The organism is Pseudomonas sp. IT-P4, from assembly GCF_949767755.1.
GTDB lineage: Bacteria > Pseudomonadota > Gammaproteobacteria > Pseudomonadales > Pseudomonadaceae > Aquipseudomonas > Aquipseudomonas monachiensis.
Map to the genome: position 1 here is coordinate 173,014 of NZ_CATKPX010000100.1, position 57,671 is coordinate 230,684.

Annotated in this window: 45 protein-coding genes and 3 pseudogenes (1 of these 48 running past the window's edge); 28 read left to right on the forward strand and 20 right to left on the reverse strand. The window is 58.5% G+C overall.

Features of this window, described 5'->3' with window-relative positions:
• Positions 1-1,463 carry the 5' portion of an FAD-dependent oxidoreductase gene (locus ACM6IT_RS27740; RefSeq protein WP_414919089.1) on the reverse strand. Its footprint begins 574 nt before the window's first position, so 1,463 of the gene's 2,037 nt are visible here — the first part of the coding sequence; its start codon is at positions 1,461-1,463; the stop codon falls past the left edge of the window.
• A 192-nt stretch (positions 1,464-1,655) separates the two neighbouring features.
• Between ACM6IT_RS27740 and ACM6IT_RS27745 the strand changes: the two genes are divergently transcribed.
• The 8 genes from ACM6IT_RS27745 to ACM6IT_RS27780 all read left to right on the forward strand — a co-directional run bounded on the left by ACM6IT_RS27745 (position 1,656) and on the right by ACM6IT_RS27780 (position 9,828).
• Positions 1,656-2,636, forward strand: a complete 981-nt coding sequence (locus tag ACM6IT_RS27745) for an isopenicillin N synthase family dioxygenase (RefSeq protein WP_414919090.1) — start codon at positions 1,656-1,658, stop codon at positions 2,634-2,636.
• 10 nt (positions 2,637-2,646) lie between these two features.
• Positions 2,647-3,573, forward strand: coding sequence for a 2-hydroxyacid dehydrogenase (locus ACM6IT_RS27750; protein ID WP_414919091.1), 927 nt, complete (start codon positions 2,647-2,649; stop codon positions 3,571-3,573).
• A gap of 329 nt (positions 3,574-3,902) precedes the next feature.
• Positions 3,903-4,031, forward strand: coding sequence for a hypothetical protein (locus ACM6IT_RS27755; RefSeq protein ID WP_263291639.1), 129 nt, complete (start codon positions 3,903-3,905; stop codon positions 4,029-4,031).
• 526 nt (positions 4,032-4,557) lie between these two features.
• The gene (locus tag ACM6IT_RS27760; RefSeq protein WP_414919092.1) at positions 4,558-5,583 is read left to right on the forward strand and encodes a LacI family DNA-binding transcriptional regulator; all 1,026 of its coding nucleotides are present in this window, start codon (positions 4,558-4,560) and stop codon (positions 5,581-5,583) included.
• Between the two features lie 88 nt (positions 5,584-5,671).
• Positions 5,672-6,454, forward strand: a complete 783-nt coding sequence (locus ACM6IT_RS27765) for a sugar phosphate isomerase/epimerase family protein (protein WP_056724865.1) — start codon at positions 5,672-5,674, stop codon at positions 6,452-6,454.
• Positions 6,447-7,433: a sugar kinase gene (locus tag ACM6IT_RS27770; protein WP_414919093.1), complete on the forward strand. Its 987-nt coding sequence runs from the start codon at positions 6,447-6,449 to the stop codon at positions 7,431-7,433. Before ACM6IT_RS27765 ends, ACM6IT_RS27770 begins: the two co-directional genes overlap by 8 nt.
• A 103-nt stretch (positions 7,434-7,536) precedes the next feature.
• The gene (locus ACM6IT_RS27775) at positions 7,537-8,829 is read left to right on the forward strand and encodes an MFS transporter (protein ID WP_056724869.1); all 1,293 of its coding nucleotides are present in this window, start codon (positions 7,537-7,539) and stop codon (positions 8,827-8,829) included.
• Positions 8,830-8,850: 21 nt separating this feature from the next.
• The gene (locus ACM6IT_RS27780) at positions 8,851-9,828 is read left to right on the forward strand and encodes a 2-hydroxyacid dehydrogenase (protein WP_414919094.1); all 978 of its coding nucleotides are present in this window, start codon (positions 8,851-8,853) and stop codon (positions 9,826-9,828) included.
• A gap of 43 nt (positions 9,829-9,871) precedes the next feature.
• On the opposite strand, the gene ACM6IT_RS27785 is transcribed toward ACM6IT_RS27780, so the two are convergent.
• Positions 9,872-11,176 (reverse strand): MFS transporter, encoded by a 1,305-nt coding sequence (locus ACM6IT_RS27785; RefSeq protein ID WP_414919095.1) that lies wholly within the window; start codon positions 11,174-11,176, stop codon positions 9,872-9,874.
• 283 nt (positions 11,177-11,459) lie between these two features.
• Here ACM6IT_RS27785 and ACM6IT_RS27790 point away from each other — a divergent pair, with 283 nt between their 5' ends.
• Positions 11,460-12,068 (forward strand): trimeric intracellular cation channel family protein, encoded by a 609-nt coding sequence (locus ACM6IT_RS27790; protein WP_414919096.1) that lies wholly within the window; start codon positions 11,460-11,462, stop codon positions 12,066-12,068.
• A 1-nt stretch (position 12,069) separates the two neighbouring features.
• On the opposite strand, the gene ACM6IT_RS27795 is transcribed toward ACM6IT_RS27790, so the two are convergent.
• The 4 genes from ACM6IT_RS27795 to ACM6IT_RS27810 all read right to left on the reverse strand — a co-directional run bounded on the left by ACM6IT_RS27795 (position 12,070) and on the right by ACM6IT_RS27810 (position 16,043).
• Positions 12,070-12,285, reverse strand: a complete 216-nt coding sequence (locus ACM6IT_RS27795) for a hypothetical protein (protein WP_056724876.1) — start codon at positions 12,283-12,285, stop codon at positions 12,070-12,072.
• A 169-nt stretch (positions 12,286-12,454) separates the two neighbouring features.
• Entirely contained in the window at positions 12,455-13,228 is a 774-nt protein-coding gene (locus tag ACM6IT_RS27800) for a ParA family protein (protein WP_056724878.1), read from the reverse strand.
• Positions 13,229-13,384: 156 nt separating this feature from the next.
• Positions 13,385-14,317 (reverse strand): carbohydrate kinase family protein, encoded by a 933-nt coding sequence (locus ACM6IT_RS27805; protein ID WP_056724880.1) that lies wholly within the window; start codon positions 14,315-14,317, stop codon positions 13,385-13,387.
• A gap of 160 nt (positions 14,318-14,477) precedes the next feature.
• Positions 14,478-16,043, reverse strand: coding sequence for a carbohydrate porin (locus ACM6IT_RS27810; protein WP_414919097.1), 1,566 nt, complete (start codon positions 16,041-16,043; stop codon positions 14,478-14,480).
• Positions 16,044-16,210: 167 nt separating this feature from the next.
• Between ACM6IT_RS27810 and ACM6IT_RS27815 the strand changes: the two genes are divergently transcribed.
• The 6 genes from ACM6IT_RS27815 to ACM6IT_RS27840 all read left to right on the forward strand — a co-directional run bounded on the left by ACM6IT_RS27815 (position 16,211) and on the right by ACM6IT_RS27840 (position 23,048).
• Positions 16,211-17,485: an ABC transporter substrate-binding protein gene (locus ACM6IT_RS27815; protein WP_414919098.1), complete on the forward strand. Its 1,275-nt coding sequence runs from the start codon at positions 16,211-16,213 to the stop codon at positions 17,483-17,485.
• A 21-nt stretch (positions 17,486-17,506) separates the two neighbouring features.
• Positions 17,507-18,469: a carbohydrate ABC transporter permease gene (locus ACM6IT_RS27820; RefSeq protein WP_414919099.1), complete on the forward strand. Its 963-nt coding sequence runs from the start codon at positions 17,507-17,509 to the stop codon at positions 18,467-18,469.
• A complete protein-coding gene (locus tag ACM6IT_RS27825; protein ID WP_056724890.1) occupies positions 18,466-19,308 on the forward strand; it encodes a carbohydrate ABC transporter permease in 843 nt (280 codons plus the stop codon). The genes ACM6IT_RS27820 and ACM6IT_RS27825 overlap by 4 nt, the downstream gene beginning before the upstream one ends.
• Positions 19,309-19,335: 27 nt before the next feature.
• Entirely contained in the window at positions 19,336-20,481 is a 1,146-nt protein-coding gene (locus tag ACM6IT_RS27830; protein WP_414919100.1) for an ABC transporter ATP-binding protein, read from the forward strand.
• Positions 20,478-21,980 (forward strand): glycoside hydrolase family 32 protein, encoded by a 1,503-nt coding sequence (locus ACM6IT_RS27835; RefSeq protein ID WP_414919101.1) that lies wholly within the window; start codon positions 20,478-20,480, stop codon positions 21,978-21,980. The genes ACM6IT_RS27830 and ACM6IT_RS27835 overlap by 4 nt, the downstream gene beginning before the upstream one ends.
• 75 nt (positions 21,981-22,055) lie before the next feature.
• Positions 22,056-23,048, forward strand: coding sequence for a LacI family DNA-binding transcriptional regulator (locus ACM6IT_RS27840; protein ID WP_414919102.1), 993 nt, complete (start codon positions 22,056-22,058; stop codon positions 23,046-23,048).
• Between the two features lie 49 nt (positions 23,049-23,097).
• Here the strand turns inward: ACM6IT_RS27840 and ACM6IT_RS27845 are convergent, their stop codons facing one another.
• Entirely contained in the window at positions 23,098-23,739 is a 642-nt protein-coding gene (locus tag ACM6IT_RS27845) for a LysE family translocator (protein WP_056724897.1), read from the reverse strand.
• 186 nt (positions 23,740-23,925) lie between these two features.
• Positions 23,926-24,426, reverse strand: coding sequence for an Lrp/AsnC family transcriptional regulator (locus tag ACM6IT_RS27850; protein ID WP_056724899.1), 501 nt, complete (start codon positions 24,424-24,426; stop codon positions 23,926-23,928).
• Between the two features lie 119 nt (positions 24,427-24,545).
• Between ACM6IT_RS27850 and ACM6IT_RS27855 the strand changes: the two genes are divergently transcribed.
• From ACM6IT_RS27855 to ACM6IT_RS27865, 3 genes are all read left to right on the forward strand, one after another.
• Entirely contained in the window at positions 24,546-25,580 is a 1,035-nt protein-coding gene (locus ACM6IT_RS27855) for a histone deacetylase family protein (protein ID WP_414914482.1), read from the forward strand.
• Between the two features lie 50 nt (positions 25,581-25,630).
• Positions 25,631-26,686: an ornithine cyclodeaminase gene (locus tag ACM6IT_RS27860; protein WP_414919103.1), complete on the forward strand. Its 1,056-nt coding sequence runs from the start codon at positions 25,631-25,633 to the stop codon at positions 26,684-26,686.
• A 174-nt stretch (positions 26,687-26,860) separates the two neighbouring features.
• Positions 26,861-28,276 (forward strand): amino acid permease, encoded by a 1,416-nt coding sequence (locus ACM6IT_RS27865; protein WP_414914498.1) that lies wholly within the window; start codon positions 26,861-26,863, stop codon positions 28,274-28,276.
• Positions 28,277-28,370: 94 nt separating this feature from the next.
• On the opposite strand, the gene ACM6IT_RS27870 is transcribed toward ACM6IT_RS27865, so the two are convergent.
• Positions 28,371-28,985 (reverse strand): dTMP kinase, encoded by a 615-nt coding sequence (locus ACM6IT_RS27870; protein WP_409079234.1) that lies wholly within the window; start codon positions 28,983-28,985, stop codon positions 28,371-28,373.
• Positions 28,986-29,594: 609 nt separating this feature from the next.
• Between ACM6IT_RS27870 and ACM6IT_RS27875 the strand changes: the two genes are divergently transcribed.
• The 3 genes from ACM6IT_RS27875 to ACM6IT_RS27885 all read left to right on the forward strand — a co-directional run bounded on the left by ACM6IT_RS27875 (position 29,595) and on the right by ACM6IT_RS27885 (position 36,841).
• Complete coding sequence (locus ACM6IT_RS27875; protein WP_414919104.1) at positions 29,595-34,427, forward strand: M10 family metallopeptidase C-terminal domain-containing protein; 4,833 nt, start codon at positions 29,595-29,597, stop codon at positions 34,425-34,427.
• A 425-nt stretch (positions 34,428-34,852) separates the two neighbouring features.
• Positions 34,853-35,668, forward strand: coding sequence for an AraC family transcriptional regulator (locus ACM6IT_RS27880; RefSeq protein ID WP_056724914.1), 816 nt, complete (start codon positions 34,853-34,855; stop codon positions 35,666-35,668).
• Between the two features lie 102 nt (positions 35,669-35,770).
• Entirely contained in the window at positions 35,771-36,841 is a 1,071-nt protein-coding gene (locus tag ACM6IT_RS27885; protein ID WP_414919105.1) for a threonine aldolase family protein, read from the forward strand.
• A gap of 26 nt (positions 36,842-36,867) precedes the next feature.
• Here ACM6IT_RS27885 and ACM6IT_RS27890 read toward each other — a convergent pair.
• Positions 36,868-37,030 (reverse strand): annotated as a pseudogene (locus tag ACM6IT_RS27890) (NADP-dependent oxidoreductase); the annotation flags it as partial.
• Positions 37,031-37,191: 161 nt separating this feature from the next.
• Positions 37,192-37,650: a winged helix-turn-helix transcriptional regulator gene (locus ACM6IT_RS27895; RefSeq protein ID WP_414914487.1), complete on the reverse strand. Its 459-nt coding sequence runs from the start codon at positions 37,648-37,650 to the stop codon at positions 37,192-37,194.
• Positions 37,651-37,786: 136 nt separating this feature from the next.
• Here ACM6IT_RS27895 and ACM6IT_RS27900 point away from each other — a divergent pair, with 136 nt between their 5' ends.
• Positions 37,787-39,013, forward strand: coding sequence for an MFS transporter (locus tag ACM6IT_RS27900; RefSeq protein ID WP_414919106.1), 1,227 nt, complete (start codon positions 37,787-37,789; stop codon positions 39,011-39,013).
• Here ACM6IT_RS27900 and ACM6IT_RS27905 read toward each other — a convergent pair.
• The 3 genes from ACM6IT_RS27905 to ACM6IT_RS27915 form a co-directional block, all read right to left on the reverse strand.
• Positions 38,982-39,560, reverse strand: coding sequence for a DUF4157 domain-containing protein (locus ACM6IT_RS27905; protein ID WP_414914489.1), 579 nt, complete (start codon positions 39,558-39,560; stop codon positions 38,982-38,984). The genes ACM6IT_RS27900 and ACM6IT_RS27905 overlap by 32 nt on opposite strands.
• Before the next feature lie 32 nt (positions 39,561-39,592).
• Positions 39,593-42,490: an EAL domain-containing protein gene (locus tag ACM6IT_RS27910; protein ID WP_414914490.1), complete on the reverse strand. Its 2,898-nt coding sequence runs from the start codon at positions 42,488-42,490 to the stop codon at positions 39,593-39,595.
• Positions 42,491-42,680: 190 nt separating this feature from the next.
• Positions 42,681-42,911 carry a hypothetical protein gene (locus ACM6IT_RS27915; RefSeq protein ID WP_082562964.1) on the reverse strand — a complete coding sequence of 77 codons (231 nt, stop codon included), beginning with the start codon at positions 42,909-42,911 and terminating at the stop codon, positions 42,681-42,683.
• A 332-nt stretch (positions 42,912-43,243) separates the two neighbouring features.
• On the opposite strand from ACM6IT_RS27915, the gene ACM6IT_RS27920 reads away from it, so the two are divergent.
• Positions 43,244-44,566, forward strand: a complete 1,323-nt coding sequence (locus tag ACM6IT_RS27920; protein ID WP_414919107.1) for a DUF1329 domain-containing protein — start codon at positions 43,244-43,246, stop codon at positions 44,564-44,566.
• Between the two features lie 276 nt (positions 44,567-44,842).
• Here ACM6IT_RS27920 and ACM6IT_RS27925 read toward each other — a convergent pair whose 3' ends face one another.
• The 3 genes from ACM6IT_RS27925 to ACM6IT_RS27935 all read right to left on the reverse strand — a co-directional run bounded on the left by ACM6IT_RS27925 (position 44,843) and on the right by ACM6IT_RS27935 (position 49,250).
• Positions 44,843-45,004, reverse strand: coding sequence for a DUF2986 domain-containing protein (locus ACM6IT_RS27925; protein ID WP_414914492.1), 162 nt, complete (start codon positions 45,002-45,004; stop codon positions 44,843-44,845).
• 150 nt (positions 45,005-45,154) lie between these two features.
• Positions 45,155-47,593, reverse strand: a complete 2,439-nt coding sequence (locus tag ACM6IT_RS27930) for a flavin-containing monooxygenase (protein ID WP_414919108.1) — start codon at positions 47,591-47,593, stop codon at positions 45,155-45,157.
• On the reverse strand, positions 47,580-49,250 hold the full coding sequence (locus ACM6IT_RS27935) for a GMC family oxidoreductase (RefSeq protein WP_414919109.1): 1,671 nt from the start codon (positions 49,248-49,250) through the stop codon (positions 47,580-47,582). The genes ACM6IT_RS27930 and ACM6IT_RS27935 overlap by 14 nt, the downstream gene beginning before the upstream one ends.
• Before the next feature lie 223 nt (positions 49,251-49,473).
• On the opposite strand from ACM6IT_RS27935, the gene ACM6IT_RS27940 reads away from it, so the two are divergent.
• A complete protein-coding gene (locus ACM6IT_RS27940) occupies positions 49,474-50,499 on the forward strand; it encodes an AraC family transcriptional regulator (RefSeq protein ID WP_056725112.1) in 1,026 nt (341 codons plus the stop codon).
• A gap of 70 nt (positions 50,500-50,569) precedes the next feature.
• On the opposite strand, the gene ACM6IT_RS27945 is transcribed toward ACM6IT_RS27940, so the two are convergent.
• Positions 50,570-51,136 carry a nucleotidyltransferase family protein gene (locus tag ACM6IT_RS27945; RefSeq protein ID WP_409079229.1) on the reverse strand — a complete coding sequence of 189 codons (567 nt, stop codon included), beginning with the start codon at positions 51,134-51,136 and terminating at the stop codon, positions 50,570-50,572.
• A 228-nt stretch (positions 51,137-51,364) separates the two neighbouring features.
• On the opposite strand from ACM6IT_RS27945, the gene ACM6IT_RS27950 reads away from it, so the two are divergent.
• The 4 genes and pseudogenes from ACM6IT_RS27950 (at position 51,365) to ACM6IT_RS27965 (ending at position 54,975) form a co-directional block, all read left to right on the forward strand.
• On the forward strand, positions 51,365-52,702 hold the full coding sequence (locus ACM6IT_RS27950) for an MFS transporter (protein WP_056724938.1): 1,338 nt from the start codon (positions 51,365-51,367) through the stop codon (positions 52,700-52,702).
• Between the two features lie 314 nt (positions 52,703-53,016).
• Positions 53,017-53,325: pseudogene (locus ACM6IT_RS27955) on the forward strand (PAS domain-containing protein); the annotation flags it as partial.
• Positions 53,326-53,607: 282 nt separating this feature from the next.
• Positions 53,608-54,582, forward strand: a pseudogene (locus ACM6IT_RS27960) (methyl-accepting chemotaxis protein); the annotation flags it as partial.
• A 99-nt stretch (positions 54,583-54,681) separates the two neighbouring features.
• A complete protein-coding gene (locus tag ACM6IT_RS27965; RefSeq protein WP_414919110.1) occupies positions 54,682-54,975 on the forward strand; it encodes a hypothetical protein in 294 nt (97 codons plus the stop codon).
• A 196-nt stretch (positions 54,976-55,171) separates the two neighbouring features.
• Here the strand turns inward: ACM6IT_RS27965 and ACM6IT_RS27970 are convergent, their stop codons facing one another.
• Together ACM6IT_RS27970 and potE are read right to left on the reverse strand one after the other, a co-directional pair.
• A complete protein-coding gene (locus tag ACM6IT_RS27970; RefSeq protein WP_056724943.1) occupies positions 55,172-56,077 on the reverse strand; it encodes an amino acid ABC transporter substrate-binding protein in 906 nt (301 codons plus the stop codon).
• 48 nt (positions 56,078-56,125) lie between these two features.
• The gene (gene potE, locus ACM6IT_RS27975; protein WP_056724945.1) at positions 56,126-57,466 is read right to left on the reverse strand and encodes a putrescine-ornithine antiporter; all 1,341 of its coding nucleotides are present in this window, start codon (positions 57,464-57,466) and stop codon (positions 56,126-56,128) included.
• Positions 57,467-57,671 lie beyond the last annotated feature (205 nt).

Consider the following 57,671-nt stretch of genomic DNA (forward strand, 5'->3'; position numbering starts at 1 on the left):
TTGCTGAGCACCTCGGTATCCGGCAGGCCGCCGGTCGCGACGATAACCACGTCTGGCTCGAAGGATTGCACGGTGTCGGCTTCGGCCCAGGTATTGAAGTGAAACTTCACCCCCAGCCGTTCGCATTGTGCCATCCGCCAATCAATGATGCTGATCATCTCGCGACGACGTTCGCTCAGCGCAGTCAGACGAATTTGCCCACCAGGTTGATCAGCCGCTTCAAGCACCGTCACGTCATGGCCGCGCTCACCGGCGACCCGCGCCGCTTCCAGCCCGGCAGGGCCGGTTCCGACCACCAACACCTTGCGCTTGACCGCGGCTTTGGGAATGTCATGAGGCATGGTGGTTTCCCGCCCCGTCGCGGCGTTGTGGATGCAGTAGGCCGCGCCGCCCTGATAGATGCGATCCAGGCAATAGTTGGCGCCCACGCAAGGGCGAATGTCTTCTTCGCGCTTCTCGATGATTTTGCGCACGATGTGCGGATCGGTCATATGCGCGCGGGTCATGCCCACCATGTCCACTTTGCCCGAGGCGATCGCGTAGCGCGCGGTGGCCACGTCGGGAATCTTCGCCGCGTGGAAGGTCGGAAAGCCCGTCGACGAGCGGATCTCGCCGGCGAAGTCGAGATGGGGCGAGTTGCGCATACCCTGAATCGGGATGACATCGGTCAGCCCTGCATCCGTATCGATGTGACCGCGTACGACGTTCAGGAAGTCGACCAGTCCGCTGTCCTTGAGCATGTGAGAAACCTGCATGCCCTCGCTGGCAGTGAAGCCGCCGGGCAGTTCTTCATCACCGGTGTAGCGAACTCCCAGCAGAAAATCTTCGCCTACCCGCTGGCGGATGCCACGCAGGATGTCGAAGGTAAAGCGCATGCGGTTTTCCAGCGACCCGCCGTAAGGGCCGTCGAGGTCATTGGTCAACGGCGACCAGAACTGATCCATCAAATGCCCGTAAGCCTGAAGCTCCAGGCCATCGAGACCTGCCGCCTTCATGCGCTCCGCGGCGTCTACATAGTCCTTGATGATCCGCTCGATGTCCCACTCCTCCATTTTCTTCGGGAAGGAGCGATGCGACGCCTCGCGGCGGTGTGACGGCGACACCACCGGTAACCAGTCAGCCTTGTCCCAGCGGGTGCGACGGCCCAGGTGAGTCAACTGGATCATCACTGCCGCGCCATGTTCGTGGCATTCATCGGTCAGGTCCTTCAACCATCCGACTACTTCGTCCTTGTAGGCAAGCACATTGTTGAACACCGGCGGGCTGTCTCGGGATACGGCAGCGGAACCGGCAGTCATGGTCAGGGCGACACCGGCTTTGGCGCGCTCCACGTGGTAGGCGCGATAGAGATCCTTGGGCATACCGTCCACAGGGTAGGCCGGTTCATGGGAGGTGGTCATGATCCGGTTTCTGAGGGTCAGGTTTTTGATTTTATAGGGTTGCAGCAAGGGATCGCTGGACATCGTGGTGCGCTCCAAAGTGGGCCTCATCAGGCTCGGTGACTTAAAATTAGGATAAATGTACACCTGTGTCAACGATTTGTGACACCGGTGTACATTTTGCTTGCATGCCAAAAAAACCAGGATTAACATCCGCCCAAACAAGGACGAATGTCGCTCGTCCGCGTCTGTCATCCATTTAGAAAGGAGAGAAGCGTGACTGAGTTATTTGATATTCGTTTGGCCAGCAAACAAACTGCCTTCACTGAAATCCCGGTCATAGATATTTCGCCACTCATAAACGGAGAAAATCCGCTGCGGGTGGCAAGCCAGATAGGTGAAGCGTGCGAAAAGGTGGGGTTTTTTTATATAAAAAACCATGGTGTTTCGCAGCAACTGATAGACGAGATGTACAGGCTCACCAAACTTTTTTTCAAGCTTCCAGCCGACGAGAAGAACTCACTTAATATCGTGAACTCTGGGCTTACGCTACGTGGTTACATCCCGATGTATGCGGAAAACGTAGATCCTGCCAATACGCGCGATTTCAAAGAGTGCTTTGATTACGGCGCCCATTACGATGAAGTTTCTCCGTTTTTTGGCCCTAATCAAATGCCGGCCGGGCTGCCGCAATTCGACACGGTTGCCGAGGCTTATCATTCAGCTGTATTGGCGCTTGCGAGAACGCTCATCGGCGGCATCGCGCTGAGTCTGGATTTGCCGCAAAATTATTTTGAACAACGCCAACGCAAGCCCATCACTATTCAGCGCGTTTTGCGTTATCCGCCTCAGGTAGGAAAGGTCTCCCTGGAAGAGATCGGTATTGGTGCTCACACGGATTACGGCTTCCTGACAGTCCTGTCTCAAGACACAGTTGGCGGTTTACAAGTCAAGAACCGTGCAGGGGAGTGGGTTACTGCCCCACCCGTTGAAGGCACTTTTATCGTCAACATTGGTGATCTGGTTCAAACCCTCACCAACGATCGCTACACCTCGACAATGCATCGCGTCATAAATACTAGCGGTCTAGAGCGCTATTCAATTCCGTTCTTTATTGATTTGGATTTTGATGCAATTGTTGAGCCCGTGCCAACCTGTGTGAGTGAAGCGCTACCCGCGAAGTACGAAGCGTACACTTGTGGTAAACACAAATTTAAGCGTTTCGTTGATAGCTATGCGCACCTGAAAGTCGAATAGGGAGTTTTCTATGTGCATCCTGTATATGGCCGACCCCGCCGATGCGCAGAAATGGCGAGATTGCCTGGCAACGCTCGCCCCACAACTAGAGTTCCGCCAATGGCCTGATATCGGTAACCCGGCAGGGGTGCACTACATCCTGGCTTGGGAGCCTCTAACCAACCTGGTGGAACAGTTTGGTAATCTTCGGCTTCTCTACGCTGCAGGGGCTGGAGTTGATCAGTTCGATCTGGCTCGTTTGCCTGCTAACGTGTCGCTAATACGGCTGGTAGATAGCTCGATGGCTGACATCATGGCCGAATATGTTCTGTTTGGTGTTCTTGCCTTGCATCGAGAAATCCTCGCTTACCAAGAGGACCAGCGCAGTGGTCGCTGGCAACCTCGACCAATCGTGCATGCTTCACAGCGGCGTGTTGGTGTCATGGGGGTTGGCAATCTCGGACGCGCCGCGCTTGATCGCCTTCAGCCATTAGGTTTTCAGCTCAGTGGCTGGAATCGCTCTTTGAAGGAGGTGCCAGGTGGCCACTGTTACGTCGGCCCGGACGAACTCGAGGCGTTTTTAGGGCAGTGCGATATCCTTGTGAACATGTTGCCACTGACCCCCGAAACAGACGGGATACTCAATGCTGCGAGGCTCGATTGCCTGCCTCATGGAGCTGGACTGATTAACGTGGGGCGTGGCGCCCATGTTATAGAAACGGCTTTGCTTTCAGCGTTGAATGAAGGCCGTATGGGAGGAGCCATACTGGATGTCCTGGTACAAGAACCTCCTTCTCAAGACAACCCACTTTGGAAACACCCTCGAGTGCTCCTGACCCCTCATGTTGCAAGCGATGTGCAGATTGAGGGGGGTGTGGCAGTGATAGTTGAGAATCTCCGAAGAGAGCGTGAGGGAATGCCCCTGTTGAATGTGGTTGATCGGTCTAAAGGCTATTAGTGAGGGAGCGGGGTGGAAGCTCCAGTCGAATACCATCGATACTGACCTATAACTTAGCTAAACTAAACAACCATTTAGTTTAGTTATAATTTCTGGTTATTAATGAAGGAGGGGAGTTGACCAGATGATCCAGAGGCAGCTCATCCTTATTCGCTATCTTCCAAATATGTGCTGTATCTTCAAACATACGTGTATTCGGTAACAAGCCCCGTAAATAAAGGGCTACAGCCATCTGCGGTGGCCATTAAAAGGCGTATGCAATGGCTCATTTTCCAAGCTGGATGCTTTAATGCGCTCACAATTACCTGAAAGCCGCTGAGATTCTGGATGTGCAGAACCTACCGCACGTTGCCCAGGTCGATGCGGCGATTGACATGGAAACCCTGCTCAAGAGCTTTATTTCCGTGCCTGACCAGCATCAAGGCACATCCGGCGAGATCTACAAACTCGACGTCTAGCGTTGGCCGCGGCATAAGCACGATCTATTGACGTTGTTCCATGCGATGCCCGAACCGATTCGTAGCGGCTTGGCCCTGGACAGCCAGGAAGATTCCTTCGAGAGATACCGCGACGTGTTCACCAACCGCCGGTATCCGTATGAGTTGGGCAGCTGGAAATTTTCCGATCCGGTACTGATGAGGAGCTGCGGTGGACTCTGGCCAATATGGTTGGCTATTCAAGGTGCAAGGTTCTCACGATCCGTTCGGTCCTGGATTACCTGATTGAGGTGCAGGCACGAACTGCAGCAGAGTGATCGAGGCCTGTGCCTGGCTTCAAATCTGACCACCATGCGCTCCCAACTCCGCGCACTGCGTTACGCATAATGTATATTATGTTAAATGGCATATCATTTGTCGCTCATTGTTCGACAATCAACCATCCGGGGCTTGACGGCGAATTGGCTTTTGGTGTTTCCTGAAACCGGTTTCAGTGCTATCTCACGAAGCACCCGACCTTATAAATCCAATAAGAAGGTTTCAGACCGTGAACGATTTCTCCGCCGCCCAGCGCAGCCGCGTGACCATGCTCGACGTGGCCGAACACGCCAAGGTCTCCAAGGCCAGCGTTTCGCGGTTCATTGGCGATGATCGCGCCCTGCTTTCCGATGCCATTGCCCAGCGCATCGAACAGGCAATTGCCGAACTCGGCTATCGCCCGAACCAGATGGCCCGTGGCCTGAAACGCGGGCGCACCCGCCTGATCGGCATGCTGGTGGCCGATATCCGCAACCCTTATTCAATTGCCGTGATGCACGGGGTGGAAACCGCCTGCCGTCAGCACGGCTATAGCCTGGTGGTGTGCAACACCGACCGCGACGACGAGCAAGAACGCCAGCACCTGGCCCTGCTGCGCTCGTACAACATCGAAGGCCTGATCGTGAACACCCTCGGTCATCATCGTGACGAATTGCACGAACTGCACCGGGAAATGCCCCTGGTACTGGTGGATCGCAAGGTGGAGAACCTTGGAAGCGATATGGTCGGGCTGAACAACCCGCAGGCCATCGACATGGCCCTTAACCACCTTGAAGAACGCGGTTATTGCGATGTATTGCTGGTGACTGAGCCGCTTGATGGCACCAGTTCGCGAATTGAGCGGGTCAGCAGCTTCAAGGCACAAATCGAGCAACGCCCGGCGCTTCGCGGCACGCACATCGAAACAGGCAGCGAACTGACCGCACAATTGAAATCCTTCCTCGACACGCCTGGCCCCGGCCCGAAGGCGCTGTTTTGCGCGAACGGGATTGCCGCGCTCGCCAGCACTCATGCGTTGCGTGAACTCAAGTGCAACCTGTTCGATGACGTGGGCTTGATTGCCCTCGATGACCTGGATTGGTACCCGCTGGTGGGCAGCGGCATTACCGCCCTCGCACAGCCGACCACCGAGATGGGCGCCAGTGCTTTTGAGTGCCTGCTCAAGCGGCTGCGCGGGGATGACGGGGCGGTGCGGACGCTGGATTTTTCGGCGCGGCTGATTGTGCGGGGGTCGACCCGTGGGAATTTGCGTTGAATGTTAAGGCCTGCTCGCGAAGAGGCCCCAAGTAGCACTGAAAATTTTTTTGAACAAAAATGAAACCGGTTTCAGAGGTAGAAAAACAATGAATAGACCAGCCGTTTCCATCAGCCTTTCCAGCTACGGCGCCGACCTTGTGCGTCAACGCGGCCAGGGCAGCTTCATCGAGATTCTCGCCGCCGCCGGCGCCACGCGCATTGAGTGGCGCGAAGAGTTACTGACCATCGAAGACCCCGCTCAACTGGCCGATGCCACACAAGCAGAAGGCCTGCAGAGCGTGTATTCGTCGCCCATGGAGCTATGGCTGGCCGGGCAATCCAAACCCAACGCCGAACTGATCACGGCCCTGCAACGCGCCCAGGCATTCGGCGCCAAATGGCTGAAGGTGTCGCTGGGCTATTTCACCGACAACAGCGATCTGCAAACCCTCGCCCGTGTGCTGGGCGAAAGCGCCGTGCAGTTGCTGGTGGAAAACGACCAGACCCTGCACGGCGGCCGCATTGAACCCTTCCAGCGTTTTTTCGCGGACGTCGAGCAGCACAACTTGCCGATAAAGATGACCTTCGATATCGGCAATTGGCACTGGCAGGACCAGTCTGCCGCCAGCGCCGCGCGCTTGCTCGGGCGTCACGTCGGTTACGTGCACTGCAAAGCGGTGACCCGCCGCGCCGACGGCAAGCTGGTGGCCATCCCACCCGCTGCCAGCGATTTTCAACAGTGGGAACACCTGCTGCGGCACATGGCCCAAGGCGTTATGCGGGCCGCGGAATATCCGCTGCAAGGCGATGACCTGGTGCAACTGACCACCGAGCACGTCGCTGCCCTCGCCCACCTCGGCCAATCGCAGCTGGAGAGTGCTCATGTCTGAGATCGATATTCTGTCCTTCGGCGAGACCATGGCGATGTTCGTCGCCGAACAGGCTGGCGATCTGGCCAGCGTCGGCGCTTTCCACAAACGCATTGCCGGGGCTGACAGCAACGTCGCCATTGGCCTTTCCCGACTGGGCTTCAACGTGGCATGGCTGAGCCGTGTCGGTGCCGATTCGTTGGGCCGGTTTGTGGTCGATACCCTGGAAAAACAAGGCCTGGATTGCCGCCACGTCGACATCGACACCGCCCACCCGACCGGTTTTCAACTCAAGTCCCGCACCGACGACGGCAGCGATCCGGTGGTCGAGTACTTCCGCCGTGGTTCGGCGGCCAGTCACCTGTCGCCGCACTCGATCGTGCCCGAATTGCTCAAGGCCCGACACCTGCACGCCACCGGCATTCCCCCGGCGCTGTCGGAGTCAGCGCGGCAGATGTCGTTCGAGTTGATGACCCGCATGCGCGAGGCCGGGCGCAGTGTGTCCTTCGACCCGAACCTGCGCCCGAGCCTGTGGGCCAGCGAACGACAAATGATCACCGAGATCAACCGCCTCGCCGCCCTCGCCCATTGGGTCCTGCCGGGGTTGAGCGAAGGTCGCTTGCTGAGCGGTTTCGAAGACCCGGCCGACATCGCCGCCTTCTACCTCGACCAGGGCGCCGAAGCCGTGGCGATCAAGCTTGGCCCACACGGGGCTTACTACCGCACACATCTTGATCAAGGTTTCGTGGCGGGCGTACCGGTGCACACAGTGGTCGATACGGTGGGTGCCGGCGATGGTTTTGCCGTCGGCATGATCAGCGCGCTGTTGGAAAACCAAAGCGTTGTCGAGGCCGTGAAACGCGCCAACTGGATTGGCAGCCGTGCGGTGCAGAGTCGGGGGGATATGGAGGGGTTGCCGACCCGCGCCGAAATGGCCAGCGAATTTGAGGCCGCCATCGCGAGCAAGCTCGCTCCCACAGGGGATATGTGTCGAACCTAGATCCCTTGTGGGAGCGAGCTTGCTCGCGATGAGGCCAGTAAAGGCACCGAAGATTTAAACCGTTACCTGCTGCGACAAAAACAACAAGCTCAGGAGCACCACCATGAAAACCGCAACGCTCGCCACCCGCCGCTGGTGGTACATCATGCCCATCGTGTTCATCACCTATAGCCTGGCGTATCTGGATCGCGCCAACTATGGATTCGCCGCCGCGTCCGGCATGGCGGCGGACCTGATGATCACACCAGGGCTGTCGTCGATGCTCGGCGCGCTGTTCTTCCTCGGCTACTTTTTCTTCCAGGTACCCGGCGCGATCTACGCGCAGAAACACAGTGTGAAGAAGCTGATTTTCGTCAGCCTGATCCTCTGGGGCAGCCTGGCGACGTTGACCGGGATTGTCTCCAATGCCTACTGGCTGATCGTCATTCGCTTCATGCTTGGCGTGGTCGAAGCGGCAGTGATGCCGGCAATGCTGATCTACCTGTGCCACTGGTTCACCCGCGCCGAACGCTCGCGGGCCAACACCTTTCTGATCCTCGGCAACCCGGTGACCATGCTGTGGATGTCGGTGGTCTCGGGCTATCTGGTGCAGCATTACAGCTGGCGCTGGATGTTCATCGTCGAAGGTTTGCCAGCGGTGTTGTGGGCATTCATCTGGTGGCGTCTGGCCGATGATCGTCCATCACAAGCCAAGTGGCTCAACGATCAGGAAAAACAGGACCTGGAAAGCGCACTGGCCGCCGAACAGGTCGGCATCAAGGCCGTGAAGAACTACGCCGAAGCGTTCCGCTCACCCAAAGTGATCATCCTGGCCCTGCAGTTTTTCTGCTGGAGCATTGGCGTGTACGGTTTCGTGTTGTGGCTGCCGTCGATCCTCAAGGCCGGCGCGCAGATGGACATGGTCCAGGCCGGCTGGCTGTCGGCGCTGCCTTATCTGGCGGCCGTGATTGGCATGCTGCTGGTGTCCTGGGGTTCGGACAAGCTGCAAAAACGTAAACGTTTCGTCTGGCCGCCGCTGCTGATTGCTTCGATTGCCTTCTACGGCTCGTACGCATTGGGCGCTGAACATTTCTGGTGGTCCTACACCTTGCTGGTAATTGCCGGGGCCTGCATGTACGCGCCTTACGGGCCGTTCTTCGCAATCATTCCGGAAATCCTCCCGGCCAACGTGGCGGGTGGTGCCATGGCGTTGATCAACAGCATGGGCGCGCTGGGTTCGTTCGGCGGTTCTTATCTGGTCGGTTACCTGAACAGCTCCACCGGTTCGCCCGGCGCGTCGTACTTGTTGATGAGCGGTGCGCTGATGCTTTCGGTGGTGCTGACGATGTTCCTCAAACCCGGCGCCAGTGACCGCGAGCGGCCCACAGTAGCGCGCACCGCCACTGCACACTCTTGAATCGATGTTGAGATAACCACCATGAAAAAGCAGGTCGTTCTATACAAGAAACTCTCGTCGCCGCTAATGGCTCGCTTGCAAGAGCAGACCGAGGTAACAGTGATCGACAGCCTCGACGCCGAGGGCCTGGCGAGACTGCGTGATGCCCTGCCCCGTGCCCATGGCTTGCTCGGTGCAAGCCTGAAGCTGGATGCCGGACTGCTCGACCTGGCACCGAACCTTGAAGCCGTCGCCAGCGTGTCGGTGGGGGTCGACAACTATGACATCGATTACCTGACCGAGCGGCGCATCCTGCTGACCAATACGCCGGATGTGCTGACCGAAACCACCGCCGACACCGGTTTCGCGCTGATCCTGGCAACGGCCCGGCGGGTGGTGGAACTGGCGAACCTGGTACGCACAGGCGGTTGGCAGCGCAATATCGGCCCCGCACATTTCGGCATCGACGTGCACGGTAAAACCCTGGGCATCATCGGCATGGGCCGCATTGGCGAGGCACTGGCCCAGCGCGGGCATTTCGGCTTCGGCATGCCAGTGATCTACCATAGCCACTCGCCCAAACCGGCGGTCGAGCAGCGCTTCGATGCGCAATACCGCAGCTTGAACGACCTGTTGCAGCAGGCGGATTTCATTTGTCTGACCTTGCCGCTGACTGCGCAAACCGAGGGGCTGATCGGCGCCGATGAGTTTGCTTTGATGCGCCCGGAAAGCATCTTCATCAACATTTCCCGGGGCAAGGTGGTGGACGAAACCGCGTTAATCGACGCATTGCGCCGAGGACACATTCGCGCGGCCGGGCTGGATGTGTTCGAGCGTGAGCCGCTGAATCCGGATTCGCCGCTGTTGCAGTTGAGTAATGTGGTGGCGACACCGCACATCGGCTCGGCGACACATGAAACACGGGAGGCGATGGCCAGGTGCGCGCTGGATAATCTGCTGGCGGCGCTGGCGGGTGAGCGGCCGGCGAATCTGGTGAACACCGGGGCATGGAAGCGTTAGCCGTTCATCAAGCCACTGCTCCCGACAAGATTGAGGCAGCGGCTCAGCGATTGGTCGCTGCCGACGCCACGTATATCTCGCTGAACTTCGACAATCCTGAATTGAAACGGATCTTGCCGTGGACTTTATCCTTGGGGGCTAGCAGCACAATTGCCCCCACGATCACTTCGAAAATCCCGGCACCGACAATAACCAGGCCGGTTTCAAAGCGGGCATACAGCGCAGCACCGCAGGCACCGGCAATCAGAATCGACGCGCCCAGCGCCGCAAAACGCAGCCGTGCCAGCCCGGCGATTTCGCTTTGTCTGAACCGGGTTTGAATCAGCAGAATGAAGGAGATGTCGATCAGTGGCCCGCCGAGTGCCGCAAGACTTGCGCCGACCATCATCCCCGTGAGGACGTGTTCCGGTGGCAGGTACAGCACCGCCGCACCGATGATCGCGATGCCCAGGCCGTTAACCACGGAACCGAAGGTAAACCCGTGATACAAGCGACGGATCTGCAGATTGCCCACAACAAAAATGGAGATCAGGTTCCCTGCCCCGTAAGCCCCCATGATCAGGCCGTAGGCAGCAAACCCCTGTACCCCGAATCCCTGGATATCGTATTTGACGACTGCCAGCGCCATGCCGATCGATATCCCCACACTCCAGGCAACATTGCCCAGTCCCGCACACACATACACCGCCTGCATCTGGCTGCGTCCCGCAAGACTTCTCCAACCGGCGGTAAATCCGGCACGCCGGCTTGTTGCCTTGACAGGTTGGCGCGGCAACGCCTTGCCCAACTTCATGACCGCCCACGCGGAGATCAGGAAGGTGATGCTATTCAGGGTAAATAGATGCTCGATCGGGATCAGCAGCGTAATCGCCGCTGCCAGCATTGGCCCGATCACCCGGGCGACCCGGATGAGCGCATCGAACAGCGCATTGACCGATTGCAGCTGGTCCGGCGCCGCGGCAATCCGCGGAAGACTGGCGCGCAGCGCCGGCTCGAACAACGAGTTGACGATCATCATGAGCATGAGCGGCACCGCCAGCATCCACAGACTCATGATGCCGAATCCCCAAGCAAGCACCGGAATCAAGGCAAGCCCGGCCCGCGCCAGGTCGGCGCCGATCATCGTGCGACGGTGGTCCCAGCGCTCAGCCCATATTCCGCCCAGCAAAGCACCTGCCAACGCGGCAGCACCGCGTAAAGCACTGAGCCAGCTTGCATCGGTTCCGGCGATCTGCACCGCCATCCAGGCGATGGCAATCGCGAAGAGTTCGTCACCGATCGAAGAAAGCGCCAACCCTCCCCACAGCAAGGCTACGGGCCGCTGAAGCAACGGCCTGAACAATTTCATATCATCAACTCCGCACAGTCACTCAACAGGTCTGAAAAAAGCCTGTCGTCTCGTTACCCGCGATCCTGAACACCCCACTCGCGAGCACTCCCCTCTCCTCCACCTCAATGCAGTCTCCTATGTGGGAAGGGCACGAACCCACTAGACTTCCGGTGGGTGAAGCACCACCTACATTTACAACCCGCATTGCCAGGCCAACGACGATGCCTTGCAGATGGCGCGCGCCTGCATTCCCCACATCGCCATCGTTCACTTATTGGACAACCTGAGAACGGAGTAACGGATGCTTTATTTTCAGCAAATGTTGGGCACCGCCGTGTTTGCCATTACCGGATTGTTAGCTATCCAAAAGGTAGGTGTCGATCTGTTCGGGGCCGTAGTGCTGGGCATCATCACTGCTATTGGTGGTGGCACCATTCGAGACCTACTGCTGGATCAACCGATTTTCTGGATTGCAGACTTCAACTACATCTGGGTCGCATTGGTTACCTCACTACTGGCATTTTTTCTCACCAATAGATTGCACAAACGCTATCAGCTATTGCTGTATCTCGATGGTTTTGCGGCCGCACTGTTCGGATTAGTCGCTACTGAGAAAGTGATGGCATTACAGCTTGGTGCACCTTTGGCAGTGATGATGGGCGTGCTGACCAGTATTGGAGGTGGCATAGCGCGTGATGTGCTAGCCGGCAGGGCCTCGTTGTTGATGTCACGAGAGATCTACGCTACACCAATCCTGCTGGGGTGCACCTTGTATGTCTTGCTGCGCGATACATTTCCGTCAATCCGGATCGCTGGTTGGATCGCTTTGATACTTACCTCTGGATTCAGGTTTCTCGCCATTTATAAAGGGCTCCAAATGCCAGCGATTTTCTCCACCAGGCAGAGGTAAGTCACGCGAGCTTGATGGCCCCGCCTTGGATATCGTCCCGCGCCATTCGCAAGTCATTGGCGTCTTGGTTGAGCCGATGAATCAAGTTCAGTAATCGTTGGCGCAACACCTCATCCTGGAGCTGCTCTGCAGCACGCATCACATCAAGCGCCGCTGCCTCATTGTTGGTGGCAACGGAATCGAGCAGTTTGCGCATGCTTCTTGATGGCCGATTCATCTCCAACCCTCCCTGGTTTCAGTGGTGCGAATCATATGGCCGGAATGTTTCGTTAGTGTTTCAGCTGTACGAACTGGTTTTGAATCACCGGCTCTGGCTGGTTTGACACTAGCTGGAGTGACACCCCTGAGGGGGCGATTACACTTGTAACAGCCCATCCGCGATGAAGCTAAGCGGCCCGTTCCAGGGCGTCCAGCAAGCCAACAAACTCCAGCGAAAGCTTATGTCGCGGGGCCAAATGGACGATGGGAACTGACATTTCGTGAGATTCGCGCATCTTGACGGAGCTGCTCAGATAGACCGGTAGCACTGGCAAGCCTTCGGCCAGCAACTCATTCACGAGAGATTGGTGTAGGCCGGTATACCCGGCGAACTGGTTGACCACCACCCCTTCCACTTTCAGTGATTCATTGTGATCAAGACGTAGTTCTTCTACCTGTGCGATAACACGGTACATCGCCTGGCGAGAAAAGCTGTCGCAATCGAATGGAATCAGCAATCGATCTGCAGCCACCAGCGCGCTGAATGTGTAGAAATTCAGCGACGGAGGCGTATCGATATAGATGCGCTCATAGTCCTCGGACAGCTCTACCAGCAACTTGCGCAGCTTGTTGATCTTGAACCTGCTCTCGAGTTTTGACTGGAGGTCTGACAGTTCAGAGCTAGCAGTCACCAGGTGAAGGTTGTCGTAAAGGGTCTCGGTGATGGCCACTCGATTCCTTCTGCCTTCAAAGCCACTGGACAGTGTTTGTTTGAAGAAGTCCGCTATGCCTGCGGGAATGTGCTCGTCGGTCAAGCCCGTGAGGTAGTGAGTCGAGTTTGCCTGGGGGTCGAGATCTACCAGCAGCGTTCGGTAACCTTCGGCAGCACTCACGGCGGCAAGGTTGCAGGCAATGCTGGATTTCCCAACGCCCCCTTTCTGATTGAATATGACACGACGCATAGGGCTTGCTCATCCATGAAAAAGGCCAAAGGCCGACTGAAGTGTGTAAGAAGTCATGTCAACTCTATGACGGCAACATTACAGTTTTGCGACAGCGATTGACCAAAGCTGCGCACTAGAGCATTTGACTGCCAACACAAGGTGGTAGCGATAGATTTACACGGATGAACAATCCCCTGGGTTTGCCAATGTTAGCCGCTGCAGCAAACCTTCCACGTCAGCTAGCGCTGGAGCATGGGCTCCGGCATGGCGGCAAGATATGGATGCGCAAGCCGCTGAAAATTGCAGGCGCTCTCTCAAGTCCGCGATCCCCAACAACTCCGCAGCCAGCCAACCAGCCATACACGCGTCTCCTGCTCCAACCGTGTCCTCTACCTTCACGGCGATAGCCGGCTGATCGAGTTGGCTGTCCGGGGTGTGGAGAACCATCCCGTGTTCCCCTCGGGTAAAAAGGATCTGCGCCTGAGGATTAAGAGCGCGAAGTTCATCCATTGCCTGGTGTTCTGTCAGCCCTGGATAAACTTGCCGAAGGTCTTCGTCGGAAAGCTTGATCATGTCAGCAAGGGTGGTCATCGTAGGGAAGGTCTGCTCCCGATAATGGCTATCCATTAAATTGCGCCAGTTCGGATCATAGCTAATCCGTTTACCGGCTTCTTTGGCCTGCTGAGCAATTTTAACCAGCCTGTCTGCGAGTGGCTGTCGAGCCAAACTGATGCAGCTGAAATGACACAGCTCTGCATGGTTGATCCATCCATCGGGCATCAGATCCGGATCAAAAAACAGATCGGCATCTCCAGCAAAAAAATACCTTGGAGGACGGCTCGATGGAACGATGGCGACCAAAGGATCTCGGTCTACCCGTTGGATAAACCTCATATCCAATGCTGCCGCTTCCGACTGTGAAACTATCTCGTCACCCAGTGAATCCATGCTCACCGCCCCAGCAAAAGCGCTGCTGACACCCAAGCGACTTAGCGCTCGTGCAACGTTCCAGGGAGCACCACCCGGGTAGCCCTTCCACTGTCCAGGAGTGCCTTGGACAAGATCGGTCAGGGCTTCGCCAAACACTACTGCGCGAGGCAATACCATCGTCATTTCCTCAATTTTTTGTCGTAGGGAACTGCTGGCTGATCAGATTCGACCGGTAATCACTGACTCAATGCGTTTTGATGAAAGGCAGGGTTTGTTGAAGTTAGAGAAGTTCTCATGGCCAACCTCAAAGCAGATGTTGGCCGAACGCGCTTGAATATTAAAACCAGGTTTCCATTTGTATGCCGTATTGCCATACACCTCCGGCTTTGAAGTCCGTCATGCCAAAGGAGTCTGTGGTACTGAATCTGTCCAGATCCGAAGACCAGTTCATGAAGCTTGCGAACACTCGCAATTCGGGACGTGTAAGAAGATCTCCAACCTCGGGTTTAAATGTCGGGGCGACAGTGAATTTCCAAAAGTTACCGTCGACCGCATTACGTTGTAGATAGTCCTTCGGATCAAGGTTCATGGTTTGCCAGCTTATTTCGTAGGCCATCTCGAAATTGCTGTTGATTTTATTGGCCAAACGCACGTTCAGGGTCAGCCAGCGGTAGTCGTCACCCTTGACGTATCTATCCTTGCTCTGTTCGGCCAGCAAGCTGGGGCCGATACGCCAGTCAGGCGCAAGGGGTGTCTCACCGTAAAGTGCCAGACGCAGAGCGCGGGCATCGTCGATCAGTTCACCATCCGAGCCGACGTTCTTGACCTCAGCTCCCAGACCTTGCCCATAGAGCAGCGCCGTTTTGAAGAAGCCTTCCCTGCCGAAAAAGTTTTTCTGGTGATTGGCCAGCATGCTGTGCAAGCCGGAATCCGCAGGCGTCAAACCCGCTGCATTGGTTCGGGTAGCGAAATCGTTTTTCTTTGCGCCGATGGCATTGAACATCCACTGCCACTGACCATCCTCGAAGAACTGGTTGGAGGTCAGGATGTAGCTTTCCACATCGGCACTAAGATCGCCTTGACTGAAATCCCCGTAGTTGCGCCCGATCAAAGAGTAGTTCGAACGCCAATTCTTGTTCATCTGCATATCGTAGATTCCACCCCCGGTGCCGGCCAGATAAACAACGTCCGAGTCCAGCCAGTGGATATCGAAATTATCTCTATCGAATCGCTTGCCTGCCCACAGGGTGGCGTTCTCGAACACTGAATTGCCCTTGAATGCCGCGAGATGGTCAAGCGCTGTGAATACCTGGCGCACGTTCAGTTTGCTTTCGTCGGCCGTCCAGTCATTGGAACTTTCCACACCGTCGGCGATGGAGACCGTGAATTTGGAACGGGTGCCGTTTTGCGCATAGATCTCTTTCGACAGGTCTATACGCATGTAGGTGTCGTCTTCGTTACCGAGTCGCCCGACTGCACCACCGACTGAACCGGCAGGAGTTTCATAAGGGCCGCCACGACCACCCCCCAGCCGATCGTTGATCAGCAATCCGGAGCGGGCGTAGCCGTTGAAGCTGAACCCATCAGTGAGGTGTCCGGTACTGCCCTCTTTCTCCAGGCTTTGCTGGCGGGCCTCGAGTTTTGCCAGGCGGGTATCCAAAGCGGGCGCCGAAATTACTGCCGCAGTAGACGCGGCAGGCTGCAAGGGAGCAGTGGCGAGTTTGATCTGCTGCAATTCCCTGGCAAGTGCCTGGGTTTGCTGTTCGGCTGCGGCCGCACGCTTCTCCGCTGCGCTGGTACGGGCTTCAAACGCGGCCATGCGTTCTTCCAGAGTCGCGGCCTGAGAGGTTACCGCCGAGGTGCCGAGCACGCCTGCGAGTAGCCAGCTTGATGCTTTCTGCATGTGAATTTCCTGTTTTGTTTTTATTTTTCTGTTCCCGCGAACGGCCTTCTTTCGTCAATTGGGAATTGTCAAAATTGACGAAAAAAAGGATGCCTCATCGCAAATACGCTGCTACATTTGGCGATGTTAACGTTAACTTTTCTAAAAACAAAAATAAAGAGGGCTTTATGAAACAGCTAAAATCTCTCCTTCCAGCCGCACTACTCACCCTCTGTGCCGGATTTCCATGCCTCTCGAGCGCAGCCGACTTAACGATCTCGTGTGGTGCGGTGGGTGCGGAGTTGCAGCTCTGCAAGGAGGCTGTCGAGGCGTGGTCGAAACAGACCGGCAACAACGTCGAGGTGGTTTCCACCCCTAACTCGGCGACCGAGAGGTTGTCGTTCTATCAACAGATCCTCAGTGCGCAATCCAGCGACATCGACATCATTCAAATCGATATGGTGTGGCCAGGGATGCTGGCCAAACACTTGATGGATCTGCGCGAGGTGCTACCTGCCAACGCGACCCAAGGCTACTTCCAGGCACAGGTGGATAACGCCACGGTGAACGGACGGTTGGTGACGATGCCGTGGTTCACCGACTCGGGCCTGCTGTATTACCGCAAGGACTTGCTCGAGAAGTACAACCAGCAGGCTCCCCAGACCTGGGAGGAGATGACTGCTACCGCCAGGAATATTCAACAGGCTGAGCGCAATGCCGGGAACCCCAATGCGTGGGGTTACATCTTTCAGGGGCGCGCCTACGAAGGCCTGACGTGTAATGCCCTGGAGTGGATCAGCAGCCAACCGCAAGGCGGGCTGGTCAATCCGCAAGGCGACATCGTGGTCAACAGTCAGGCTTCAAGAGCTGCTTTGACCCTGGCGAAAAGCTGGGTGGGAGACATCTCCCCGCGTGGCGTACTCAACTACACCGAGGAAGAAGGTCGTGGCGTATTCCAGTCGGGCAATGCGCTGTTCATGCGTAACTGGCCTTATGTCTGGGCGTTAGTGCAAAGCCAGGACAGTGCGGTAAAAGACAAAGTCGGGGTCGCTCCCCTGCCCCGCGGCGGCGAGACCGGCAGCCATGCCTCCACCCTCGGTGGCTGGGGCCTGGCGGTATCGCGCTACAGCGCCCATCCAAAACTTGCCGCCGAGCTGGTGAGCTACCTGACCCGTGCCCAAGAGCAAAAACGCCGTGCCCTGATCGGCGCCTATAACCCGGTTATCGAGTCGCTGTATCAGGACCCCGAATTGCTCGCGGCCATGCCTTATTACGCCCAGCTGCACAGCATTCTCAACGATGGGGTCATGCGCCCCGCCTCCATCACTGCCGATCGCTATCCACGAGTCTCCAATGCGTTTTTCGATCGAGTGCATGGCGTGCTGGCGGGCGAGTTGCCTGTGGATCAGGCGCTGGCCGAGCTGGAAAGCGAACTCACGCGCATCAAACGCCGGAACTGGTAAGCCACAAGGAAGAAAATCGCCATGTCTGTCTCTACGACCCATGTCCCCTGTGACGAGCTTCTGCTCACCAGGGAAACGCCCGTACAACGACGCCGGGTACGCGCCGCCTGGCTGTTTCTGACACCGATGCTGTTGTGTCTGACGCTGGTGGCAGCCTGGCCGCTACTGCGTACATTCTGGTTCAGCCTGACCGACGCCAGTCTGTCGGACACCGCTGGCGGATCCTTCGTCGGCCTGAGCAATTATCTGTTCCACAACGGTTCCACCTGGTCGGGCATCCTGGTCGATCCTCAGTGGTGGAACGCGGTGCGCAACACCTTGCATTTCACTGTGGTATCGGTGGGACTGGAAGTCGTCCTGGGGCTGCTGGTGGCGTTGCTGCTGAACATCAAGTTCACCGGCCGTTCCCTGGTGCGGGCGTTGATTCTGATTCCCTGGGCGATTCCTACCATTGTCTCGGCGAAGATCTGGTCATGGATGCTTAACGACCAGTTCGGCATCATCAATCACCTGATGCTGAGCCTCGGCCTGATTGACGCGCCCCTGGCCTGGACGGCCGATGCGGACCTGTCGATGTGGGCGGTGATCCTCGTCGACGTCTGGAAGACCGTGCCGTTTGTCACGCTGCTGATGCTGGCGGCCTTGCAGATGTTGCCGAGCGATTGCTACGAAGCCGCGAGGGTCGATGGCATTCATCCGCTGAAAGTGTTCTGGCGTGTCACCCTTCCCCTGCTGATGCCCGCACTGCTGGTGGCGGCAATCTTCCGCATCCTCGACTCGCTGCGGGTATTCGATGTGATCTATGTGCTGACCTCGAACTCGTCGAGCACCATGAGCATGTCGGTGTATGCCCGCCAGCACCTGGTGGAGTTCCAGGACGTCGGTTACGGCAGCGCGGCCTCGACGCTGCTGTTTCTGGTGGTTGCGGTCATCGCCATGCTTTATCTCTACCTCGGACGCCGTCAACTGGAGGTCCGGTCATGAACCTGCGCCTACTGAAAAAAGCACTGTTGCGCCTCGGGTTCTGGTGCCTGATCGGAGTATTGCTGCTGTATGCGGTTTTCCCTTTCTACTACGCCATCGTGACTTCACTGAAGCCGTCCAGCGCCTTGTTCGAGGTGAGCTACTGGATCGACAACCCCGACTTCTCCAACTACGCGGCGGTACTCCATCAAGCCTCATTCCTGCGGGCTATCGGTAATTCGCTGGTGGTGGCGCTATGTGTGGTGACACTGGCGCTGTTCCTCAGCCTGACCGCCGCCTATGCCTTGGGCCGGGTGAAGTTCCGAGGGCGTGGCACGGTGTTGATGCTGGTTCTTGGTGTGTCGATGTTTCCCCAGGTCGCTGTGCTGTCGGGTCTGTTCGAAGTGATCCGCGCCCTGGGCCTGTACAACACGTCCTGGGCGTTGATCCTGAGCTACACGATTTTCACCCTGCCCTTCACCGTCTGGGTGCTGACCACATTCATGGGGCAACTGCCTCATGAACTGGAAGAAGCGGCCATCATGGATGGCGCGTCCCCATGGGTCACGCTGACCCGGGTGCTGTTGCCGCTGCTCTGGCCTGCGCTGGTTACCACCGGTTTGTTGGCCTTCATCGCCGCATGGAACGAGTTCCTGTTTGCCCTGACCTTCACCCTCACCGACACGCAACGCACAGTGCCGGTGGCCATTGCCCTGATTTCCGGCGGCAGCCCCCATGAGTTGCCTTGGGGATTATTGATGGCTGCATCGGTGCTGGTCACTGTCCCACTGGTGATTCTGGTGCTGATCTTCCAGCGCCGAATCGTTTCCGGTCTCACTGCCGGCGCGTTAAAGGGTTGATGCCCAACAAAGACAAGGAACAGCATCGTGATCAAATTGAAACTGGACAACGTGAACAAACAATTGGGCGGCGCGCGGATTCTTCGCGACGTCAGCCTGGAGATCGCTGCGGGTGAATTCGTGGTGTTCGTCGGCCCTTCGGGCTGCGGGAAATCGACCCTGCTGCGACTGATCGCCGGGCTGGATTCGATCTGCGGCGGCGACCTGCTGATCGACGGGCGACGGGTCAACGACCTGGAGCCGCGCGAGCGTGGCGTCGGCATGGTGTTTCAGTCTTATGCGCTGTACCCACACATGAGCGTCTACGACAACATCAGCTTTGGTCTCAAACTGGCCAAGACTGAAAAGCGCAGCTTGCGCGAGCGCGTACTGAAAACTGCGCAAATCCTGCAGCTGGACAAACTGCTGCAACGCAAGCCAAAGGAACTGTCTGGAGGGCAGCGTCAGCGTGTGGCAATGGGCAGAGCCATGGCGCGTGAGCCGGACATTTTGTTGTTTGATGAGCCGCTCTCCAATCTGGATGCATCCTTGCGGGTGCAGATGCGCAACGAAATCGCCCGGCTGCATGCCCGACTGGGCTCGACCATGATCTACGTCACTCACGATCAAGTGGAAGCGATGACCCTGGCCGACAAAATTGTCGTGCTCAATGGCGGTCGCGTAGAACAGGTCGGCTCACCGCGCGAACTCTATGAGCGTCCGGCGAGCCGCTTTGTCGCCGGTTTTCTCGGTTCGCCCAGAATGAACTTTCTGGCGGCACGCCTGCATGCCCCGGGTGAAACCAGCCTGGTCGAAACTCCCGTCCTGGGTATGACCTCCCTGCCCTTCGACAGCTCGAACCTGGCGGCGGACGCCCCACTGAGCCTGGGGATTCGCCCGGAACACATGTCGCTCAAGGCGGCGCAGGGAACCGCCGGCCTCGTCGTGACCGGGGTCGAATACCTGGGCAGTGAAACCTATGTGCACCTGGATACAGGTCAGGACGAGCCACTGATCTGTCGTTGTGAGGTCAACGCCGGATGGCAGGCGGGCGATCGGGTCGAGCTGCAACTGGACGTCGACAACCTGCACCTGTTCGACGCCGACGGCACGGCCTTCAAGCGCCACCCACACGCCATTGAAACCCTGCCGGATGGCGTCCCTCTACGCTCGGCACGAGCAGGCGCCCTATGACTGTGTCTTTGAATTCCATGAGTGTTCCAATGTCCACTGCCCTTGAGATTGCGCAGCATGCGCTCAGTGATGGCCTGTCTCGTGTCATCCACGATTATCGACCCGATTATCATCTTTCCCCCCCCGTGGGCTGGATGAACGACCCCAACGGGGTGGTGTACTTTCGTGGCGAATACCATGTGTTCTATCAACACCACCCTTTCGAAGCGAAATGGGGCCCGATGTATTGGGGGCATGCCAAAAGTTCCGATCTGGTCCATTGGCAACATTTGCCCATTGCGCTGGCGCCCGGCGACGACTTCGACCGTGACGGTTGTTTTTCCGGTAGCGCGGTGGTGTGTGGCGATACCCTGGTACTGATCTATACCGGGCACACCTGGCTGGGAGAAGTGGGTGACGAACGCTCGATCCGCCAAGTGCAGTGCCTGGCCACCAGCACCGACGGCATCCGGTTCGTCAAGCATGGCGCCGTCATCGAGAACGCGCCGCAAGACACGATCATGCACTTTCGTGACCCCAAGGTATGGCAGGAGGATGACTATTGGTACCTGATTGCCGGCGCACGTCTGGCTGATAAACCGCTACTGCCGCTATACCGTTCCACGGATCTGCATGCCTGGGAGTTCCTCGATTATGTGTCCAGCGGCAGTGAGGGCGATGGCTATATGTGGGAGTGCCCGGATCTGTTCCGACTGAATGGACGCGATGTGCTGCTCTACTCCCCTCAGGGCATGCAACCCGAGCGTTACGAACGGCTCAACAAGTACCAGACCGGTTATCGAGTGGGCCGACTCGACAGCAAATGGCACTTCACCGGCGGGCCTTTTATCGAGTTGGATAACGGCCACGATTTCTATGCCGCGCAAACGCTACAGGCCGCCGATGGTCGGCGTCTTGTATGGGCGTGGCTCGACATGTGGGAAAGCCCAATGCCGAGCCAGGCCCATCACTGGTGCGGCATGCTCGGGTTACCGCGCGAACTTGAACTGCATGCAGATCGTCTTTGCGTGTATCCAGCTCGGGAGCTCGCCGCCTTACGCAAGGAGCCAATACCGGGTACGTCCTGGTGGGATGGGTCGGGAGCCCGATGGGTGCGGGAAGTGAATGGCGACAGGCTCGAAATCCATGTGCAGCTGGATTTGCTCGACTGCACCGACGGCCACCTGGGAATCGCCTTGCGTTGCAGCGATGATGGCCAGGAAGAAACCCTGCTCTATTACGATGCATCACTGCAGCGTCTGGTGCTTGACCGCAACCGCTCGGGTGCACAAGTCACCGGTCAGCGCAGCGTGGCGATAGACCCGACACAAGAGCGACTGGAACTGCGTGTGTTTCTCGATCGCTCGTCCATCGAGGTGTTCGACGCGAACGGGCGCTTCAGCCTCAGCAGTCGCTTCTATCCGCGGCCCGACAGTCTGGGCGTGAAGCTGTTTACCAGCGGAAGTGGCGGGCGTGTCTCGATTCCCAGGGCATGGCCTCTCGGCTCTGGATGGCTATGAGCAGCGTCATTCGAGTCGCGAGAAGCCCGGGCCCTGTGTCATGATTCTGCGTCAACCTGACCGGTCTCATCTCGCATGACTTCAGTGAAAGATGTTGCACAGCTGGCCGGCGTGTCCCTGATGACGGTTTCTCGAGCGCTCAATAATCCGGAAAAACTGAGTCCCGAAACCCTTCAGCGGGTGCGTCGCGCCATTGATGAACTGCAATTCGTACCGAGCCTGTCGGCGCGCAAGATGCGCGGCGACAACCTCCAGTCGCGAACCATCGGAGTGTTCGCGCTAGACACCGCGACCACACCGTTCGCGGTCGAACTGTTGCTGTCCATCGAACAGACCGCACAGCAAGCCGGCTGGAATGTCTTCATCCTCAACCTGTTGAGCAATCCGCCCACCGACCAGAACATCGACCTGATGTTGTCGCACCGTCCCGACGGGTTGATCTTCAGCGCCATGGGGTTTCGCCAGGTGAGCATTCCCGAGCGCTTGAAGAGCAAACCCCTGGTCCTCGCCAATTGCCTGGCCGATGACAGTCACCTGGTCAGTTATGTGCCGGACGACGAATCGGGGCAGTATCGCGCCGTACATCACGCGTTGAGCCAAGGCTATCGACGCCCTCTGTGTATCAATCTGCCCAAACAGAGCCTGGCCTGGGGCCTGCGACAAAAAGGCCTGCAGCGTGCCTGTCAGGCATTCGGCCTGGCGCCTGACGCACTGTTGCAATACAACCTTTCCGATCATGATGCCTATGGTGAAACCGCAGCCATCCTCGACCGGCACATCATCGAAGGTCGTCCCCAGTTCGATGTTCTGATCTGTGGCAACGACCGCATTGCCTTTTGTGCCTATCAGCTGTTGTTGGGCCGTGGCCTGAAAATTCCCGACGATGTCGCCGTGCTCGGCTACGACAACATGATCGGTATTGCTGAGCTGTTCATCCCGCCGCTGACCACGGTGCAACTACCGTACTACGAGATCGGTCGCAAGGCTGCCCAGCACCTGATCGAGACCCTCGACGTATCGGGAGCCCAGCCCGTTGATTGTCCATTGGTGGTTAGGGCATCGCTATGAGATTCAGTTAATTCGGTGATGCCCGAACGAGCGACTGGCCGCCCTTCTCTTATGCAGCCTGTCGACGCATGGTCAGGATGGCGGCTCCGAAGCAGATGAACGTCGACCCTACCACCCGGCTAACCCACCGGGACAAATCAGGCCGCGTCAGCACGCCCTTGGCCCGGGAGGCAAGCGCGGCATACAGGCTCAGCGACGTAACCGACAACGCCATGAAGATCGAGGTGAGGATCAGGAACTGCGGCAGCAACGTCGCACTCTGATCGATGAATTGCGGGAACAGCGCAGTGAAGAACATCGTCGCCTTAGGGTTGGTCACTGCCGTCAGGAAAGCCGACTTGTACAGTTTTAAGCGAGTGGGCCTGCTCTTCTTCGAGCCATCCTGCATACCTTCCGCGAGCATCGGGCTCTTCTTGAACAACTGCCTTAGCCCCAGGTAGAACAGGTAGCCGGCACCGATGATCTTCACCACATTGAACAGCCATTCGGAACTGGCAAGCAACGCCCCCAGCCCCAACATGGCAGCGGCCGACAGGCAGAACAGGCCACTGGCATTACCAAGGGACGACCACACGGCGCTGCGCTGTCCGTGGGCCAAGCTGTTGTTGATCGCCATCAGGGTCGCAGGTCCTGGACTCGCAATGGCAATTGCAGCGACCAGGGTAAAGGCAAGAATCGAGTGAAATTCCATTTTCAACGCTCATAGTGGGATGTGCGTTGCATATTACAGAAGATGATCTGGCGCGGACTACCATGCGTTGGTCATGGAGTCGATTTATGGAGACCGTGGCATTAAAGCAGGCTCCAGTGTGTCGGTTGACTACAACGGGGCTACGTCAAAGGCAGGGTTTCAAAAGGTGATCTACCCCCTGCCCATTCACTCCTTGCTCGATTTGGGTATCGCTATACGGCTACTGGTCTTGACCTCGCGTAAAGCCAGACTGGACTGGATGGACGCAATACCCACCTGACGCCTGAGCACCTGCTCGATAAAGTCACTGTAGCTATCAAGATCCTCTGCCAACACTTGCAGCACGTAATCGGCATCGCCGGTGATCTTGTGACAGGACAATACTTCGGGCAATTGCGCAATCACCGCCTCGAAGGCGTCCGGAGCGTGATCGGCGTGGGTGGAAAAACGGATGTGCACGAACGCCATGATATCCAGCCCCAGCATTCGTCGATCAAGGTTCGCCTGATAGCCCTTGATCACACCCGCCTCCTCCATTCTCTTACGCCGCCGCCAGCAAGGTGTGAGGCTTAACGACAAGCGCTCACTGAGCTCAGCGTTGGAAATACTCGCATCTTCTTGCAGCAATGCGAGGATTGCCAAGTCGGTATCGTCGAGACTGATGCGTTTGGATAATTTTTTCTGCATTACGCCATTCCAGAGTAAAAACGCCCGAACAATCTAGCAAACCATGAAAACAAAGCAAAGAAAGCGCATCCCGGCCGGAACAGAATACTTGCACTGGCTCACATTAACGGATGCGCAGAATGTTTACAGTTTTCAGTGATTCCCACCGCTTGCACCACGGCACCGAATTGAAAGACGGCGTGCTCAAGCCATCGTTCGAACAGCCCAGTCGGGCCGATACCGTCCATAGGCGTGTCAAGCAGGTAGGCCTTGGCCAGATCGTCGAACCGCGAGCATTTGACCGGTCGTGTTATGTCAATGCGCACAGCGAGCGCTACGTCAGCTTTCTAGAAGGCGCCTGGACTGAATGGTGCGCCACCGGACGTACGCACGACGCCCTACCGCTGGTATGGCCAGTGCGTGACCTGTCCAACGAGCAAGTCCCGACGTTCATCGACGGCAAGCTCGGTTTCTACGCCATGGACGCCGGCTCCCCGATTACCGCCACCACTTGGCAAGCGGTGAAAACCAGTGCAGACATCGCGCTCACCGGCCTGGCACTGATCGATGAAGGCCATGACAGTGCTTTTGCCCTGTGCCGACCACCCGGCCATCACGCAGCGCGTGAATACATGGGCGGCTATTGCTATCTCAACAACGCCGCCATTGCTGCACAACAGGCCATTACCCAAGGTGCCAATCGTGTCGCGGTACTGGACGTCGACTTTCATCACGGAAATGGCACCCAGAACATTTTCTACGAGCGTAGTGACGTCATGTTTGTCTCGCTGCACGGCGAACCGGCGGTGTCCTACCCGTACTACTCAGGCTTCAGCCACGAAGCCGGCACAGGCGAGGGCGAAGGTTACAACCTGAACTATCCGCTGCCGAAGAACACCACCTGGGAAAGTTATCGCAACGCCTTGCTCCACGCCTGTAAGAAACTCCAGCAGTTCGCCCCTGAAGTGCTGGTGATTTCACTGGGCGTCGACACGTTCAAGGACGACCCCATCAGCCACTTCCTGCTGGAAAGCGAAGACTTCATCGGTATCGGAGAGCTGATCGCGAGCGTCGGCTGCCCCACCCTGTTCGTCATGGAAGGTGGCTACATGGTCGATGAGATCGGGATCAATGCGGTCAACGTGCTGCATGGCTACGAGAGCAAACGCCCCTGAGTCATCCCCTGAATCGCAACGCTTCAACTATTGAATCGGAGAATAAAAACATGACTCTTTTTATAGACGTCGATCATGCTGCACGCCTGTTCGCCACGGTGGGAATTCGCCGGGCAATCCGCGAAATGGCCAGTTATATCGAAGCGGACTATTTGCGCTGGGCACAGTTTGATAAGTCGCCCCGTACCGCCAATCATTCGGCCGACGGTGTGATCGAGTTGATGCCCACCGACGATGGCCAACAGTACTCGTTCAAATACGTGAATGGTCACCCGGGCAACGGTCAAAGCAATATGCTGACGGTCATGGCCTTCGGTGTCCTGGCCGATGTCCACAGTGGCTATCCCACTTTACTCAGTGAACTGACGCTGACCACAGCTGTGCGCACGGCAGCAACTTCCGCATTGGTCGCACAATCTCTCACCCGCCCCGGTGCAACCTCAATGGCAATCATCGGCAACGGTGCCCAGAGCGAATTTCAGGCCCTCGCCTTCCACGAAATGCTGTCCATCAAGCAAATCCGCATTTTCGATCTCGATCGCGACGCTTCACTCAAGTTGAAGCACAACCTGTCAGCGTTCCCGGATATTGAGGTGATTCTGGCCAACTCGGTACAGGAAGCGGTCAAGGGCGCGCACATCGTCACCACGGTCACCGCAGACAAAACCTATGCAACGATTCTGACGCCCGAGATGATCGAGCCCGGCATGCATATCAATGCCGTGGGTGGTGACTGCCCAGGGAAAACCGAACTGCACGCCGACATCCTGCGCAACGCCCGGGTCATCGTTGAGTTTGAACCTCAAACCCGAATTGAAGGCGATATTCAACAATTGGAGGCCGACTCTCCCGTCGTCGAATTCTTCCGGATTGTTCAGGGCGAAGCCCCGGGCCGCGAGAACGACGCACAGGTCACCGTGTTCGATTCGGTGGGTTTTGCCCTCGAAGACTTTTCGTCACTGCGCTACGTGCATGACCTGGCGCGGGAGCATGCCATCGGAGAGCGCATCCATCTGGTGCCGACGCCTGACAACATAAAAAACCTCTACCAGCTGGTTGATCAACCGCCAGCAATCGTCCCCTCGCGCCTACGCACAGTGAGCTGATAGCCATTGGTGATACCCCTGAGCAAAGTGCCGGGGAGCTACTCACCCTGTGAGTGGACGACAAACCCTGCCACCCGCAACCCACCATCGTCAGTAGCCGTTGGATCTCTAACAAGAACGCTAGACACCCACTTTCTGCCAAAACTCAAAAACATAAAATCAAGAGGTTTTGTAATGAAATCGACTCCGTCCGAGCGGGTTGAACAGCCCGCGCTGCAGCGCACGCTCAGCAATCGTCACATTCAGTTAATGGCCATGGGAGGCGCCATCGGTACCGGTCTGTTTATGGGGTCCGGCAAGATCATCGCCCTCTCCGGCACGTCGATCATCCTCATCTATATGATCATCGGTCTGTTCGTCTACTTCGTCATGCGCGCCATGGGCGAACTGTTACTTTCCAACTTGAACTTCAAAACCTTCGCGGATTTTGCCGGTGCCTACCTTGGCCCACGCGCAGCATTCTTTCTCGGCTGGTCATACTGGTTAAGCTGGAGCGTTGCAGTGATAGGTGATGCAGTGGTGGTCGGCGGATTCTTCCAGTACTGGTTCCCCGACGTACCCGCCTGGATACCGGCCATCGGTATGCTGATAACACTGTTTGCCTTGAACGTGCTGACTGTCAGGCTCTTTGGTGAAGTGGAGTTCTGGTTCGCAATCATCAAGATCATTGCCGTCGTCACCCTGATTGGCGTCAGCATGGTCCTGATTGCCAGCTCCTTTGTCTCACCCAGTGGCGTCACCGCATCCCTGAACCACTTGCTGGATAAACAGGCCGCCTTCCCCAACGGCTTGTTCGGTTTCTTTGCCGGGTTCCAGATGGCGATTTTCTCATTTGCGGGCACCGAGCTGATCGGTACTGCAGCCGCCGAAACACGCTCCCCCGAGAAGACCCTGCCTAAAGCCATCAACTCGATTCCGCTGAGAATCATCCTGTTTTATGTGCTGGCACTGGCCTGCATTATTGCAGTGACTTCCTGGCAACAGGTTTCGCCCAACAAGAGCCCCTTCGTCGAACTGTTTCTGGTTGCAGGGTTTCCCGCAGCAGCCGGCATCGTCAACTTCGTGGTACTGACATCCGCCGCCTCATCGGCCAACAGTGGCGTATTTTCATCCAGTCGCATGCTGTTTGGATTGGCTAATCAGGACAACGCTCCGGGGATTTTCCGACGTCTGTCGAGCAATAGCGTGCCTCTGCTGAGCCTGGCGTTCACCACACTGTTGATGCTGGTAGGCGTGTTGTTGCTGTTCATCGTTCCAGAAGTCATGACCGCGTTCACCATCGTCTCTACCGTGTCGGCAATCCTGGTGATTTTCACCTGGTCGACCATCCTCGCGTCGTACATTGCCTATCGCAAAAAACGACCCGATTTACATGCGATATCGGCCTACAAGATGCCGGGCGGCGTGCCGATGGCCTGGTTTTCCTTGGGGTTTCTGGGTTTCGTTCTCTGCCTGCTGGCATTGAGACCTGACACCCGTATTGCCTTGATGGTCATGCCAGGGTGGTTCATATGGCTGGCGATTGCCTATCAGCTGACCCATACCAGGAAACTCAAACCCGCTGCTGGCTCGGCAAGTCATTACAGCTGATGTTCACCTATTGATGGTATTAATTGGCTGAAAGGCTTTTTTCCAGCACAAAACAAACGCCCCGAACATGTCGGGGCGTTTGTTGGCGCCTTCGCTAACATCGAAGGACGCTATAGATCTCAGAAATAACCTGCATCGTTGCGTCTTCGATCGTTCCTTCATTGCGGCATAAAACCCAGCCGTGATCTGCAGTCGCTTGCTCGAACGCCTTGGTACAAGCGACATGTTCTTCCAGCTTATGGATCACGGTACTGCTCAGCCCACGCCGTCGTGCCGCTGCCCTCGCCCATGAAATTTCAGGGGCGGTGACAACCCCGACATGCAGGTCTGGCACTCGCACGTTTCGATCGATGTTCAACTGTAGAATCTCTGCAAACGGGACTATCCGGCGAAACGCGGCATCAGACGGGTACCAGCGATCGATCAAGATGATGCTGCCTGGTGGCTGTTTAGCCAGCACGTGCCGGGAAATCCAGGTACGGCTATCAGCAAAGCGCTCACAAACCTCCAACTCCAAATCGCGGGTGGGATTTCTGACGAATTTGTTCACGAGGGTCATTGTTTCACCCCTATAGGGATCGCTTTTTTTCTCGCAAAGTCGGATCACTTTTTTGTTGCCTGCCCTCAGTACTTTCGTGACGGCCTCCAACAGTGTGGTTTTGCCGGCTCCCTTGGGCCCATCCAGAGAAACAAACAGCGGACGATTCATTTTTCACATAACGATTGATATACGGTTTTTTTGCCCTGTTCGTTCGCTGGAACCCTTTGGCGCAACTACGCGAATCGAGTGGAGGGCCCCTTATGAACAGAGATTGATGAACACTCTAACCCGGTTTCGGGCTAACGGGTCTCAAAACCCGGGGTTACAGCCGCTTATGAACATCGGTCATCGCCCATAAGCTAAATCATGTATGTAGCAGTAGCCCACTCTTAACGATCATCGGTGGAATTCGCGGATGGGCAATTCCATCCCCAAAAACCGCAGTTGACGCTCAAACATCAATGTCATGGGTTGTGACGCGTTTCTGTCGACCCGAAGACGTAGAGCCCACTTGAATCGCCCAGGATCCTCCAGGCACCTTCCATCCAGCTTTGCGCCAACTCCTTGGCTGGTCCACTGCGACCTCGCTACCCGAGTGAGCGTCAACAAAACGTTATTTTTTCGAAACATCTCATAACCGCTAATCAGTTGGTTCTGTTTTCTTGACGTTTCCCCGATATGCGGTCGCAACTTTTGCGCTCCGTTGGGTCATAAAGCCTTAGCTGTCGATTGAATATTGGCACTACCGAGGTTTTCGCCTGATACGGAGATAAACTCATGATTTTCAATGTACAAAATTTTGGCGCCAAAGGAGATGGCATCACTGACGACACGGCGGCGATACAAAATGCAATTAATGCGGCGGCCGCTGCAGGCGGGGGGCAGGTGTACATGCCGACCGGAACTTATATCGTTTCGGGAGGTGAGGAACCCTCCGACGGCTGCCTGATGCTCAAGAGCAGCGTCTACCTGTACGGCGACGGCATGGGCGCAACCACCGTCAAGGTGGCTGACGGCTCCGACACCAAGATCACCGGAGTCATCCGCTCCGCCTACGGCGAGCAAACCCACGACTTCGGCGTGAGCAACCTCACCATCGACGGCAACCGTGACAACACCACGGGCAAGATCGACGGTTGGTTCAACGGCTACATTCCAGGCGAAGCGGGCTACGACTCCAACGTCACCCTCGACAGCGTCGAGATCAAGGATTGCTCCGGGTACGGTTTCGACCCCCACGAGCAGACCGTCAACATGGTCATCAAGAACAGCGTGTCCCACGGCAACGGCCTGGACGGTTTCGTTGCCGACTTCCTCAGCGACAGCACCTTCGAAAACAACGTCGCGTACGACAACGACCGGCACGGTTTCAACATCGTTACCAGCACCCACGACTTCACGCTCACCAATAACGTTGCCTACAACAACGGCGGCACTGGCATCGTGGTGCAGCGCGGCAGCGAGGACATCCCCTCCCCCAGCAACATCACCATCACCGGTGGCGAGGTGTACGGCAACGGCGCCGAAGGGGTGCTGATCAAGCTGTCCAGCGAGGTGACCGTCAGCGGCGTCGACATTCACGACAACGCCAGCGCCGGTGTGCGCATCTACGGCAGCAACCACGTCGAGATCATCGACAACACGCTCAACAACAATTCCCTGGGCAGCCCCGTCCCGGAGATCATCATCCAGTCCTACGACGACACCCTGGGCGTGTCCGGCAAGTACTTCAACGGCAGCGATAACACCATCCAGGGCAACCTCATCAGCGGCAGCGACCTGTCGACCTACGGCGTCGCGGAGCGCAATGAAGACGGCACTGATCGCAACGCCATTATTGGAAACACCATCAGTCACACCAGCAACGGCGCCACGCTGATCTATGGCGACGGCAGCTACGTCAGCGCCACGGTGCCGATGACCATCGTGCAAGGTACGGCCGGCAACGACACCCTGCTGGGCAGCGCCGACAGCGAGATTTTCTACGGCATTGCCGGCAACGACACCCTCAATGGCGGAGCCGGTGGCGATATTCTGGTGGGGGGTGCAGGCATCGACAAACTCACCGGCGGTACCGGCGCCGATACGTTCCGTTTCACCGCTCAGTCCGACAGTTACCGCAACGCAACCACAAGCTTCGATGACACCATCACCGACTTCGACGTCACCCAGGACAAGATCGATCTCGCCGGCCTCGGCTTCACAGGACTGGGCAATGGCCGTGGCGGCACCCTGCAGGTCAGCTACAGCGCCAGCAGCGACCGCACCTACATCAAGGACTATGATGCCGATGCCAGCGGCAATCGCTTCGAACTGATTCTCTCGGGCAACCTCACCGGCACCCTGACCGCCAGCCACTTCATCTTCAATCGTGTGATCACCGGCACCGGCGCCAGCGACTCGCTGCTGGGCAGCGATTCGGCCGACACCCTGCTCGGCCTGGCGGGTAACGACAGCCTCAGTGGCGGCGCGGGCGACGACAGGCTCGACGGCGGCGCGGGTATGGACACCCTCACCGGAGGTGCCGGAGCGGACGTCTTTGTGTTCTCCAGTCGCCTGGACAGTTACCGCAACTACAACACCGGCGGTGCCAACCTTGGCGACCTGATCACCGATTTCGATATCACCGCCGACAAGATCGACCTCTCGGCCATGGGGTTCACCGGCCTGGGGGATGGCAAGAACAATACCGTGTACCTGGCACTCAACAGTACCGGTACCAAGACTTACATCAAGTCCCTGGCCGCCGACGCCGATGGCAACCGTTTCGAAGTGGCGCTGGACGGCAACTACCTCGACAAGCTGACCAGCGCCAACTTCGTCTTCGCCACGTCGGCACCGACCAACCAGGCACCGGTGCTGGCCAATCCGCTGCTGGATCAGAGCGCGACCGAAAACACCCCGTTCAGTTACGTGGTGCCAGCGACCAGCTTCACCGATCCGGACAATGACAGCCTCGGCTACACCGCCAAACTGGCCGATGGCAGCGCCCTGCCCGGCTGGCTGGTCTTCAATGCCGCCAACCTGACCTTCACCGGCACGCCGCCCAGCACCGCGTCCGGTAGTTACAACGTGCTGGTCAAGGCCACGGACCCGGCCGGAGCATCGGTCAGTGATAGCTTCACCCTGGTCGTGGCCGATGTACCCGCCAATACCATCACCGGCACCAACAACGCCGAAACCCTCAACGGCACGGCGGGTGCGGACCTGATCCTCGGCCTCGGTGGCAACGACACGATCAAGGCTGGCACCGGCGCGGACATCGTCGACGGTGGCGCCGGACGCGACTCGCTGTACGGCGGCGACGGTGCCGACACCTTCCGCTACAGCAACGTGCTCGACAGCTACCGTGACTACGACACCGGCGGTGTCTCGGCCACCGACACGATTTATGACTTCACCGCGGGCGTCGACAAGATCGATGTTTCAGGCCTGGGTATTATCGGCCTCGGCGATGGCAACAATGGCACGTTGTACATCACCCTCAACGCGGCCGGCGACAAGACCTACATCAAGTCCGCCGAAGCGGATGCCGATGGCAATCGTTTTGAAATCGCCCTCAACGGCAACTACATCAACACCCTGACCGCCAGCGACTTTGTGTTCGGCGAGAGCCCCCGGCAGGACATTCTCTACCTGCCCACCCTCGGCCAATCCAATGCGCGCCTGCTGCGCATGACCGAGGACGACGGTCAGTCCGGCACCTCGATGCTGGTCAACGACCTGGACCGCTACACCCCCTATGATGTGCGCAGCCAATTCACCGACGCCGATGGCAACGGCATCGACATCGCAGTGGGGGGCAGCACGGTCACCGGCCTGTCGACACTCAGCGCCGGGGAGCTCGAGTTGTGCTGGTGGCTGACCGACACCAACCAGCCCGGCGCGGCGTTATTGCGTGCCGTAACGCTGCTGCGAGGCCAGCTCAGCGAACTGCAATCGATCAATAACGTCACCATGGGCATCATTTGGGGCCAGGGCGAGGAAGCCGCCCAGGAGATCGGCCGCGCCACGGACAAAGCCGCAGCAGCAGCGGCGTACAAGGCCGCGACCCTGCAGGTGTTTGACTACCTGCATGCCCAGTTCGGCAACTTCAGCGTGTACTTGATGGAAACCGGTCACTACGACCAGGACGCGGCGCGGGCCCGTGGTTATTCAGAGGAAAAAATTGCCTCCATCGTCGAGGGGGCTGGCTATGTCCGCGCCGCCCAGGAAGCCATCGCCGCCGAGCGCGTCGACGTCAAGCTGGCGGTGGACTACACCGACCTCCCCTTGCGCCACGAAGTCGATCCGCTGACGTATCCCGACGACGTCTGGCACCTGCACGAGGAGTCGGCGGAGATCGTCGGCCAGCGTTTGGCCGACTACATTGCCGGTGACCTTGGCTTGCAGGGCAACCCCAACGACAACAACAGCGTGCAGGACATTTTCGACAACGCCCGGAACATGATTTCCGGTACCGACCAGGCCGACACCCTGGCGGGCAGTTCGGGCAACGACACACTGGATGGATCCCTTGGCGCCGACACCATGACCGGTGGCAATGGCAACGACATCTATGTGGTCGACAACGCGTTGGACCGCGTGGTGGAAACCAGCACCTCGGTCTCGCAGATCGATACGGTGCAAGCCTCGGTCAGCTGGGTTTTGGGCGCAAATCTGGAAAACCTGGTGCTCAGCGGCGTGTCGGACATCAACGGCACCGGCAATGAGCAGCACAACTTCATCACCGGCAATGCCGCCAATAACGTGCTCGACGGTGCCGCCGGGGCCGACAGCATGAGTGGCGGCGATGGCAACGACACCTACTATGTCGACAACGCCGATGACGCCGTGATCGAGACCAACAGCAATGCGGTGTCTGGAGGGAGCGACCGTGTGCACAGCGACTTGGCAGCCTATACCCTCGGCGACAACGTCGAGCATCTGTATATCGATAGCACTGGCGCCGCCAATGGCACGGGCAACGCGCTGAACAACACGCTGTTCGCCGGAGCCGGCAACAACGTGCTGGACGGGCGCGATGGCACTGACACGGTGTCTTATGCGCGCGCCCTGTCCGGCGTTAACGTAAACCTCTCGACCTCGGCGCAACAAAACACCGCGGGCTCCGGGCTCGACACCTTGAAGTTCTGCGAAAACCTGACGGGAAGCGCCTACGCCGACAGTCTGTCGGGCAACAGCGCCGCGAACGTTCTGAACGGTGGTGCGGGCAACGATACGCTGGTGGGCGGTTCGGGCGATGACCGACTGATCGGCGGTGCAGGCACCGACAACCTCACCGCTGGCACTGGCGCGGATACCTTCGCGTTCAGTGCGCTGTCGGACATGGGCGTCGGGGCTTTGCGCGATGTGATCAACGGTTTCAAGAGCACCGAGGGTGATCATCTGGATTTCACCGGCCTGGACGCCAATCCGCTGACCACCGCTGTCGACGCCTTCACCTTCATTGGCAGCAACGCTTTCGACCCGGCCAACGCCACCGGCCAACTGCGCTTTGCCGATGGCGTTCTCCAGGGCAGTGTCAACGCCGACGCCACCCCGGAATTCGAAATCCAACTGGTGGGCGTCCAGGAGCTGCACGCCAGCGATTTCACAGGCTTGGGTTGAGCGCACACCCTGCGGGAGCGGGCTCGTCTTGATCGGTAAGGCTTCCTGGCTGACGTTAGCGCTTTTTGGACTGGTGCTTGGCGGCTGTGCCGCGGTGGGTGCCGGGAGCGGAGGCGCTGGCGAGACGGAGATTCGCTCGGGAAAAATCGAGGAGATTACACAGACCCAGATGCAGAGAAAAGGCATGAACGTGTATGTCGAGGGTGCCGGAAACTAAGCGCGGGGGGTGCCACAAAGCTGGCGGCAGCTACTGGACGTTGCGCAGCGGACAAGCTGCGCAACATCATCATGCCGAGCAAGTTCGGTTGACACTCAATGACTCATGCACAACTTCAGGCCAGTTGTTGGCTACCCATGGATCCATACCTCTGACACACTTAGACTTTGAGTCTCTCGCCCTCCTCGCCGATTGTTGAACGGGTTTCATGACTGAGCATGCCCAGTACCATCACGTCTCCGAAGTACCAGGCCTGGTGCTGGGGTCCGCACGTTTTGCGGATGTCGGTTTCGATCGTCATTACCACCTCGATTTGCACATTGGTTTTGTCACCGAGGGCATCCAGCGCCATCGATCCAAAGGCGAGTCGTTTCTTTTAGGACCAGGAGGTGTTGCCCTGATGCCGCCGGGTGAAATTCACGATGGCGTGTCCGAGGGCGGCGGCGCTTATACGCTCAAGACATTCCGCCTGTCCCAGGCGCTGGTCGCGAGCCTGGCCGAGGAAATCAGCGGTCATCCGAAAGAGCTTGAATTGGCCGGTGTATTGCTCGAAGACCCGGGGCTTGAAGGCAACCTGCGCGGCTTGCACGAAGCGATGCAGCAGTGCGTTGGCCCCGGCAGCCTCGCGGTGCAGACGCAATGGTTCACCCTGCTGGAACAGTTGTTGAGCCAGTCACGGGCGATCAAGCCCGAAACGATTACCGGCACCCTGTCGCCTCTGCAATGGTCTCGCGTCAGGGACTATTGTTTCAGTCACATCGATCAGCGAATCACCCTTGATGATCTCGCAGGCCTGTGCGGATTGGGCCGTTTCCCGTTTCTCAAGCAGTTCAAGCGCACGGTCGGCATGACGCCCCACGCGTGGCTGCTTCGCCTGCGTCTCGAACGGGCCTGTGGTCTGCTCTCTCGCAGCGCGCAACCCATCGTCGAGGTCGCCCACGCCGTCGGCTTCTATGATCAAAGCCATTTCAACCGCGCCTTTCGGCAGGCATTCGGCGTCGCGCCATCGCGCTACAGGACTTAGGCCTTCAGCTGTCAATTTTTTACAAGCGCAACAACCTTCCCTCTCCATAGGATGCGCCAATCCGGGCGAAACACCTTCGCCTGCGCAGCCGAGAACTGGATGATGAACGGTGAAACAAACAGACCGCCCGCGCTGGGTTTTTCAAGTGACAACATCGCCGGTGCTTCGCCGGAGGTGGTACAAGCCCTGGTCAAACACAGCTCGGGCCAGGCGAGTCCCTATGGTACCGACGAGTTGACGGCGCAGGTCCAGCGCAAGTTCTGTGAAATCTTCGAACGCAACGTGGAGGTCTTTCTCGTGCCCACCGGCACCGCCGCCAACGCACTTTGCCTGAGTGCGATGACGCCACCCTGGGGCAACATCTACTGCCATCCGGCCAGCCATATCAACAACGATGAATGCGGCGCGCCGGAGTTCTTTTCCAATGGCGCGAAGCTGATGACCGTCGACGGCCCGGCGGCCAAGCTGGATATCGTCCGACTGCGCGAGCGCACCCGCGACAAAGTCGGCGACGTGCACACGACCCAGCCCGCTTGCGTCAGCATCACCCAGGCCACCGAAGTCGGCAGCCTCTACACCCTGGACGAAATCGCAGCCATTGGTGACGTCTGCAAGTCCTCTTCCCTGGGATTGCATATGGATGGGTCGCGCTTTGCCAACGCCCTGGTGTCGCTTGGCTGCTCCCCGGCCGAGATGACGTGGAAGGCCGGCGTGGATGCCCTGTCGTTCGGTGCCACCAAGAACGGCGCGCTGGCGGCGGAAGCCATCGTGCTGTTCAACACCTCCCTCGCCACCCAGATGAGTTACCGGCGTAAGCGCGCAGGCCATCTCTCTTCCAAGATGCGTTTTCTGTCGGCGCAGATCGATGCGTACCTGACCGACGATCTCTGGCTGCGCAACGCACGCAAGGCCAACGCTGCCGCCCAGCGCCTGGCCCAGGGACTTGCTGGCCTGAGCGGGGTTGAGGTGCTCGGCGGCACCGAGGCGAACATCCTGTTCTGTCGGCTGGACTCGGCAATGATCGATGCCCTGCTAAAGGCCGGGTTCGGGTTCTACCATGATCGCTGGGGACCGAATGTCGTTCGCTTCGTCACCTCGTTCGCCACCACCGCCGAGGATGTCGATCACCTGTTGAACCAGGTGAGGCGTGCTGTAGATCGGGAACGCGAGTAACACTCGTCACCCAACACAGGGATTTGATGGTGTGCCGAGGCCGTTGCGTAGACTTCGGCGCCCAGGTACTTGGCAATCTGCACGGCCATGCTGCCCACGCCACCGGCCGCGGCATTTCTGGCGACGTTGCACGCCAGCGTGCTCGGTCAGCGCCTGCCAGGCCGTCAGGGCCGTTGCCGGGGATCTGCCGCCGGGGCCGGCGGCGAGGTGGTTGATCGACCGCTTCGTTCAACAATGCCCGGTGCAGGAGACATCCCCTTGATGTCTGGAACCACAGTGCCGCTCGAGCCGCCCACAATGAAACCACGATTGGTGGCGCTGCTCGACTGATTCGCCTTCAACCGTTCGATTCAAGACTCGTCGGCAACCACCCTCACTCGGTGGCAGTCGGACGGTCCAAGTTTCTGACCGCTCGCGGAGCGAACTTCAATCGGCATCAGGGACTGGCCGTACTCATTGTCCAGCAATACCGAGCGCGTCTCTTCCCGCGTGAACATAAACCGTTCGCCCCACTGCCTCATACTGACCACCACCGGAAAGATCTCCCGTCCTTTCTCCGTAAGGACGTATTCCTTGTAGGCACTGCCATCCGACGCAGGCTGAACGTCGAACACACCGACCTCAACCAACGTCTTCAGGCGCGATGCCAGAATGTTCTTGGCCACCCCCAGGCTTTTTTGAAATTCGCTGAATCGGCGAATGCCGTCGAACGCGTCGCGAATGATCATCAGCGACCAACGATCCCCAATGGCTTCCAGTGTTCGTGCTACCGGGCATTCGCTGCCTTGCGGTGAAGGGTCTGCGGCCATGGTGTTTACCTTTTTGGATAAGGACGGCCAGTTCAGTCGTCTGGTATTGAACAATGTGGTTGCAATATGAAACCTGATTCGATAACAATTGAATCAAGTTGCTAATTGAAACCAGTTTAGCGCCACGGAGGCTCACATGAAAGCAGATACCGATTCAGCCACCCATCCTTTCGCCGCGCAGGCTTCGGGGCTTTCTGCGCAACTCACGTTTGTGTTTTCTGTCACCTGCGCGCTCGCCGTCGCCAACGTCTACTTCGCACAACCCTTGCTCGATTCAATGGCCCGGAGCCTGGATGTGGCCCCCTCAATGATCGGGTTTGTGGTGACGGCGACTCAAGTCGGTTACGCGCTGGGGTTACTGTTCATCGTCCCTTTGGGCGACTTGTTGAACCGTAAAGGGCTGATTCTGACGCAAATGCTGCTGTCTGCGATTGCACTGGCGGGAGTCGGCGCCGCACAGCAATGGCTGACCCTGTTGGGGGCCATGATCGCCGTGGGTTTGCTGGCAGTGATGGTTCAAGTGCTGGTGGCCTGCACCGCCGCGCTGGCAACGCCGGCACAACGTGGCCAGGCCGTGGGGACCGTGACCAGTGGCATTGTCCTGGGCATTCTTCTGGCGCGGTTCACCTCCGGGCTGATCGCCGATCTGGCAGGCTGGCGCGCCGTGTATTTCGTTTCCTCGGGATTGATGCTGACCCTTGCGGCGGTGTTCTGGAAAGTCTTGCCTCGCGCAGCAACGCCACGCAGTCGATACACTTACCCGGCACTCATCCGCTCGCTCTTCACGCTGTTCATGACCGAACCGGTGTTGCGAATCAGGGGGCTGTTGGCCTTGCTGATCTTTGCCGCGTTTTCCGTACTATGGACATCCATGGTGCTGCCGTTGAGCGCTCCTCCGTTGTCGCTATCACACACGGTCATCGGCCTGTTTGGCCTGGCGGGCGTCGCCGGTGCCCTGGCTGCCAGAAGATCCGGACGCTGGGCCGACCAGGGTCTGGGGCAACGGGTCACCGGCATTTCGCTGGTGATCCTGACGCTGTCCTGGCTACCCATCGCCTTTGCGCAGTCTTCGCTGATCGCGCTGGTTTGCGGGGTGATTCTGCTCGACTTCGCGGTGCAAGCCGTACACGTCACCAACCAGAGCCTGATTTTCGCGACACGGCCCGACGCCCAAAGTCGCATGGTCGGCGCCTACATGTGCTTTTACTCGGTGGGCAGCGCACTGGGTGCCGCTGCCGCGACGCAGGTGTATGCGCTATGGGGCTGGACTGCCGTTTGCCTGCTGGGAGCCTCGATCAGTGCGACGGCCCTGGTCTTGAGTACGCTGCCCTTCAGTAAACCCCCGCCCGCACCGAGCGCCTGACCTCAGCCTGTATGGCATAAGCCGGCGCCTCTACCGCATTGAAATCCTGCGTATACCGCTGGGCAAATCCCGACACCCCCCATTCCTGATACTGCTGCACATGTTTGAGTTCGTGAGCCCAGAGCTCGATGTCCTGTTCTGCGGATTGAGCATCCCGGAACAGGATGATATCGATCAGTGTCACGGCACCGACATCGGGGTTTTGCAGCATGGCAGTGGCGGCGTTGAATTGGCCGTTGTCGCTTATTCTGTAGCGCGCGGTATCGAGGACGCCGGGCTCGTACCAATGCAGCAACTGCTCGCGGATGCGCGGTGGAATGGCTTGGGTGCCGGCGTTCGCAGCTTCAGCACGGGCCTGGGTCAGCCACAATGCCAGGGCAGGCGCCGCGATCTGGTAGATGCCATCAGGCACCACGTCTGGCAGGCAGATGCAGCCATCCAGGCACACTTGTTTCTCGCCAGCCGGGCAGGCATTAGTCTGGGCTGTCACATCAAGCGCCAGGCAAAGAATCAGCAGCGCCCCCAGGCGCGTGATGATGGGCGGCATTGGACTCTCCAGGTAGCGGACAGTGGTGACCTCTAGCGACCGAGCAGTGGACTGGCCAAGAGCGCCTTCAAGCTCATCGGCTTGGCAAAATGATAACCCTGGGCCTGCCCTGCCCCCATTTCACGCAGCAACTCCAGCGTCGCTTGATCTTCGACACCTTCGGCCACCACGCTCAGGTCCAGCGATTCGGCCATCCGCACAATGGCCCGGACGATCGCGCGACTGCGGGGGCTGGTGGTCAGTTCGAAGATGAACGACTTGTCGATTTTCAAGCCGCTGAAACGGTATTGATGCACATAGCTCAGGGATGAAAACCCTGCACCGAAGTCATCGAGCACCACTGACATGCCGTTGTCGGCCAGTTGTTGCATGGTCTGTCGGGCAATCGCCGGTTCGGCGACCAGTGCCCCTTCGGTCAACTCCAGGCAGATTCGCGATGGCGAAACCCGGTGCTGCGCCAACAGTGCAAGCACCTCACCGGCGAATTCGGGGCGAGTCATGCTGTAGCTGGAGCAATTGACGTGCACCGGCGGCCAGTCGGCGTGTTCGGGCTGTGCGAGGATCGCGGCAATGCTGGCGAGCATGTACAGGTCCAGTCGACCGATCAGGCGCAACCCCTCGACATCCGGCAGGAACTCGCCCGGTGCGATCACCCGGCCGCCCGGCTGGTGCCAGCGGATCAGCGCTTCAAGGGCCAAGAGTTCACCGGTTTCGATGCTGACGATCGGCTGGAAATACGGCAGCAGTTCGTCGGTGCGTTTGAGCGCGTTGCGCAAGGCGCCTTCTCGCTCGACCTGGTCCGAGACTTCACGGCGCACTTCCTGGTTGAACACGGCGTAGCTGTCGCGCCCGGCACTCTTGACCCGGTACATCGCCGCATCGGCATCGCGCAGCAAGTCGGCGGGCTCGTGATGGAACTGACTGTCGGCGCTGACGATACCGATACTGCAGGACGAAAAAACTTCATGGCCATTGATGAAAAACGGCAGGTCGAATGCCACCAGGATCCGTTCGGCGATTTCAATCACCACCTCCAGCGATGCCTCGGGAGCCATCACCGAAAACTCGTCGCCCCCCAGGCGCGCCAGCATGTCGGTGTCGCGCAGGCAACCGCGTAAGCGGTGGGCGGCCTGCATCAACAGCAGATCACCAAAATGGTGGCCGAGGCTGTCGTTGACCATCTTGAAGCGGTCGAGGTCGATGAACATCACCGCCAGGTGCCCGCCTTCGCTGCCGAACCGTGACCAGGCCAGGTTGAGGCGCTGCTGCAGATAGGTGCGATTGGGTAGCCCGGTCAGCGCATCGTGGGAGTTTTCGTGCTGTAGCTTGGCATTGGCGTGATCGAGTTCGCGGGTGCGGCTCTGCACCCTGGCTTCGAGCTTGAGGTTGGCGGCATGAATCGCTTCGGCGGCCGTGCGTCGCGACAACGCTGTGTCGATGTGCCGCGACACGAAGGTCAGCAGTTCCTGGTCGCGCAGGGTATAGCGCACCTGCGAGGTATAGCTTTGCACCGCCAGCACACCACGCACCACGTCGCCTTCGAACAAGGGGATGCCCAGCCAGGAGAAGGAGCGCACGGACTCATGGGCAATTTCGATTTCACCCTGCGCGGACAATCGTTCTGCCTCGCCGACATCTATCAGGCACGGGCGGCGCTGACGGATGACGTACTCGGTCAAGCCCCGGCGGCCTCGGCGTGCCGCCGGGCAAGTGGTCTGGCGTTCATCCACGTAATAGGGAAACGTCACTTCGCCGGTCCCGTCGTCAAACAGCGCAATGTAGAAGTTCTGCGCGAACAGCAGATCACCGACGATGCCATGCAGGGTCTGGAACAACTCGGCCATGTCACCCGGCTGGCTCGACAGTTCCGCAATCTGGAACAGCGCGCCTTGCAGATGTTCGGCACGCTCCCGGTCTGTGACTTCCTGGCGCAATGCGTCATTGACTGCCGAAAGCTCCAGGGTGCGACGTAACACCGTTTCTTCCAGGTCCTCCCGGTGCAGAATCCGGTCCAGCGCCATGGCCACGTGGCGTGCGACCACCAGGAACAGCGCGCGGTCTTCGGCGCTGTAGATGCGAGAAACGTCGTAGACCTGCATCGCCAGCATGCCAAACACCTCGTCCGAGGCATTTTTCAACGGCGCGCCCATCCAGAACTCGGGACGATCACCCACGCAGTGGAAACGGTTCTCGGCCTGGGCCGCAAGAATCCCGGCGGCATCGATCAGCAACGGCTGGCCCGTGGTCAACACCTGGCCGGTCAGCGACAGGCGCGAAGGGTCAAGGTATTCGTAGTTTTCGGATTCCAGGGCATCAACGTCGATGATGTCGACGTAATACGGGTAGTCGATCTTGCCAGTGTGCGGGTTATACAAGGCGAGATAGAAGTTCTCGGCGTCGATCAGGCTGGCCAGCAGCCGGTGAGCCCCCACCAGGAACTCTGAGCGGTCACGGGTCGAACTGGCCAGGTAGGTAATTTCATACAGCACACGCTGAGTGATCTGCGCACGGGCCAGGGTATTGGTCTGTAGCTCGATGCCCAGGCGCAGGGCAAGTTCAGCAAGTGCCGGTTGCGTCGCATCGTCGACGGGTGCGAGCAGCCAACCCAGCTCACTTTCGCCCCTGCCGGTGGGCCAGCGGTGCAGGTTCGAAGCCAGGCAAAAGGCTTCGAACTCGTCATTCGCAACACTCGAAGGCCACGGTACCCGTGGGTCGCCCTGGCCAACCCGAAGCATCTGTTCACCGGCACGGTAAAACACCCACGCGGTGGTATGGTCCCAGTTGCGCGCCGAATCCAGCAGTTGTTCGATCCTGTCGTCGTTGCCGGCGCAAGCCATACCGACAGTATCCGGGTTCCCTGGAGGGTGAAATGCGGCAACTGCGTCATTGCTCGATTGCCGCGGGGGGCCGGTCAACGTACGAAAACTCATCAGCGCTCCCTGAGCCAAAACTGCTGAAACTCACTGGCTGATTGCATTCAATGTGCCATTTGACTTTCCGTTTAAAGCTTATGGCGGTTTTTTTCAATGAATTTGTTCAATTTAGTGCCAGGTCTGAGACGGGCTGCAAATTATTCGCTGTGTTGTCCAAACCTGGCGTCTATCACTCGAAGCTAACGTATCAGTCGTCGTTGTCATCGCGATCACGGTAGCGACGGTGATCGCGATCATAGTCACCACGATCATAGTCACGGTAATAACCCCGATCATCGTCCCCTCTGTGGTCGTAACCCCGTCGATGGTCATGATCGTGATACCGCCCGTACCGTTCTCCGTCATCCCAATGCGGGCCGCAGCCTCCCAACAAGACGGCGCTGGAAATGGCCACGATCAAGATTACTGCGCGATTCATAAAAAACGTCCTAAACGTCGGAGATATGGAAGGGTCATGGCTGCTCGAGTCTTTCATCCGGGCAGTGTTCAGCCGTAACTATGACCATTCGGTAACCCGATGATTCCGCTGAAAAATACAAACAACTGATGGCCACTCTCCCCATCGAATGCCCGCCGGGACCGCCCGGGCCTGTCATCAATAGCCAAGGGGTTGTCGTCGAATGAAAAGTGCCCCTGATACGGGAGCTATTTAATGGCAGTACTGAAAAGGTCTTTGGCGATGAGTCGACGTGAGCGTCTGCTGCGCCTGAGTCACGAGTTGCCTGGTACGCCAGGCAGGAGAATAACAATATGAAATTCGTGAAAAGTCTTCTGGCTGCTGTACCCCTCATGGCGCTGGCCATCGATGCCCAAGCCTATGTGTCGAGCCAGGAAGCCGCCCGGCTGGGCACCAGCCTGACGTGGGTGGGAGCCGAAAAGGCCGGTAATGCCGACGGTTCCATTCCTCCCTACAACGGTGGCCTGACCACCGCCCCCTCCAGCTTCAAGGCCGGCGACAGCATGCGCCCGGACCCCTTTGCGGGCGAAAAACCGCTGCTGGTGATCAACGGCAAGAACGTCGACGCGCACAAAGGCATGCTGACCGCCACCACAGTGGCCTTGGCCAAGCGCTATCCCGACTTTCGCATTGACGTCTATCCGACCCACCGCACGGCATCGTTGCCAAAGGCGATCCTGGACAACAGCCGCAAGAATGCCACCAACGCCAGGTCTCTCAATGGCGGGATCGCCATCGACAATGTGATGCCCGGAGTGCCGTTCCCGATCCCGCAATCCGGCGCCGAAGCAATGTGGAATTTCCTGCTGCGCTACCAGGGCGTCAACATCCATTCCAAGTACGACTCCTGGAGCGTCGACACGGCGGGCGTACCGAGCCTGGCGGTGACCGGCGAGGCATTCATCTCCTTCCCGATCTACGAGAACCTGTCGAAGCCGTTCAACAGTTCCGACATCTACTATCAGTTGAAACTGTCCTATACCGGACCTGCCCGCCGGGCCGGCGAATCGATCATGCTCAAGAACGCGACCAACCCGACGCAGTTCCCTGGCCGCGCCTGGCAGTACATGCCTGCCCAACGCCGGGTCAAACAGATCTCGATCCTGGCCTACGACACCCCCAACCCCGGAACCGCCCGTGCGCTCGAGTTGTACGACTGGACGCTGGTGGGCAAGCAGGAAATGATCGTGCCCTACAACACCTACAAACTCACCTACGCTCGCGCTGCCAAGTCGCTGACAACGCCCAACTTCATTGCCCCGGACTTCGTACGCTGGGAAAAGCACCGGGTCTACGTCGTGGAAGGCAACCTCAAGCCTGGGGCCAAGCACATCTACCAGAAGCGCCGCTTCTACCTCGATGAAGACACCTGGGCCGCGGTGGCCTCCGATCAGTACGACACCAGTGGCCAGCTATACCGCGGTTCCTTCGCGTTCTTCAGCCAGAGCTACGACCAGCAGGTACCGGACGCCACTCCTTTCATGACTTACGACCTGTCGAAAGGCACCTATAACATCAATGGCGTGGTGGGCCCGCATGGCGGCATCCGCTACATCGAGCCGCTATCGACGGCGCAGTGGGTACCAGAGTCCATGGCGGGTGCCGGTATCCGCTAGGTCCGTGGCGAAACAACGCACACTCATGCAGGAGCGATGAATGACAAAGCCCCCAGGTTCAGAAGAACCGGGGGCTTGAGATTTCGGGTGAGTGTTTTTGTGAAAGGCCCCTGACGTTGCCGACTCAAATGACCGGCTGCCTGACACCTTTCGAGACGGCAGAAATTGTCCCGAAGTGATCGGTCAAATGTAGCAAGGCAGTCTGGTCATTCAAAGCCGCGAAGCGTCTTCGACCTGGAGGAAGGGTTCGACCACGTCTACGCGGTCCGACCTGAATCAGCTCTCAGAGGCGATGGTTGACTCGTCAGTGGTTTGTGCAGCCAGCTTCAATCGGTCCGCTTTGCAAATGTATTTATCCTTGCTCTTCGGTGCCAGTTTGGCACTGGCCTTTTTGGCCTTAGCCTTGAACAGCTGCTTTAATTTCTTTTGACGATTCATTTTTTCTACTCGGTATGTCAGGCCTTGAATGATACCAGCTTAAGATATTGGCCCCATTGTGCCGTTACCGACCAGCGAGCAAGAACGCCCGATAAAACGCCGAAAAGCCCGCCACCCTAAAGAGAATGGCGGGCTTTTGTGTTTTTGGTTTTACGTCATTCCAGGCTTCGTGCGTGCCAGTTGCTCCCGGGCAAATGTGCCGAGGGTCTTCAACGCCTTGGCCGCCGAACGCAGGTAGAAGGCTTGCAACTGGAACACGTGCCAGCGTGCGGCATACACCTCCAGGCGGCAATTCACCCCGCAGTCAAGCGCATGCTCGGCCAATCGGGTGGCGTCAGACAACAACAGCTCATGGTCACCGACCTGGATCAACATCGGCGGCAGCCCTTGCAGGTCCACCTCAAGCGGACAGTCCATCACCTGCGTACCGGCATACCAGCCCAGCCCCTGCTCCAGCCAGCCGCGACGGATCATCGGATCCTGTTCGACCCGCGAGGCCATGGAAGCACCGCTCAGGCTTTCGTCAGCCACTGGCGACAACAGAAGCATGCCGGCGGCAAAATGCGGATGCAGATCACGCAGCTTGAGCGCCAGAGCCAACACCAGCGAGGCGCCCGCCGAATCACCGGCCAGGAAGATTCGGTCAGCGGCATACCCCTGAGCCCGTAGTGCCTCATAGCAAGCCAGCGCATCGTCCAATGCCGCCGGGCAAGGATGTTCTGGCGCGAGGCGATAATCAGCTACCCACACCGACATCCCCGAGGTCTTGGCCAAGCGGCTGGTGATGCTCCAATGTGTATCCGGCGAGCCAAGGCAGAACGCCCCGCCATGCAGGTACAGAATGACCCCGCCGTTTTCACCCTGCTTCGGTGCGACCACTTGCACGGGAACGCCGTTTGCCTGCTGACGATAACGAATCACGCCGCCAGTGCCAGGCATCAACCTGGACAATAGGCTCACGACCTTTCTCTGCGCTGGCGCAGCCAACCCAGGCCCGATCAGAGAGCGAAACGTGGTGCGCAAAAAAACCCTCAGGAATCCGGCGCTCAACGTTTCCGCCCAGTCGCGGGATTCGCCAACGGTCGCGCCGCCTTTAAACTCGCGTGTGAAGCGGTATGCATGCAACCCGGAAAACCGCGTCAGCCAGCGATAGCTCAAGGTGAACCCAGGCCAGTTGGTGCTGTTGTTGCCAGCGTCATCCACATACCAGCTCTTGCAGCCGTTCCACACCGTGTTGACCAGGCGCTGCCGGACCTGCCCATGAAAGCGCTCATACACGCTGGAGTCGACTTCCACGGTGTTGGCGCCGTTGCCCTTCATCGCGCGCCAACAGCGCATGACGTGGGCGATCTGGCTTTCCAGCATGTAGACAATCGAGTTGTGGCCCAGGTTGGTGTTGGGCCCATACAACATGAAGAAATTGGGGAATTGCGCAACCGTCAGCCCCAGATACGCGCGGGTGCCATCGCGCCAGGCATGGTTAAGGTCCACGCCATTGCGCCCGACGATACGCATTGGCGACAGAAACTCGGTGGCCGCGAACCCCGTGCCGTAGATGATCGCATCGACTTCATGCCGCTGGCCGTCAACGGTTTCAATGCCGCTTTCAGTGACTCGCGCAATGCCGTCGGTCACCAACTCCACGTTGGACCGGCTCATGGCCTTGAGGTAATCGCTCGACAGCAGGATACGCTTGCAGCCGTATGGATAATCCGGGGTCAGTTTATTGCGCAGTACCGGGTCCGGCACTTGCCCGGACAACAGTCGACGGAACGGAATTCCCACCGCCCACTTCATCAAGCCCTTGAATCGGGTGAACGCCAGCGCCCGGGACTCGTAGCGCATGTATATCGAGGCACGGTACGCGGTCATCATCCAGGGCACGTTGCGCAGCAATGATTTGGCCCGCTCCGAGTAAGCCCGATCCGGTCGAGGCATCAGGTACGCCGGCGAGCGCTGGAACACTTTCATGTGCCCGACAGTCCCGGCAATCGCCGGCACGAACTGAATGGCCGATGCACCGGTGCCGACCACCGCCACGCGTTTGCCAGCCAGCGAATAGCCGTGGTCCCAGGTCGCCGAGTGGAACACGTGTCCCTTGAAGGTTTCCATACCCGCCAGCTTCGGGAACGCCGGGCGACTCAACTGACCGGTGCCACTGATCAACAGCGATGCACTCAGGACGCTGCCATCCTGCTGAGTCACGTGCCACAGCGAGGTGCGTTCATCAAACTCGGCGGACACCACTTCGGCGCCGAAACGAATGTGCTTGTCCAGCCCGTACTTGTCAGCGCAATGCCGCAGATAGGCATGAATCTCGGCCTGGGGCGCGAACACCCTGCTCCAGTCCGGGTTCGGCTCAAACGAAAACGAATACAAGTGCGAAGGTACGTCGCACGCGGCACCGGGGTAACTGTTGTCCCGCCAGACACCGCCGACGTCCTGTTTCTTCTCCAGGATCACAAAGTCCTTCACACCGGCCTTTTGCAAGGCAACGGCCATGCCGATACCGGCAAAACCGCTGCCGATGATGATGGCGCTCAAGGCTGTTGCCGACTGACTGCCGGTTCCAACTTCATGCAACGACATAAGATGCCTCATTGTTGTTTTCAGTGGTGGCTGTCGTTTCAGTCCGGGCGGAGGAACACACCCGCCCAATACCGCGAATAAGATCAACGGCTTTCTCGGCGATCATGATGGTCGGTGCGTTGGTGTTGCCGCCGACCAGGGTAGGCATCACCGATGCGTCGACGATTCGCAGCCCTTGCAGACCGTGTACACGAAGTTGTGCGTCGACCACGGCCAGTGGGTCATCGCCCATGCGGCAAGTGCCCACCGGGTGATAGACACTGTCGGTACGACGACGCAGTACGGTGCGGATCTGCTCGTCGGTGTCGACCCCGTCGGTGTACAGGTCGCGGGTGATCCAGTTGGCCAGGGCCGGTGCCTGCATCAAACGGCGTGTCAGTCTGAATGCCGCGACCATGTCTTCCAGGTCCTGCGGGTCCTGAAGAAACGCCGGATCAATCAGCGGGGCCGCTTGCGGGTCTTTGCTGGCCAGAGATACGGTTCCGCGACTGCGCGGACGCAACAGGCAAACGTGGCACGACAACCCATGGCCCAGGCGCAACTTGCGCGCATGGTCCTCCACCGGAGCCACGACAAAATGCAATTGAATATCCGGTTTATCCAGCCCTTCGCGCGTCTTGAGAAACGCTCCGCCCTCGGCAAAATTCGAGGTCAGCATGCCTCGACGTTCCCGGCGAAAACGGCCGGCTTCCTTGAGCATTCTGGTACTGCCTGCAAGTGAAACACCCATGGCATCCAGGCTTGAGGTCTTGTAGACGAAAACGAAGTCCGGGTGGTCTTGCAGGTTCTGCCCGACACCAGGCAAGTCCTGCAAGAGCGGGATGCCGTGGCGTTGCAGTTCCTCTTTCGGCCCCACGCCCGACAACATCAACAGTTGCGGGGTCTGGAAAGCCCCGGCGGCGAGAATGACTTCCCGCCTGGCGCGCAGGGTGCGAACCAGGCCGTTTTGCAGCACCTCGACAGCCACGGCGCGAGTGCCTTCAAATAAGATGCGTTGCACCTGGGCCCGGGTTTCGACAGTCAGGTTGTTGCGCACGCCCACATACGGCAACAGATACGCCCGCGCCGCGCTGCAGCGCTCACCGTGCTTTTGCGTGACTTGATAGATGCCAACGCCTTCCTGTTCCTCACCGTTGAAGTCGTCGTTCAGCGGCAAACCGGACTCGCGGGCCGCCTCCAGAAAACGTTGCTGGAATGGATTGTCCGAACGCAAATCGCTGACCCACAACGGCCCGCCCCGCCCATGCAAGTGGTTGCCGATGCGCTCGTTGTGTTCGCTGCGACGGAAGTACGGCAAGACAGCCTTGAACCCCCAACCGGTATTGCCCAGGGCGGCCCAATGGTCGTAGTCCCATTGATGACCCCGCACGTAGATCATGGCGTTGATCGCAGAGGAACCTCCCAGTGCCTTACCCCTTGGCTGGTAGCCCTTGCGCCCTTCCAGCCCCATTTGCGGGACGGTGTCGAAGGCCCAGTTATTCACCGACGTCGGCACCATTGCCACCATCGCCGCCGGGATATTGACCAGGCTGGACTGCCCGCCACCACCGGCCTCGAGCAAACAGACACTGACGTCCGGATCTTCGCTTAGCCGACCGGCAACCACGCAACCACCGGAACCGCCGCCCACTACGATGTAATCGAAGGTCTTTTTCATTGTTGTTCTCCCTTGTGCAAGGCAGTGCGAGATTTGCGGGGTTACCCGACAACACACAATTGCGCCTCCAGGTTTTCGCCAGGTGCCGCAACGGCCTTTTATTGATGGTTAAACGACAAACCGTGCGCAAAGGATGGTGACGGCCATTGATAAAGAACCGAATGCTGGAATGGGACAATTGTTTTATTATTCGGGCCAACCTTTTCGCCACAGGCACATCGGCATGAGCTTTCGGGATTTTCTGCGTGGCCCGGCCAGCGCCTTGCTGCTGGTGGAGTTCGGTGTCGAAAAAGGCTTGGAGGCCAGCGCGATATTGGCCGGTTCGGGGCTGACGGCGGCGCAACTGGCCGACCCGAATCTGGAGCTGACTGCCGATCAGGAACTGCGGGTGACCGGCAATCTGTTGCAGTTGCTCGGTCATCCTCCGGGTCTTGGCTTCGAAGTCGGTGCACGCTACCACTTCTCGACCTACGGCCTGTTCGGTTACGGCCTGATCAGCAGCGCGACCACCGGGGATGCACTAGCCCTGGCACTGAGCTTTTTGCCACTGACCTACGCATTCACCGTGGTGACCTATGAAGAGCAAGGCAGTGAAGGTGTGCTGACTTTCGCCACGCCCGGGCTGGCACCCGACCTGCGGGATTTTCTGTTGGCCCGGGACATGGCTGCGGGGGCGCTGTTGCTCAAGGAACTGGGGGGCGATGACTTTTCGCTGTCGCGTTTCACGCTGCGCGCAGGTCCCGCTCACGAGTGCGATAACGACCGTTTGTTGGGGCTGGCGCCTGCCTACGCAGCCAGCAGCAACAGCCTGGCCTTTGATCGCTCATTCCTTGCGCGCCCCTTGCCACAAGCCAACGCCGTCACAGTGGGCATGTGCGAGCAGATGTGCACACAGTTGATGCAGCGGCGGATCGCCCGTTCCGGCATGACGGCGCTGGTCCAGCACTACCTGACCAGTACCGACAACACGCCACCGGACCTGTGCGCCATGGCCCGCCTGATCCACGTCAGCACACGCACCCTCAAGCGCCGCCTGCACGATGAAGGCACCACTTTCCGTGCCTTGCTGGCCGAGGCCCGCAGCCACAGTGCCATCGAAATGCTCAACGACGAACGCCTGAGCCTCACCGAGATTGCCGAGCGACTGGGTTTCAGCGACCTGTCGAGCTTTTCCCAGGCATTCAAGCGCTGGTATGGGGTAGCACCGAGTCATTTCTCGCTGCGAAAAAGTAGCAGCGGCGTGTGCTAAATGAGGCACCCGGTCGTTAAGGGGGGGCGTTTGAAGCCCGACGCGACCGGCAGCAATCGGCTCCCCCCATTCAACGTTGCTGTTCCACGATCCTGAGCCACGGCCAGCGAGCCTGATAACTTCTCGCCTTCTGATCGAACAGCTCTGGCTTGGGATTCTTTGGATTGATTCGAAGTAGTCCGTGCTCTGTGTCGGCCAGGCCGTTGGGCGCATAGACCTCGCCAGTTTCAATATCCAGGCCAATGCAGGTGCCGGCAACCAGGTAGCGGTCAATCCCGTCTTTGGCTGACTGAAGCCTTGGATAATCCCCGCCAAAGCGCTGGCCGTACCACAGGTGGACGCGAGCCTGATTCTTGATCTCAATGTTCACGTCGAGGTCCTGGAACAGACGCTGACCTGACTGGATAACCTCATTCTCAGCTTCCCACGACAGGTCATCATCGAAGTAAAAGACGTCGTAATCCTTCACACCCCACGCCGGCGGTCGCTGTGCCTGATGATTCCAGACGGCCTGGAACAGGCAACCGGCCGTGAGCAGGCATTGGTTCAAACCGAGCTCAGGCAAGCGAGCGGAAATTTCTGCGTTTACCGGGTTGGCCATTGCGATCCTGAGCAGGCTTTCGGCAGTCAATGTCATCTTCATCCCTTCTGATTGATCTGATCCCTGCGACCGACAATACCCCCAACGCTTTTCAAATTTGCGAAAAAGTCGGCCTTTTCCCTCCTTGGGCCAATCTGGCGCGAATCCTGCCTCATTCAACGGCATGAAGTCGGTACTGACTATGTGGGTGACACTTTTGAAGTGAGCCACCTCAGGGCCTGCCCCGATAATCGATAGCTTACTGACGAACAGTCGAGGTCAAGCATGACGAGCGCAACTATGGAACAAGTCAGCCCGCAAACGCTGAGAAGAGTGATTGTGGCCGCCGGCATCGGCAATTTCGTCGAATGGTTCGACTTTGCCGTCTACGGCTTTCTGGCCACGACCATCGCCCAGCAATTCTTCCCCAGCGGCGATGCCAGTGCCGCGCTGCTCAAGACCTTTGCGGTATTCGCCGTGGCCTTTGCGTTTCGGCCCCTTGGCGGGATTTTCTTCGGCATGCTGGGCGACAGGATCGGCCGCAAGCGCACCCTCGCGATGACCATCCTGCTGATGGCCGGCGCCACAACCTTGATCGGACTGTTGCCCACTTATGCGGCGATCGGGGTCATGGCGCCGATTCTTCTGTCCCTGATCCGTTGCGCCCAGGGTTTTTCCGCCGGGGGAGAATACGCAGGCGCCTGTGCCTACCTGATGGAGCATGCACCGAGTGATAAACGCGCCTGGTACGGCAGCTTCATTCCGGTCTCGACATTTTCCGCCTTCGCCGCGGCCGCCGTGGTGGCGTACGCGCTCGAGGCGTCATTGTCCGCCGAAGCGATGGGGAGCTGGGGCTGGCGCTTGCCGTTCCTGATTGCCGCGCCTCTGGGCCTGGTGGGGCTTTACCTGCGCTGGAAGCTCGATGAGACACCGGCATTCCAGGCAGTGACTCAGGAACATGCTGTCGCCCACTCCCCACTCAAGGAAACCTTGCGCAACCATGGTGCGGCGATCTGTTGCCTGGGCGCCTTTGTGTCACTCACGGCGCTTTCGTTTTACATGTTCACCACCTACTTCGCGACCTACCTGCAAGTCGCCGGAGGCCTGAGTCGCGCAACAGCCTTGCTGGTGTCCCTGATTGCATTGTTGTTCGCTGCGGCGATCTGCCCGCTGGCCGGGCTGTATTCGGACCGGGTCGGGCGTCGAATCACGGTGATGACGGCTTGCGCGCTGTTGATCGTGGTCGTGTATCCATCGTTCCTGATGGCCAGTTCCGGTTCGTTCGCCGCGTCCATCGTCGGCGTCATGCTCCTGGCGATTGGCGCGGTGTTGTGTGGCGTGGTCACCGCGGCCTTGCTCTCGGAAACCTTCCCTACCCGTACTCGATACACCGCCTCGGCTATCACCTACAACATGGCGTACACCCTGTTCGGCGGCACCGCGCCGCTGGTGGCAACGTGGCTGATCAGCACCACCGGCAGCAACCTGTCGCCGGCGTTCTACCTGATCGCGATTGCCTTGCTCGCATTGGCGGGCGGGCTGGCATTACCGGAGACTTCAAGAATTTCCCTGCATGACGTTGCGGCGCAGGAGAAAGCCGAGGGCGTGGGCGCATCGGCCTGAAAACACGAAACGAGCCGGCAGGCGTCATGTAAGCAGGGTTTCCATCAGCGGCCTCTGACTGCGATGCTCATTCGCGGCTCAGGGGCCACTCAAGTCGACGTCACGAGTGATTTCACATTGATATCGCCGATTTGTCATGAAATGAAAAGAAATTGTCGTCGAATGAAGGGTCGATAGCCTCCCCCGTCCATAAATTCCTCTTCAGGCCCGCGCGTTGAATCCCCCGATCTGACGCCCGGCCCGGCCGGCGCAATGCCTGGGCGCATTCCTGATTTATATGCTCAACATAATAATAATCCGAGGGGTCGCATTGTATGCGTGTGAATTTACCCGTAACCGAGCATGAAAGAGTTTTCCCCACCGAACAGCGATTGATCTCCACGACCGATCTGGACAGCCGAATCACCTACTGCAATGACGCCTTCGTTGCCATCAGCGGATTCACCTACGACGAACTGGTCGGGCAGACCCATAACCTGGTTCGACACCCCGATATGCCACCCGGGGTATTCGTGCATATGTGGCATACCATCAAGCAAGGCAAACCCTGGATGGGTATTGTGAAAAACCGCGCGAAAAATGGTGATTTCTACTGGGTCAGTGCCTACGTCACGCCCATCTATGAAAACGGACGCATGAGTGGTTACGAATCGGTCCGCTCGGTGCCCAGCCGCGACCAGGTCCGGCGGGCATCAGCGCTCTATTCCAGGATGCGGGCCGGCAAGCCGATCGTTGCGCGCAGCGCGCGGATATTCCGGCCACTCCGACAGGGATGGCCATTATTGATGGCTGGCGGAGTTTCACTGGTGGGTAGTCAGTGGCTACCTCAAACGGCGGCACAAGGGGTCCTGATCGCAAGCCTTGGTATTGCCTGGTACCTGATCGAGTCCCGAAATCGCAGGGCCATCGAGCGCACCCTGGCCGAGCATCCGAAAGCCTTTTCCGATCCGCTGGTCGCGCTCACCTACAGCGATAACCACGGCCCCCAGGGGCAATTGGACATGGCCATGCTTAGTGAGGAAGCGCGCCTGCAGACAGCCCTGAGCCGGTTGGTCGACGCCGGGGTCAATGTCAAGGCCAAGGCGGCGCAGTCATCGGAGCTTTCAGGTTCCCAGGCGCAGTCGCTGGATCGCCAGCGCAGTGAAACCGATCAGTCTGCCGCTGCCATTTCACAGATGGCCGCCACCATTCAGGAAGTCACGCAGAACGTCATCAGCACCGCACATGCCGCCTCGGAGGCTGACCAGTTGACCCGTGACGGCAGCGAGTTGGCCCGGCAAAGCCTGAGTGCCATGAAAACCATGCACGAGGCGGTCAACGAGATTGGCCAGGCGGTCAATGCATTGGCGAGCGAAACGCAATCGATCGGCAGTGTCGTGGATGTCATCACCTCCATTGCCGAACAGACCAACCTGCTGGCGCTCAATGCGGCCATCGAGGCGGCGCGGGCCGGTGAGCAAGGTCGCGGTTTTGCCGTGGTTGCCGACGAGGTGCGCTCCCTGGCCCAACGCACCCGCACCTCCACCGAACAGATCCACGGCATCATCGCTTCACTGTATGACGGTGCCGATCGCGCCGTTTCAACGGCCAATCGTGGCGAGCAGATTTCCCGCGAAAGCATGCAAAGTGTCGAGGCGGTGCAGTCGGCGTTGGTCGGCATCAGCCAGGCCGTCACCCGGATAACCGGCATGAGCCAGCAGATGGCCTCGGCGTCCGAAGAGCAAAGTCACGTGGCTGAAGATATCAATCAACAGATCACCCGCATTGCCCAACTGTGTGATCACAGCGCCGGGCAGGCCAAGCAAGGCGCCGCCATCAGCCAGGACCTGGAAGTCATGGCCGATTACCTGCACAGCCTGGCCGAACGTTTCAGCCGATAGCCATTGGCGCCTGTTGACCGTCTGGCATCCGGGCAACAGGCAGCCAACGGCCGATACCCGACATATGCTGGGGGTCGTCGGCGACGCTCAGCTCGCTGCATGATTTCGCAGTTGATTGGCGCTCAACAATTGCTGGATCCGCTGGTGCAATCCCGTCATTCAATCTCTGCGTTTATCAAGGCACTGACGTCGCAGGGTAAGGTTATTGATCTCCATGCAACTGACCGAGTAATCGTCATCATTATTATTTTTGGCCTTGTCCTTGGCCTTGCCGCAATTGCCATTGTCATTGCAATTGCCCTTCCCCTTTTGATCATTGCTGTTTTTCAAGCAGTTTCTGACATCACTTGCACTGCCCGCATCATCGCAATTGGAGCCCGCAAAGGAGATTGATGGCAAAGCCAGGGAGAATAGGAGTGTGCACACAGTGGCTGCGACGATTCGCATGATAAAGCTCCTGAGTAGTCTGCTACTTGCCTGCAGCAGTGCCTTGGACAGGCACTGGGTAACTGTAACAGGTCAGTTTGAGGCGGCTCGCCAACCTGCTCGATAACGGCCGCCCGCAAGCGGCCTTTGATTCTCGACGGCATCAGGGCAATGCATAGACCCTGAACAATCTCTTCACGGTAAGGTTGCTCCCGCCCAGATACTGGTCGTAGGCCTTTTCTATGTAGCCCGAGTAGTAGGCTTCACTCAGGGCCGTATCGACCAGCAAACGGAAGTCTTCGTCATTGCGATCCACGATCATCGCCACCGGCGAGTACTCGAAGATCCGGTCCAGGATCATCAGGTTCTTGTCGGCGCCTTCCTTGGCGATTTCGTTGCGCAGCAGCATGCGTTCGGAGAAGAACGCATCGGCCTTGCCCTCGGAGACCAGTTTGACGCCTTCGTCGTTGTTGGCCACGGTCACCAGCGAGGCAATCACGTTGAGCAGGCGCATCTGTTCGCGAATCCAGTCTTCGGTCACGCCCCCTTCCAGGGTCGCGTAGGTTTGGTTGGCCAGGCCGTTGTTGATGCTGGCGCGCCAGGTCGGGCCGGCATTGGCGACCTTGCCGTTGAGCACGTTGAGCAACGGCTCGCCGGCATCGTTGCGCACCACCACCGAGAGGCCGGCGGTGTAGACCGGTATGGAGTAGCTGATCATCTTGCGCCGTTCCAGGGTAGGCGCTGTCGGCGTGCAGAGGATATCGACCTTGCCCTGGCTCACGGCACTGACCTGGTCCGAAACCGTTACCGGCTGATAGTGCACTTGCAGGTCGGGCAGGCCCAGTTCGCTCTTGAGCTTGTCGGCGATTTTCAGGCACAGGTCGATGGCATAACCGCTGGCCTTGTCGCCCTCCTGCTTGCTGAAAGGGGCCAGGTCAGGCAGGTAGCCCAGGGTAAAGGTGTGGCTGCTGCGCACACGTTCGAGGGTATTGGCGCCGGCCACTAGCGGCAGCGTCGAGAGTGCGAAGGCGAGCAGCAGTCTGGTGGTTGTGGCAAATGGTACGTTCATGTCCGGTTTCCCCGTATGCAGATGTCTGTGCAGTCCTGTTGGCCACGCCTAAGGGTTTGCGACCCTGGCCTGGTTGGCCGCTGGCGCTTCGGTGAAGCGCTTGGCGAGGAATCCATAGAGCAGGTAGCCGACAGCGAGCACCAGGGTGCCGCCCATCACCGCATCCTTGCCGCAGGCATACAGGGCGTACAAGGAGTACGTTATGGCAATCAGCAAGACCACCAGGTTGCGCGAGTAAATGCCCGACGAGACCCCGGCCTTGTGCATGATCACCAGCAGGCCGGTCATCGCCGTTATGTAAGGGATCAGGTTGGTAACCGCCGCCAGGCTGACCAGTTTGCTGAACTGGGCGGCGGCATCCGGCGAGATGGTCGACAGGGCCATGAGGGTCTGCAGCACACCGCAGACAATCATGCCGACGACGGGCGCATTCATCGAGTTGACCTTGCTGAACAGCTTGAGGAACAGGTTCTGGTCAGCCGTCATCTTGGCCGTTTGCGCCAGGGTGAATTGCCAGCCCAGCAGCGAGCCGACACAGGCCATGACCGCCAGCGCCATGACGATATTGCCCACCATCGGGCTGAACATCGTGGCGTAGACCAACGCGAAAGGCGCCGAGGATTTGGCCAGTTCGTCATTGGGAATGATGCCCTGGATGACAGTCGTTGACAGCACATAGACCACGGCGGCACCGAGGGTGCCGAACAGGCAGGCCAGCGGCACATTGCGCTTGGGGTTTTCCACGGCATCGGTGGCCTGGGCCGCCGACTCCATGCCCAGGAAGGCCCACAGGGTCAGGGGGATGGCTTTGCCGATGGCTTCGGAAATCGGCAGGCTGTTGGGGTTCCAGGCAGCGGCCAACACATCGGACTTGAACCAGAACCAGCCGATGATGCTCAGGCCCGCGACCGGAATGATCACCCCCCACACCGTGAACGCGCCGATCTTGCCGGTGATGCCCGGGCCACCGAAGTTGGCGAAGGTGGTCAGCCAGATCAGCGAGATCGTGCCGACGCACAATGGAATGGCACCCGTGCCCAGCCAGGGCACGAAGGCGGTCATGTAGCCCACCGCCGAAATGGCCACGGCCACGTTGGCGATGGCCAGTGACAGGAAGTACAGGTAAGAACAGAGGAAAAAACCCGACTTTGAGTGGGCTTCTTCGGTGTACGCGGACAAACCGCCGGAGCGCGGACAGAAGACTCCGCACTGGGCAAAACAGTAGGCGATGGCCATCGAACCGATTGCCGTGAAGATCCATGACAGCAGCGAGACGGCACCCAATTGAGCCATGTTGGTGGGCAACATGATGATGCCCGAGCCCATCATGTTGACCGTTACCAGCGTCGTGAGCCCCATCAGGCCCATTTTCTTGCTTGAATCAGCCATCGCAAACTCCTTGCCTTTTTGCAGGGTTTTGAACCTGGGTCTGGCGACGTGCAACACGCGGCCGGACAGGGGCTAATGCTTACTGCTTGACCACATGAATCTTGTAGGCTGGACGCTTTTGAGCAGTACAGCATCAGGCCTTGATCACATACCCATACGCCCGGGTACGACCGCCTTCCTGCTTCAGGTACACCCCTTGCAACTC

Excerpts from the sequence above, each read along its gene's own strand:
- ACM6IT_RS27750 (WP_414919091.1), top strand. The coding sequence starts at position 2,647 with ATGTGCATCCTGTATATGGCCGACCCCGCCGATGCGCAGAAATGGCGA.
- ACM6IT_RS27765 (WP_056724865.1), top strand. The coding sequence starts at position 5,672 with ATGAATAGACCAGCCGTTTCCATCAGCCTTTCCAGCTACGGCGCCGAC.
- ACM6IT_RS27770 (WP_414919093.1), top strand. The coding sequence starts at position 6,447 with ATGTCTGAGATCGATATTCTGTCCTTCGGCGAGACCATGGCGATGTTC.
- ACM6IT_RS27775 (WP_056724869.1), top strand. The coding sequence starts at position 7,537 with ATGAAAACCGCAACGCTCGCCACCCGCCGCTGGTGGTACATCATGCCC.
- ACM6IT_RS27780 (WP_414919094.1), top strand. The coding sequence starts at position 8,851 with ATGAAAAAGCAGGTCGTTCTATACAAGAAACTCTCGTCGCCGCTAATG.
- ACM6IT_RS27785 (WP_414919095.1), bottom strand. The coding sequence starts at position 11,176 with ATGAAATTGTTCAGGCCGTTGCTTCAGCGGCCCGTAGCCTTGCTGTGG.
- ACM6IT_RS27790 (WP_414919096.1), top strand. The coding sequence starts at position 11,460 with ATGCTTTATTTTCAGCAAATGTTGGGCACCGCCGTGTTTGCCATTACC.
- ACM6IT_RS27795 (WP_056724876.1), bottom strand. The coding sequence starts at position 12,285 with ATGAATCGGCCATCAAGAAGCATGCGCAAACTGCTCGATTCCGTTGCC.
- ACM6IT_RS27800 (WP_056724878.1), bottom strand. The coding sequence starts at position 13,228 with ATGCGTCGTGTCATATTCAATCAGAAAGGGGGCGTTGGGAAATCCAGC.
- ACM6IT_RS27805 (WP_056724880.1), bottom strand. The coding sequence starts at position 14,317 with ATGGTATTGCCTCGCGCAGTAGTGTTTGGCGAAGCCCTGACCGATCTT.
- ACM6IT_RS27810 (WP_414919097.1), bottom strand. The coding sequence starts at position 16,043 with ATGCAGAAAGCATCAAGCTGGCTACTCGCAGGCGTGCTCGGCACCTCG.
- ACM6IT_RS27815 (WP_414919098.1), top strand. The coding sequence starts at position 16,211 with ATGAAACAGCTAAAATCTCTCCTTCCAGCCGCACTACTCACCCTCTGT.
- ACM6IT_RS27820 (WP_414919099.1), top strand. The coding sequence starts at position 17,507 with ATGTCTGTCTCTACGACCCATGTCCCCTGTGACGAGCTTCTGCTCACC.
- ACM6IT_RS27825 (WP_056724890.1), top strand. The coding sequence starts at position 18,466 with ATGAACCTGCGCCTACTGAAAAAAGCACTGTTGCGCCTCGGGTTCTGG.
- ACM6IT_RS27835 (WP_414919101.1), top strand. The coding sequence starts at position 20,478 with ATGACTGTGTCTTTGAATTCCATGAGTGTTCCAATGTCCACTGCCCTT.
- ACM6IT_RS27840 (WP_414919102.1), top strand. The coding sequence starts at position 22,056 with ATGACTTCAGTGAAAGATGTTGCACAGCTGGCCGGCGTGTCCCTGATG.
- ACM6IT_RS27845 (WP_056724897.1), bottom strand. The coding sequence starts at position 23,739 with ATGGAATTTCACTCGATTCTTGCCTTTACCCTGGTCGCTGCAATTGCC.
- ACM6IT_RS27850 (WP_056724899.1), bottom strand. The coding sequence starts at position 24,426 with ATGCAGAAAAAATTATCCAAACGCATCAGTCTCGACGATACCGACTTG.
- ACM6IT_RS27855 (WP_414914482.1), top strand. The coding sequence starts at position 24,546 with ATGTTTACAGTTTTCAGTGATTCCCACCGCTTGCACCACGGCACCGAA.
- ACM6IT_RS27860 (WP_414919103.1), top strand. The coding sequence starts at position 25,631 with ATGACTCTTTTTATAGACGTCGATCATGCTGCACGCCTGTTCGCCACG.
- ACM6IT_RS27865 (WP_414914498.1), top strand. The coding sequence starts at position 26,861 with ATGAAATCGACTCCGTCCGAGCGGGTTGAACAGCCCGCGCTGCAGCGC.
- ACM6IT_RS27870 (WP_409079234.1), bottom strand. The coding sequence starts at position 28,985 with ATGAATCGTCCGCTGTTTGTTTCTCTGGATGGGCCCAAGGGAGCCGGC.
- ACM6IT_RS27875 (WP_414919104.1), top strand. The coding sequence starts at position 29,595 with ATGATTTTCAATGTACAAAATTTTGGCGCCAAAGGAGATGGCATCACT.
- ACM6IT_RS27880 (WP_056724914.1), top strand. The coding sequence starts at position 34,853 with ATGACTGAGCATGCCCAGTACCATCACGTCTCCGAAGTACCAGGCCTG.
- ACM6IT_RS27885 (WP_414919105.1), top strand. The coding sequence starts at position 35,771 with ATGAACGGTGAAACAAACAGACCGCCCGCGCTGGGTTTTTCAAGTGAC.
- ACM6IT_RS27895 (WP_414914487.1), bottom strand. The coding sequence starts at position 37,650 with ATGGCCGCAGACCCTTCACCGCAAGGCAGCGAATGCCCGGTAGCACGA.
- ACM6IT_RS27900 (WP_414919106.1), top strand. The coding sequence starts at position 37,787 with ATGAAAGCAGATACCGATTCAGCCACCCATCCTTTCGCCGCGCAGGCT.
- ACM6IT_RS27905 (WP_414914489.1), bottom strand. The coding sequence starts at position 39,560 with ATGCCGCCCATCATCACGCGCCTGGGGGCGCTGCTGATTCTTTGCCTG.
- ACM6IT_RS27910 (WP_414914490.1), bottom strand. The coding sequence starts at position 42,490 with ATGAGTTTTCGTACGTTGACCGGCCCCCCGCGGCAATCGAGCAATGAC.
- ACM6IT_RS27915 (WP_082562964.1), bottom strand. The coding sequence starts at position 42,911 with ATGAATCGCGCAGTAATCTTGATCGTGGCCATTTCCAGCGCCGTCTTG.
- ACM6IT_RS27920 (WP_414919107.1), top strand. The coding sequence starts at position 43,244 with ATGAAATTCGTGAAAAGTCTTCTGGCTGCTGTACCCCTCATGGCGCTG.
- ACM6IT_RS27925 (WP_414914492.1), bottom strand. The coding sequence starts at position 45,004 with ATGAATCGTCAAAAGAAATTAAAGCAGCTGTTCAAGGCTAAGGCCAAA.
- ACM6IT_RS27930 (WP_414919108.1), bottom strand. The coding sequence starts at position 47,593 with ATGTCGTTGCATGAAGTTGGAACCGGCAGTCAGTCGGCAACAGCCTTG.
- ACM6IT_RS27935 (WP_414919109.1), bottom strand. The coding sequence starts at position 49,250 with ATGAAAAAGACCTTCGATTACATCGTAGTGGGCGGCGGTTCCGGTGGT.
- ACM6IT_RS27940 (WP_056725112.1), top strand. The coding sequence starts at position 49,474 with ATGAGCTTTCGGGATTTTCTGCGTGGCCCGGCCAGCGCCTTGCTGCTG.
- ACM6IT_RS27945 (WP_409079229.1), bottom strand. The coding sequence starts at position 51,136 with ATGACATTGACTGCCGAAAGCCTGCTCAGGATCGCAATGGCCAACCCG.
- ACM6IT_RS27950 (WP_056724938.1), top strand. The coding sequence starts at position 51,365 with ATGACGAGCGCAACTATGGAACAAGTCAGCCCGCAAACGCTGAGAAGA.
- ACM6IT_RS27965 (WP_414919110.1), top strand. The coding sequence starts at position 54,682 with ATGATTTCGCAGTTGATTGGCGCTCAACAATTGCTGGATCCGCTGGTG.
- ACM6IT_RS27970 (WP_056724943.1), bottom strand. The coding sequence starts at position 56,077 with ATGAACGTACCATTTGCCACAACCACCAGACTGCTGCTCGCCTTCGCA.
- potE (WP_056724945.1), bottom strand. The coding sequence starts at position 57,466 with ATGGCTGATTCAAGCAAGAAAATGGGCCTGATGGGGCTCACGACGCTG.